We start from the raw sequence: 53,174 nt of genomic DNA on the forward strand, positions 1-53,174 counted from the left end.
TCCTCGAACAGCAGGGTGCCAAGGTCGAGTTCACCCAGGACGGCAACCGTTCCTTCGGCCCCTGCGTCGACGAGCGGGCCCGTATCGGTAACGCGGCGCACGCGGACGCGGTCGTCTCCATCCACGCCGACGGGTCGGCGCAGGGCAACCGCGGCTTCCATGTGATCCTCCCGGCGTCGGTGCACGCGGGTGCCGCCGACACCCGCCCGATCGCCGCCGCCTCGCGCGATCTCGGCGAGCGCATCGCGGGCCTGTTCGTCCGCGAGACGGGCAGCGCGCCCTCCAACTACGTCGGTGACGGCACCGGACTTGTGGTCCGTAGGGATCTCGGCGGTCTCAATCTGTCAACGGTTCCCAAGGTGTTCATCGAGTGCGGCAACATGCGCGATACGAAGGACGCTGCGCTGCTCACCAGTGGCGCCTGGCGTGAGAAAGCGGCACGGGGGATCTCTGAAGGAATCGTTGGTTTCCTGCACGGGTAGTGATCTACGGATCCAACCCGGCGACACCCTGATCGTCCGGACGATAGTGTCGTCCGTACGATAAAGGGCTACCCCCCGCGCTTCACACCGAGTCCCGACAACGGCACCATGTCGGTGACACGGCGCACAGCGATGCCTCACCGACGACGAGACGACTGACGAAGGACCTGAAGTGAATATCCGCTCCCTCACTCGAGGCGACGGCGTGGTGATCGGAGCAGCGGTGTTGCTCTTCATCGCGTCCTTCCTCAAGTACTACTCCGGCTCCGGGTACTACGAGGCACCTACCGCGTGGGACAACCTCGGCGAAGGCCTCGGCCTCTACATGGGCGGGGTCATCGGCGCCGCCCTGATCGTCGTCAACCGCTGCCTGCCGCAGCCGCGCAAGGTCCTCGGGCTCGACCTGGGCGCAGTCGGCGTGGCATTCACCGTGCTCGTCGCCTGGATCCAGTTCTGGTCGCTGGTGGACGTCCCCAACGGCATCAGCGCGGGCGCCGGTCTCATCCTCGGCTTCATCGCGGCCCTCGTCCTGGTCGGCGGCGCCGTCGCGACCCCGCTCGTCCCCGCCCTCCAGGCCGCTCTCATGAGCGCCCCGACCCCGCACGCCCCGCAGCCCTATGGCGCCCAGCCGCAGGGTGGTTACGGATACCCGGGGGCCCCGCAGCCCGGCCAGCCCGGCCAGCAGCCCTCCTTCGGCGGCCAGCCCTCGCAGCCCTCTCAGCCGGCGCAGCCGTTCGGCGGGCAGCCGAGCCAGCCGTCGATGCCGCAGACGCAGACCCCGGCCCAGGACTTCTCGCCGTTCTGGTTCGCCGTCCCGGTCGCGCGGCCGCTCTTCTCGGAGGACGGCGCGCAGGCGCCGATCGCCGAACTGGCGCCGGGCTCCTGGTACCTGGCCGTCGAGCAGCGCGGTGCGACCCTGGTCGCGCAGACGCAGGACGGCCGTCGTGGTGTGCTTCAGGACACCTCGGGGATCCAGCGCGGCTGATCCGCGAATCGCTCTCGCCACGGCCCCTCGCCCTTTCCGGCGGGGGGCCGTTGTCGTACAGTCGCAGCACCCCACGTAACTGACGGGTCGTCAGAATGCTGGCTCTGGAGGCGACATGCGGCTAGGTCTCGCGCTCGGCTACTGGGGGCGCGGCCCCTCGGCGGACCATGTGCCGCTCGCCCAGGAGGCGGAGCGGCTCGGCTACCACTCGGTGTGGACCGCCGAGTCCTGGGGTTCGGACGCGTTCACCCCGCTCACCTGGATCGCGGCGCACACCACCCGCATCCGGCTCGGCACGGCCATCGCGCAGATGGCCGCGCGCTCCCCCACCACCACCGCGATGCACGCGCTCACCCTCGACCATCTGTCGGGCGGCCGCATGATGCTCGGCCTCGGCCTGTCGGGGCCCCAGGTCGTCGAGGGCTGGTACGGAAGGCCGTTCCCGAAGTCGCCGCTGACAGCGACCCGGGAGTACGTCGACGTCGTACGCCAGGTCCTCAGGCGCGAGGGTCCTGTCGAGCTGGACGGACGCTTCCACTCCCACCCGTACCGGGGCGCCGACGGCACGGGGCTCGGCAAGGCGCTGAAGCCGATCACCCACCCGCTGCGGGCCCGACTGCCGATCCTGCTCGGTGCGGAGGGGCCGAAGAACATCGCGCAGACGACCCGGATCGCGGACGGCTGGCTGCCGCTGTACTGGTCGCCGACGCGCCCCCGGGCGTACGAGGCCTCGCTCGCCGGCCTGCCCGAGGGCTTCCTCGTGGCGCCCATGGCCCGGGCGCACGTCTGTGACGACGTCGCCGAAGGGCTGCTGCCGGTCAAGGCGATGCTCGGCTTCTACATCGGCGGGATGGGACACGCGGCCCGCAACTTCCACGCCGACCTGATGGCCCGGATGGGCTTCGAGGAGGAGGCCCGCAGGATCCAGCGGCTGTTCCTGGAGGGACGCCGGGAAGAGGCCGTGCTGGCCGTCCCGGACGCCTTCGCGGACGAGATCTCGCTCGTCGGCCCGCGTGAACGCATCGCCGAGCGGCTGGAGTTGTGGCGCAAGGGCCCGGTGACCGACCTGCTGGTCCTGTCCCCGGACCCCCACACCCTGCGCGTACTGGCCGAGCTGAACTCCTAGGGCCCGTCCGAGCGCCCGTTCCGAACGCCCGTCCGCGTCCCTAGCCGCCGCTGAGCTGGGACGCCGACGGCACCTTGTCCTTGACCTCGGCGCCCGCGCTCTTCCCGGCCTCCTTCACCTTGGTGATGACGTCGTCGAAGGAGTTCGCCACGGAGTCCGTCGAATCGCCCTTGCGCAGCTTGGCGGGCAGGTTCTTGAGCGCGGCGATCCCCGCGGCGAGCGGCGCGACGGCCTTGGACAGCGCGGGGTCGCCCTCGGCGTTCTTCGAGGCGGCCTTGAGCCGGTTGTACGCGAAGACCCCGGCGAGCCCGGCCTTGACCAGGGCGAGCTTGCGGCCCTTGGTGCCCTTCTTGAACTTGCCCGCCTTCCAGGGCTTGACGATCCACTGGTAGGTCGCGCCGGCCGCGAGCCCCGCGTTCGCCACGAAGCGGGTCTTGGCGAACTTCTGCTTCTCGGCCGACGTGGTCGGCGTGGGAGTGGCGGCCATCGGTGCCACGGCGGCGGTGTCCTGTCCGGATCCGCCGCCGCCACAGGCCGTGGCACCGCTGATCAGGACGCAGGAGAGGGTCAGCGCCACGATCAGGCGCCGTATGGGTACGGGCACGGAATCCTCCGGATGAGGGGCGGTTCTCCCCGGTCCGCCGGGTCTCCCGCCTCGCGGGCGAACACGGCTCTTCCCGGCAGCCTCACCCGGGGCCGGGGGCCGGGCCACCCGGCGGGGCCCGTTCGGGTTTCATCCGGGAACGACGGGCAACACGCTGGTCATGTCCTCTAGATATCGCAACGGCTCGAATCAGGCGGGGACGGTCATCGCGATCATCGCGGACGTCATGGCCGTCATCCTCGGTCTCTGGATCCTGATGTATCTGCTCGACGCCAATCGTGGCAACGACCTCGTGCAGTTCATCCACAGCACCGCGAGCTGGCTGGCCGGCTGGTCGCGTGACCTGTTCACCTTCGACAAGGCGTGGGCGCGTGTCGTCGCCGGCTACGGACTCGCCGCCGTCGTCTACCTGTTCATCGGCCACGCCGTCGCCAACCGCATGCACCGCCACTGACCGGCACCGACGGCCGGAAGCACACAGCGGTTCCGGAGTGTCCGGACGGTCCGGGAAGCGAGGACCGTCCGGACCTTCAGCCGGTCGTCGAGCAGCAGTCGGGGTCCAGGCCGGCGGGCAGGCGCTCGCCGCCGAAGACCTCACAGGTGGGCTCGTCGCCGCCGAGCGCGGCGACCGCCAGCAGCAGGGAGCCCGCGGTCCAGGTGGTGAGCTCCTCGGGCCAGACGGCCCGGTCCTCGAAGACATAGCCCGTCCAGTACAGACCGGACTCCGGATCGCGCAGGTGCTGGATGGACTGGAGGATCTCCAGGGCCCGGTCGGACTCGCCGACCGCCCAGAGCGTCAGGGCGAGTTCGGCCGATTCACCGCCGGTCACCCACGGGTTGGGAATCACGCAGCGCACCCCGAGACCGGGCACCACGAAGCGGTCCCAGCCGTCCTCTATACGGGACTTGGCCTCGGCATCGGTCAACGCACCGCCGAGCACCGGGTAGTACCAGTCCATGGAGTAGCGGTCCTTGTCGAGGAACCGCTCCGGGTGCCGCCGGATCGCGTGCCGCAGCGCGCCGACCGCCAGCTCCCAGTCGGGCTGCGGCTCTTCGCGCTGCTCGGCGATGGCGAGCGCACAGCGCAGCGCGTGGTGGACCGACGAACTCCCGGTCAGCAGCGCGTCCTCGACGACCCGTCCGTCGTCCTCGCGCTTCCAGCCGATCTGCCCGCCGGGCTGCTGGAGCCGCAGCACGAACTCGATGGCCGCGTAGACCGCGGGCCACATGCGGTCCAGGAACACGTCGTCGCCGGTCGCGAGGTAGTGGTGCCAGACGCCGACCGCGATGTAAGCGCAGAAGTTGGTCTCGCGGCCGCGGTCGGTGACGTCCTCGAAGTCCCCGTCCGCGTAGGCCGCGTACCAGGAGCCGTCGTCGTTCTGATGCCATGCCAGCCACTCGTAGGCCCGCTCGGCGGCCTCGTGCTCGCCGGCCGCGTCGAGCGCCATGGCGGCCTCGGTGTGGTCCCACGGGTCGAGGTGGTGGCCGCGGAACCACGGGATGGCTCCGTCGGGGCGCTGCACCGCGAGGATCCCGCGCACGGTGGCGGCGGCCTCCTCGGCGGTGAGGACCCCGGGCAGGACGAGGTGTTCTGTCCGCCGGGGAGTGGTCACTTGGTGTCCGTCCCGGAAGCGGCGGTCGCGGAGTCCGCCGTGCCGGCGAGCTCGGGCAGGTGCGGCTTGGTCGCGTACGCCACGAAGCTCTTGCCGATCACCGGGTTGAGCGCCTGCTCGACGACCCGGGTGGCCAGCGGCTTCTTCATGATGTCCCAGACCAGCAGCTTGTGGTACGCCCGCACGGGCAGCGCCTTGTCGTTGTCGACGCCGAACGCGCACTTCAGCCACCAGTACGGCGAGTGCAGCGCGTGCGCGTGGTGCGAGCCGTAGGGCCGCAGCCCGGCCTCGCGGATCTTCCCGAGCAGCTCGTCCGCCTTGTAGATGCGGATGTGGCCGCCCTCGACCTCGTGGTAGGCGTCGGACAGGGTCCAGCAGACCTTCTCGGGGCCGTAGCGCGGCACGGTGATGGCGATGCGCCCGCCCGGCCTGAGCACACGGACCATCTCGGCGAGGACGCCCTTGTCGTCCGGGATGTGCTCCATGACCTCGGAGATGATCACGACGTCGAAGGACTCGTCGGGGAAGGGCAGGGCGAGGGCGTCACCCTCCATGGCCGTGGCGGTGGCCCCGGCGGGCGCCTCCCCGGCCTCCTTCATCGCCGCGAACCACTTCGCGACCTCGCGGATCTCCTCGCCGTTCTGGTCCAGCGCCACGACCTGCGCGCCGCGCCGGTAGCACTCGAAGGCGTGCCGGCCGGCACCGCATCCGAGGTCCAGGACGCGGTCGCCCGGCGCGAGCGGGAACCGGGAGAAGTCGACGGTCAGCACGTGGCCCTGCTTTCGCGGTTGGCTGCAACTAGTTCTTCGGCGGCGGGAGTGTCTTCCGCGGCCCCGGCGCTGTCGGGTCCCGGGGCCGCCGGGGAGCCGGCGTCCGGCGCGCCGCCGCGACCGTCGGTGCCCGCGGCGGCGGCGCGCGAGCGGAGCCGGGACGCGGGGAGGGCCATCGCCGCACGGTAGTGGGCCACCGTGCCCTCGGCCGCCTTGGCCCAGGTGAAGCGCGCAAGGACGCGCTCGCGCCCGGCGGAGCCGAGCCGGGCCCGCAGCGCGGGGTCGCCGAGGAGCCGGCCGAGGGCCGCCGCCAGCGCTCCCGGGTCGCCCGGCGGGACCGCGAGGCAGGTCTCGCCGTCGGTTCCCGCGACCTCGGGGATCGCTCCGCCGGTGGTGGCCACCAGCGGCGTCCCGGTGGCCATCGCCTCGGCGGCGGGCAGCGAGAAGCCCTCGTACAGGGAGGGCACACAGGCGACCTCGGCCGAGCGGACGAGGTCCACGAGCTCGGCGTCGGAGATGCCCTTGACGAACTCGACGGCGCCGTCGAGGCCGTAGCGCTCGATGGCCTGGGCGACCGGCCCGTCCTCGGCGCGCTTGCCGACGACGACGAGGTGCGCGCCCGGGTGTTCGGTGCGCACCTTCGCGAGCGCCTCGACGAGGAACACCAGGCCCTTGAGCGGCACGTCGGCGCTGGACGTGGTCACGATGCGGCCCGGCACCTGGGGCACGGACGGATCCGGCGAGAAGAGGTCGGTGTCCGCGCCGATGTGGACGACGTGGATGCGGTCCCGCTCGACCCGCAGATGGTCGACGATCTCCTGGCGGGAGGTGCCGGAGACGGTGAGGACTGACGGCAGACGGCGCGCGACGCGCTTCTGCATACGGGTGAAGGCGTACCAGCGGCGGACCGAGGCGCGGCGCTGCCAGCCCTCGGCCGCGTCCAGCTCCAGCTGCCGGTCGACGGTGATGGGGTGGTGGATGGTGGTCACCAGCGGGGCGCCGACATCCCCCAGCAGTCCGTAGCCGAGCGTCTGGTTGTCGTGGACGACGTCGAACTCGCCGCGCCGGGCCCGCAGATGGCGGCGGGCGCGCAGCGAGAAGGTCAGCGGCTCGGGGAAGCCGCCGGTCCACATCGTGCCGACCTCGAGGGCGTCGATCCAGTCCCGGTACTCGTCGCGCCCGGGGGTGCGGAAGGGGTCGGGCTGGCGGTAGAGGTCGAGGCTGGGCAGCTCGGTGAGGCTCAGGCCGTCGAGACCCTCGTCGAGCACGGGGTAGGGCTGGGATCCGATGACCTCGACACGGTGACCGAGGCGGGCGAGTTCGCGCGAGAGATGCCGTACATAGACACCCTGGCCGCCGCAGAACGGGTTGCCCTTGTAGGTGAGGAGCGCGATGCGCAGGGGTTGTTCCCCGTCGGCTGCCGCGCCCTTCCCGGGGTCCGCCTCCATGGCCTCAGCGGTCACTTCCGGTCCCCTTCTCCCTGCACTTTCCCGCGAGATTACGCCGGGACGCTAATCTAGAACAAGTTTCAGACTTGATCGTTCACGGAGCATTGAATCTACCGGCAGGTAGCGCCGCTGTGAGCGGTGGATCAGGTGATTCACGCCACGACGGGACGGCGGGATCAGCTGGTCCACTCGGTGGCGCCGCACCCAGCCGGGCCGGCTCGTCGCTCCCTCTCGCTGATGTCACGGAACGGACCCATGCCTGCGGAAGCCAAGGCGGACTCGAAGAACGCGCGACCGGCGCCGGGGGCCAGCACGCCCGCCGCACCGTCCGGCACCGCGCACACCCGGCCGCACTCCATGTCGCATCCCGCCTCTCCCCCGCTCACCGAGCGTCAGGAGGCGCGCCGCCGCCGGATCCTGCACGCGAGCGCGCAGCTGGCCAGCCGGGGCGGGTTCGACGCCGTGCAGATGCGCGAGGTCGCGGAGTCCTCCCAGGTCGCGCTCGGCACCCTGTACCGCTACTTCCCCTCGAAGGTGCATCTGCTGGTCGCCACGATGCAGGACCAGCTGGAGCGCATGCACGGCACGCTGCGCAAGAAGCCGCCGGCCGGGGACACGGCCGCGGAGCGGGTGGCGGAGACGCTGATGCGGGCGTTCCGCGCCCTCCAGCGCGAGCCGCACCTGGCCGACGCGATGGTCCGCGCGCTCACCTTCGCTGACCGCAGTGTCAGCCCCGAGGTCGACCAGGTCTCGCGGCAGACCACGGTGATCATCCTGGACGCGATGGGCCTCGACGACCCGACACCGGCCCAGCTCTCGGCCGTCCGCGTCATCGAGCACACCTGGCACTCGGCCCTGATCACCTGGCTCTCCGGCCGCGCCTCGATCGCCCAGGTCAAGATAGACATCGAAACGGTCTGCCGCCTGATCGACCTGACCGGCCCGCAGGACCCCGGCCGGAGCCGGTAGGGCCCGGAGGGCCGCCGGAGCCGGGAAGACCGGGGCGGTCGCCTGAGCCGGGAGGGCCGGGACTGACCGGAGGGCCGCCGGTGCCGGGGAGACCGGGACGGCCCGGGCGGTCGCCGGAGCCGGGGTCAGCCCACCTGCTCCAACCCGCTCCAGCTGCGCCCGATCGCCTTCTCCTCCGCCCAGCGTTCCAGCAGCCGCCGGGCGTCCGCCTCCGGGGCGGCCAGCGACACCGCCTGGGCGCCCGCCCGTACATGGCGTTCCTGCTGATGGGTGCCCTCGCTGCAACAGGCGCAGAGGAGGCGTACGGCACTGGCCGGCTCGGCGCCGAAGCCGTGCTCGGTGAACAGGGCGAGCAGCGCCTCCAGGTCGGCCGCGTCGCCCGCGGCGACCGTCACCTCCAGGGTCGGCAGCGGCGACTCCTCGAAGAGCGTGAGCTCGTCGAACACGGGAAACGTCGTGCCGTCGTAGACCCGCTCCCCCTTGGGTTCGCCGTCGTGCACCACGATCTCGCCGTACCGCCGCCCGCCCGTGACGGGCACGTTCACCACGCGCCCCCGGGTCGGGCACAACCGCTCGATCCACACGACCTCCCGCTCCCCTTCGGTGTCCAGCCGTACGCAGGCGGCGCCGAAGCGGCCCTCGATCTCGCCCTCCCCGTCGGGGAGTTCGATGCCGAAGCCGCTCCAGGCGTCGCGGGCCGTGGTCCAGTCCCGCAGAATCGTGGCGGCGACGCCGAGGTTCCAGTACGCCGGATCGCCCTCGCCGCGCGGGGCACGGGCCGCCGCCTCGCGTCCGAGCTCGCGGGCCTTCTCCCAGTTGCGCAGGAACTTGTGGGCGAGCGCGGCGTCGTACCACCACACCGCGCTCGGCCCCTCGTCGGGGAAATGCGCGAGCACCCGCTCGTAGAGGTCGGCGGAGCGCTGCCACTCCTCCGCGTCCCACGCCGTCGTCGCTTCGCTGATCAGCTTCCTGGCCTCGGACTTGTGCACGCTTCCCGCCCCGGTCGATCCGTCGAAGCGGCGAGGATATCCGGGGAGCGGCCCGCCCTCGTGCCCGGCCCCGCGCCCTATTCCTCCGGCGGGAACACCGGCTCGCCGCTGCTCAGCAGGGAGATCATGACGGCCTCCACCGGGCAGCCCTCGGCCGCTTCGAGGATCTTCTCGTTGGCGTCGGTCTCCGGCTCGAGGGGGTGGGACTGCATGCCTGCGTCGAGGCGGAAGGCGTCCGGGGCCAGGTGGACGCACTGGGCCGAGCCGATGCAGACCGAGCGGTCGACCCCGACCTGCCAGCGGTCGCCCATCCTCAGGCCTCCCAGCCGGCCGGCAGGTGGATCATCTTGTGCTCCAGGAACTCGCCGTACCCCTCGGGCCCGAACTCCCGCCCCAGACCGGAGTTCTTGTAGCCGCCGAAGGGGCCCAGCATGTCGAGGCTGAAGGTGTTCACCGAGTAGGTGCCGGTACGGACCTGGCGGGCGATGTCGATGCCATGGGCGACGTCCGCCGTCCAGACGCTGCCGCTCAGCCCGTAGTCGGAGTCGTTGGCGATCTTCACGGCCTCGGCCTCGTCGCCGTAGGGGAGAAGGCAGATCACCGGGCCGAAGATCTCCTCCCGGGCGATGCGCATCGAGTTGTCGACGTCTCCGAACAGGGTCGGCTCGACGTACCAGCCGCGGTCGAGGCCCTGCGGACGCCCGCCGCCCGCCAGGATCTTGGCGCCCTCCTCCTGGCCGATGCGGATGTAGTCGAGGTTGCGCCGCTGCTGCCGCTCGGCGACCAGCGGGCCGACCTGGGTGGCCGGGTCGAGCGGATCGCCGACGACCAGCGCGTTCGCCGCCGAGGCGAAGGCGTCCGCGAACTCGTCGTAGCGCGAGCGGGGCACGAGGATGCGGGTCTGGGCCACGCACGCCTGGCCGTTGTTCATCCAGGCAGCCGAGACGATCCCGGGGACGGAGGTGCCGAGGTCCGCGTCAGGCAGGACGACGGCCGCCGACTTGCCGCCCAACTCAAGGGTCACGCGGGTGAGATGACGTGCGGCGACCTCCATGACCCGCTTGCCCGCGGCGACCGAGCCGGTGAAGGAGACCTTGTCGATGCCGGGATGCCCGACCAGGTACTCGCTGACCTCGCGGTCGGCCGGGAGGATCGACAGCACCCCTTCGGGCAGTCCGGCCTCCTTCGCGATCTCCCCCAGCAGATAGGCGTCCAGGGGCGATTCGGGCGACGGCTTCAGTACGACGGTGCAGCCGGTCAGCAGCGCGGGGGCGAGCTTGGCCGCCGCCACGAACTGGGGGACGTTCCACGGCACCACGGCCGCCACCACGCCCACCGGCTCACGGCGGACGAGGAGTTTGCCGAGGACCCCGTCGCGCCTCTCCTCGTACGTGTAGCCGCGCGCGACCGTGATCGCCGAGTCCCACACCATCATCGCGCCGAGGGCCTGCGCGAGGACGCTCCAGGAGTAGGGGGAGCCGTTCTCGGAGGAGATGACGCGGGCGATCTCCTCGTGGCGTACGGCGATGGCGTCCTTGATCCGGGCCACGACCGCGATCCGCTCGCCGAGAGTCATGCGCGGCCAGGGGCCCTCGTCGAACGCCCGGCGCGCGGCGGCGACGGCCCGGTCCACATCCGCCGCCGAGGCGTGCGGCACCCGGCCGATGACCTTCTCGGTGTGCGGCGAGATCACCTCGATGACGTCCTTGCCGAGGGGGTCGGTCAACTCCCCGCCGATGAACAGCTGTCCGTGTTCCACGAGCTCGGTCATGGCCGACTGCCTCCCAGGGGCGCTCTCCGGCACCATGTCTGACGCTTCATCAGATACGAGAACTGATACCAGTTCCGGTGACATGAGTCCACGGCGCCGACGTGCCCCACCATGCGGACGCAACAGTCGACTTGGGCTCCCATTGGAACTCGTTCTAGTTATAGTGGCGGGAATCGGCGATGGGTGGAAGCGCATGACGCAGGTGACCGATCACGGCGGGGGCGTACGGTCGATCAGGGTCCCCATCCCGGACAACCCGCTCGGCCACACGCTGGTGTACCTCGTCGACACCGACGCGGGACCCGTGCTCATCGACACCGGCTGGGACGACCCCGACTCCTGGGACACCCTCGTCGAGGGGATCGCCGGCTGCGGGACCACCGTCGAAGAGATCCACGGCGTGGTCATCACCCACCACCACCCCGACCACCACGGCCTGTCGGGCCGGGTCCGCGAGGCGTCCGGCGCCTGGATCGCGATGCACGCCGCCGACACGGCGATCGTCCGGCGCACCCGGGAGAACCGGCCCGAGCGCTGGTTCGCCTACATGGCCGCCAAGCTGGCGGCCTCCGGCGCCCCCGAGGAGCACATCGCCCCGCTCCGCGAGGCGAGCGCCTCGACCCGCCGCCCCAGCACCCTGCCCGGCTTCTCCCCGGCGCTGCCCGACCGCGAGATCGTCCCGGGTGAATTCGTCGCCCTGCCGGGCCGCCGGCTGCGCGCCGTCTGGACCCCGGGCCACACACCCGGGCACGTCTGCCTCCACCTGGAGGAGACCCACCCGGCACAACTGCCCGGCAACGGCCGCCTGTTCTCCGGCGACCACCTGCTCCCGAGGATCACCCCGCACATCGGCCTCTACGAGGACCCCGACACCCACGGGCGCCCTCCCTACGCGAACGGCATCGAGAGCGTCGGGGAGATCGCCGACCCGCTCGGCGACTACCTCGACTCCCTGGAGCGCGTCGGCCGCCTCGCCCCCGCCGAGGTGCTCCCGGCACACCAGCACGTGTTCACCGACGCCCCTGCCCGGGTCGCGGAGTTGCTCACGCACCACGAGGAACGGCTCACCGGCCTCCTCGCTCTCCTCTCGGTCCCGCTCACGCCCTGGCAGCTCGCCGAGCGGATGGAGTGGAACCGCCCATGGGCCGACATCCCCTACGGATCACGGAACATCGCGGTCTCCGAGGCCGAGGCCCACATACGCCGGCTGGTGAAGCTGGGCCGGGCGGAAGCGGTGACGAGCAGCGATCCGGTGACGTACGTGGCGGTGTGACCCGGCAGGGGCGGCGTGACGCGGCACGGGCGGCATGACGCGGCACGGGGCCGTGTGACGCGGCACGGGGCCGTGTGACGCGGCACGGGGCCGTGTGACGCGGCACGGGGCCGTGTGACGCGGCACGGGGCCGTGTGACGCCATAGGAGTCAGTGCGACTCGGCACGGCGCAGTGTGACGCGGGGCAGGCGGCGGTGCGACGCGACCGCACCGCACAGCAGAGCACCGCACCGCACAGCACCGGGCGCTCAGCCCAGCAGCGCCCGTATCAACTCGTCGGCCTCTCCGAGGAGTTCGACCTCCCGTGTGGTCATCGTCGGGTTGGCCGCCCTGCGCCGGCCCGCCTCCGCGAGCCCCGCCCCGGTCACCTGGTCCTCGTTCCCGTCGAGGAGGGCCTCCAGCGTCTCCTCGGCCACGTCCCCGATCGCCTCGCCGCCGACGGCGACCTGGGCGAGGATCACGGCGGACATCGCCCAGTCGAGACCGGGCGGCCCCTCCTCGGCGTTGGACCAGTCGATGACCTTCGGGCCGTCCGGGGTGAGCATCACGTTGTCGGGGTGGAGATCCAGATGCAGGACACGGACGGCCGGGTCGGCGGAGAGCCGGGCGGGCACGGCGTGCAGCTTGCGCAGCAGCCTGGCCAGCGTGAGGCCCGCCTCCTGGGCGGAGAGCAGCCCCTGCCCGAACGCCTCCAGCATGGTCGGCCCCGACAGCCGCTCCATCACCAGGTCCCCGCGGGTCGCGGCCCGCACACCCGGCACCGGATAGCCGTGCGAGCGCACGTGCTGCATCACCGCCGCCTCGGCCGTCGCGTCGCCCCAGCCGCCGCGGTCCCGCCGCAGCACCCACGCCTCGTCGATCTCGTAGACATCCGCCGAACGCCCCGAGCCGAGCAGTCTCCCCGTTCGCATGAGCCGAACCTAGCGGATGTCGCCCAGGTCACTCCGGGGCCGTGCCCCAGGCAACACCCGGCGGATTCCGGGCGGCCGGTAGAGTGTGCGCGTCGTCATCACACCCTTACGAGGAGAAGCCGGTGCAAGTCCGGCGCTGACCCGCAACCGTGAGCCACCTAGGTGGTGAGCCGGATCGCCTCGCACGGGACGTGACCGGCTCGTGCCCTCGGCAGCCCGCCGACGGCCGGCACCGTCGAGGGATACGGAGCCGGAGCCGCCCGGATGCCTGAGCGTGCCCGGTGCTGCCCGGCTCCCCGCAGGGAGAGTCATGTCTGTTCGCCGCACCGCCGCGGTACTGGCCGCCACCGCCGTCTTCGGGGCGGTCGTCGCACCGGCCGCCTCGGCCGCCGGCTCGTCCCCCTCACCGTCCCCCTCGGCGGCGCTGCCCTCGGGCCTGTTCGGCTCCGCCGACCCGACGTACGACGGTGTCTGGCGGCAGTCGCTCGCGCTGCTCGCCCAGCACACCGTCGGCCAGAGCCCCGACGCCGGTGCCATCGGCTGGCTGATCGGCCAGCAGTGCGCGAACGGCGCCTTCGCCGCGTACCGCGCCGACGCGACCACCGCGTGCGACGCGAAGACACAGGTCGACACCAACAGCACCGCGGCCGCGGTCCAGGCCCTCGGCGCGCTCGGCAACCACGACGAGGTCACCGGCAGGGCCGTGACCTGGCTCAAGTCCGTCCAGAACAAGGACGGCGGCTGGGGTTACATGGCCGGCGGGGCCAGCGACACCAACTCGACGTCCGTCGTGATCGGCGCGCTGAAGGCGGTCGGCAAGAAGCCCCAGAACGTCACCAAGGACGGCAAGTCCCCGTACGACGTCCTGGTGAAACTGTCGAAGGTCTGCGGAGGAGAGGGCGGCGGCGCCTTCGCCTACCAGCCCGACAAGAAGGGCAAGCTGGTCGCCAACGCGGACGCGACCGCGGCGGGCGTGGTCGCGAGTCTGGGCGAGGGTTTCGTGGCGGAGGCGGGCCTCGCGCCGTACGACCGCACGCAGTGCGTCGTCGCCGACACCCCCAACCGGACGGACGCCGGGTCGAACGGCGCCGACTACCTGGCCAAGACGCTCGCGAAGACCTCCTACCTGAAGTCCGCGCTCCCGGGCGCCAAGGACCAGCCCGACTACGGCAACACGGCGGACGCGGTCTCGGCCCTCGCCGCCGACGGCGCGGTCAAGCTCGCGAAGAAGCCGCTCGCCTGGCTGGAGAAGAACTCCGCCGACTGGGCGGCCAAGTCCGGCCCCGCCGCGTACGCGCAGCTGATCTTCGCCGCGCACGCCACCGGCACCGACCCGCGCGACTTCGGCGGCAAGGACCTGGTGGCGCAGCTGGCCGCCACGGGCCCGGCGCCGGTCGCGGCCGGCGCCTCGGCGAGCCCGAGCGAGAAGAAGAACGACGAGAAGAAGGACGGCGGCAACGGGCTCGGCGTCTGGTGGATCATCGGCATCGGCCTGGTCGCGGGTATCGGCATCGGCTTCCTGATCAGCGGCCGCAACAAGAAGCGCCAGCTGTGACCGGCCGTCGGACGACCGCGCCCGCTCTTGCCCTGGCGCTGGCTCTCCTGCTCCTCGTCCTCGGCGGCGCGGGGCAGGCTCGGGCCGTCGGCTACCGCTACTGGTCCTTCTGGGACCTGACCGGCGGAAAGTGGACGTACGCCACCCAGGGCCCGTCGACCGCGCGGCCGTCCGACGGCGATGTCCAGGGCTTCCGCTTCGCGGTGAGCGAGGACTCCCAGCACGCCGTACAGCCGCGCGGGGAGCGGGAGTTCGCCGCGATCTGCGCCAAGACGCCCGCCCGGCACGGCAAGAAGCGGGTGGCCCTGGTCATCGACCCGGGCACGGCCGCCGACGCGCCGTCCGGCGAGACACCGCCGTCCGCGCGCACCGCCTGCGCCCTGGTCGGCCCCGACGCGAGCACCGCGGAGGCCCTGGCGGCGGTCGCCGGTCCCCTGCGCTACGACACCAACGCGCTGCTGTGCGCCATCACGGGCTATCCGGGTACGGGCTGCGGCGACCCGGTCGCGGCCGGCGGACCGACCGCGTCCGCGCGCCCGCACGCCTCGGCGCCGGCCGGCCACGGCCCCTCGGTGGGCCTCTTCGCGGGAGCGGCGGCGGTGGCCGTGCTGGGTGCGGCGGCCGTCTGGCAGGCCCGTCGGCGCAAGGGCTAGGCGCAGCTCATGACGGAGTCCGACCGCGACCGCCCCGCGACGAGGTGGGGCTCCTCCCTGCCCGAACGGCGGCGGCAGATACGGAAGTTGGGGCCTCAGCGCCCGGACCCGGCTGCGGCCGGGGCGACATCACGGCCGAGCGCCGAGCCGGCGGAGCGACCGACGAACGCCGACAAGGCGGAGCCATCGCCGAACTCCAGCCGTACGGAATCGTCACCGATCGCCGGCCCGACAGGATCGCCGCCGTCCGCCGCCCCGGCAGGATCGCCGCCGTCCGCCGGCCCGGCAGGATCGTCACCGTCCGCCACCCCGACAGGGCCGTCACCGGACTCCCGCACCCGCACCCGCACCCGTCCCCGCCCCCACGGCGGTGCGGCCGGTACGAGTCGTACCGCCGCCCCCGCCGCCCCCGCCACGGCCCGTACCGACGCCCCCGCCACGGCCCGTACCGACGCCCCCGCCACGGCCCGTGCCGACGCCCTGCACCCCGGCGCCTGGTGGATCTGGGCCCTGGGGCTCGGCACGGCGGCCTCGCGCACCACGAACCCCCTTCTGCTCGCGCTGCTCATGGCGGTGGCGGGCTTCGTGGTGGCCACGCACCGCACCGACGCGCCCTGGGCCCGCTCCTACACCGCGTTCGTGAAACTGGCCTCGGCCGTCCTCGTCATCCGGCTCGCCTTCGCCGTCTTCCTCGGCTCCCCGATCCCCGGCACGCATGTGATCGTCACGCTCCCGGAGATCCCCCTCCCGCACTGGGCGCAGGGGGTGCGCATCGGCGGCCGGGTCACCGCCGAGGGCCTGCTCTTCGCGCTCTACGACGGTCTGAAGCTGGCCGCCCTCCTCGTCTGCGTCGGCGCGGCCAACGCGCTGGCGAACCCGGCACGGCTGCTCAAGTCACTGCCGGGAGCGCTGTACGAGGCGGGCGTCGCGGTGGTCGTCGCGCTCACCTTCGCTCCGCATCTGATCGCCGACGTCCAGCGGCTGCGCGCCGCGCGGCGGCTGCGCGGGCGCCCCGACCGGGGGCTGCGCGGCCTGCTGCACGTCGGACTCCCCGTCCTGGAAGGCGCGTTGGAGCGTTCGGTCGCGCTGGCGGCGGCGATGGACGCACGCGGGTACGGGCGTACGGCGCAGGTCCCGGCCGCCGTCCGCCGGACCACCGGAGCCCTCACCCTCGGCGGCCTGCTCGGCGTCTGCGCCGGCACCTACGGACTGCTGACCGCCGCGGGCGACACCTACGGCCTGCCGGTCCTGCTGGCCGGACTCGGCGCGGCGCTCGGCGGCCTGTGGCTGGGCGGACGCCGCTCCCCGCGGACGCGGTACCGGCCGGACCTGTGGGGCGTCCGGGCCTGGCTGGTGGCCGGGTCGGGCGCGGCGGTCGCGGCCCTGATGATCGTGGCCGCCTCCCACGACGCCGCCGCGCTGCGCCCCGGCGTCGTCCCCCTGGTCGCCCCCGCACTCCCGCTCTGGCCGGCGGCTGCGGTGCTGCTCGGCCTGCTCCCCGCCTTCACGGCCCCGGCCACCCGTCGAACCCCCGCCCCAGAGGAGTCATCGTGATCCGCTTCGAGGATGTCTCCGTGACGTACGCCGGAGCTGCCGAACCCACCGTCCGGGGCGTGGACTTCGAGGTCCCGGAGGGTGAACTGGTGCTGCTGGTCGGCCCGTCCGGCGTCGGCAAGTCGACGGTGCTGGGAGCGGTGAGCGGACTGGTCCCGCACTTCACGGGCGGCACGCTGCGGGGCCGGGTCACCGTCGCGGGCCGGGACACCCGTACCCACAAGCCGCGCGAACTCGCCGACGTGGTCGGCACGGTGGGCCAGGATCCGCTGTCCCACTTCGTGACGGACACGGTGGAGGACGAACTCGCCTACGGCATGGAGTCGTTGGGACTGGCACCGGCGGTGATGCGCCGCCGCGTCGAGGAGACCCTCGACCTCCTCTCGCTGGCCGACCTCCGCGACCGCCCGATCGCCACCCTGTCCGGCGGCCAGCAGCAGCGCGTCGCGATCGGCTCGGTGCTCACCCCGCACCCGCGGGTCCTGGTCCTCGACGAACCCACGTCGGCCCTGGACCCCGGCGCCGCCGAGGAGGTCCTCGCCGTGCTCCAGCGCCTGGTCCACGACCTCGGCACAACGGTGCTGATGGCCGAGCACCGCCTGGAACGGGTCGTCCAGTACGCCGACCGGATCGCCCTCCTGCCCGCCCCGGGAGCACCTCTGACGCTCGGCACCCCGTCCGGGATCATGGCCGTCTCCCCCGTACGCCCGCCGGTGGTGGACCTCGGCCGCCTGGCCGGCTGGTCCCCGCTCCCGCTGACCGTGCGCGACGCACGCCGCCGGGCGGGAACCCTGCGCGAGCGGCTCGCCACGGCGCCGACACCCCCGCGGCCCGCCACAGCAGGCCCGCCCTCACCGATGCGGCCACGCCCCGCCTCCCCCTTCGCCCTGCGCGGCCTCCTCGGCCGGAAACGCGGCCCGGCATCCGCGGCTGCCCCGGCCGAACCGGCCGTCGTCGAGTCGCTGGCCGTCCGGCGCGGACGCGTCGAGGCGCTGCGCCGGGTCGACCTCGTCGTCGCACCCGGCGAGACCATCGCGCTGATGGGCCGCAACGGCGCCGGGAAGTCGACCCTGCTCGCGGCGCTGGTCGGACTGGTCGAGCCGGCCGCCGGTTCCGTACGGGTCGGCGGGGCGGCACCGCACCGCACGGCGCCGCGGGAGCTCGTACGGCGGGTGGGACTCGTACCGCAGGAACCGCGGGATCTGCTGTACGCGGACACGGTCGCCGCCGAGTGCGCCGCGGCCGACGAGGATGCCGGAGCCGCCGCCGGAACCTGCCGGGCGCTGGTGTCGGAGCTGCTGCCCGACATCGGGGACGGCACGCACCCGCGTGACCTGTCGGAGGGGCAGCGGCTGGCGCTGGCGCTGGCCGTCGTCCTCACGGCCCGCCCCCCGCTGCTGCTCCTCGACGAGCCGACCCGCGGCCTCGACTACGCGGCCAAGGCCCGGCTGGTCACCGTGCTGCGCGGGCTCGCCGCCGAGGGGCACGCCATCGTGCTCGCCACCCACGACGTGGAGCTCGCCGCCGAGCTCGCCGACCGGGTGGTGATCCTCGCGGGCGGCGAGGTCGTCGCCGACGGTCCCACCGCCGAGGTGGTCGTCGCGTCCCCGTCGTTCGCCCCTCAGGTCGCCAAGATCCTGGCCCCGGAGCCGTGGCTCACCGTCGCCCAGGTCGGAAGGGCTCTCGCATGACCACGGCCGACGCGTCCGCAGCCCGCCCCAAGCCCCAGCCCCAGGCCCGAGCCGTCCGTCTCGGTCCGCGCTCCGTGGCCGCCCTGGCCCTGGTCAGCGCCACGGGGGCCGCCGGATTCGCCTGGCCGCTGTTCGCGGGGCCCGGCTCTCAGGTCAGCGCGCACGCCCAGGACGCCCCGTGGCTGTTCGCCGGGCTCCTCGTCCTGCTGGTCGCGGTGGTCGCGGCGACGATCTCCGAGTCGGGACTCGGCCCGAAGGCGGTCGCCATGCTCGGGGTGCTGGCCGCGACCGGTGCCGCGCTGCGCCCGATCGGGGCCGGGACCGCCGGTATCGAGCCGATGTTCTTCCTGATGGTGCTGAGCGGCCGGGTGCTCGGGCCGGGGTTCGGCTATGTCCTCGGGTCCGTGACCATGTTCGCGTCGGCGCTGCTGACCGGCGGGGTGGGTCCCTGGATGCCCTTCCAGATGCTGGCCATGGGCTGGTTCACGATGGGGGCCGGCCTTCTGCCGGGCCCGGACCGGCTGCGCGGCCGCGCGGAGCTGCTGATGCTCGCCGGGTACGGCTTCCTCGCCGCCTTCGCGTACGGCACCGTCATGAATCTGGCCGGCTGGCCCTTCATGGACGCGCTGGCCTCGAACATCGCCTTCGACCCGCACGCCGCCGTCCCCGCCAACCTCGCCCGCTTCGTCGCGTACTGCCTGGCCACCTCCCTCGGCTGGGACCTGGGACGGGCTGTCGTCACCGTCGTCCTGACCCTGACGATCGGCACGACCCTGCTCAAGGCCCTGCGCCGGGCCACGCGCCGGGCGGCTTTCGAGAGCCCGGTGACGTTCGACCCCCGGTGATCCGGGACCCACGTCACACCGCCCGGCAGCACCGCGTGGCCTCCCCCGCACCGTCCGTCAGGGGCGGGGTGAAGCGGCCCACAGGGCCCACATCACATACGAAGCGCCTTCGTAGATCAAAGCGCGGGACGTGAACACACGCCCACCCCCTCTGACCTGCGGCTTGAGGGCCACATCACATCGCGGGCCTTTCTCCCGAATGCGACCATAACTAGTAAAAAGGGTCATTGCGGACGGGTTTCGAACCTGTTTCTCTGGAGCAGTCGCCAGGCGCCACGAGCCCACCCGGGCCGCGGCGCCGACGTACGCCCCCTCCACTTCACGTGGTCACGGCGTACGAGCGACTCCATGTCCCCGAGGAAACAGGTTCTCCGTGTCCGTCGCTGTCATCCGTCGCATCGTCTCTTCCCCGAAGAAGGCCCTCGCCGGTACCGCCGTGGCCGCCGCCACCGCCGGTATGGTCCTGGCCGCGGCGCCCGCCCAGGCCGCCACGCCGACCGCCGCCTCCTCCGCGAAGTCGGTCGCCCACGCGATGATTCCGGACGCCTCGCAGTTCAACGCCTTCAGCAAGATCGTCGAGCACGAGAGCGGCTGGAACATCAGCGCCACGAACTCGTCTTCCGGTGCGTACGGCCTGGTCCAGGCCCTGCCCGGTTCGAAGATGGCCTCCGCCGGGTCCGACTGGAAGACCAACCCCAAGACCCAGATCAAGTGGGGTCTCGACTACATGAACTCCCGCTACGGCAGCCCCACCGGCGCCTGGAGCTTCTGGCAGGCCAACGGCTGGTACTGATCAGCCCAGCACAGCAAGGCGGCACCCCGTTACGGGGCTGCCGCCTTTCTCGTACCCCGGGCCAGGCCCCCCGCGCCCCCGCCCCAGCTTCTTTCGCCCCCTCCGCCCCTACCCTTCCCACCCCTGGGGCTCCACCCCTGGGGCTCCGCCCCAGCCCCCGCTCCTCAAACGCCGGAGGGGCTGAAATTCACCACCGCACACCCGCGGCCGGGATCCGACCGAAGAGGCTGAAATTCACCCCCGCACCCAAGCCACGGTCCACCCGCGGCCGGGATCCGGCCGAAGGGACCGTGCCGGTACATCGATGCCCGTCGCCACCGACGCTCACCCCTCACCCAACGGCGACGGGCTGATGCACCGGCACGGCCCCGACCCACCCGCCGGAGCTGAACCCGAACCGCGAGCGAACCATGGTGGACTGACCTCCATGACCACGCAGACGGACGCGCCGCACGACTCCGAGTCACGAGGCCTGCGGCTCGTACCCGCGCTGCTGTCGCTGACCGTGGTCAGCGGGCTCATCGACGCGGTGAGCTACCTCGGCCTGGGCCACGTCTTCACGGCGAACATGACCGGCAACGTGGTGGTGCTCGGCTTCGCGGCCGCCGGAGCCCCCGGCTTCTCCGTACCGCACACGCTCACCTCACTGTGCTGCTTCCTCGCAGGCGCCGCGACCGGCGGCCGAACCGCCGTGCGGCTGGGCGACGGCTCCCGCCGCACCTGGGCCCGCGCCGTGTTCGCCGCCGAGGCCGTCCTGACGGCCGCCTGCGCGGCGGTGGCCTTCGCCGCCCCGCACGCCACCGCCACCACCTACACCGTGATCGCCGTCACGGCGTTCGCGATGGGCCTGCGCAACGCGACGGTACGCAGACTCGGCGTCGCCGACCTGACGACGACCGTCCTGACCATGACCCTGACCGGCCTGGCCGCCGACTCCCGCCTCGGCGGCGGCGCGGGCCGTCACTCCCCGCGCCGGACCGCCTCCGTACTGGCGATGGCCGCGGGCGCCCTCCTGGGCGCGTGGCTGGTCCTGCACCACGGCCTCGCCCTCCCGCTCCTGATCGCCGCACTCGTACCGGCCGCACTGGCGGCAACGGTCTCCGGCCGGGAGTGACTTCTCGGCCCGAGCACCGGCGAAGCCCGTGTACGAGGACCGGCGAGGACCGGCGAGGCCCGCCGACGGCACCCGGGGACCAGACGCCAGCCGACACCTCACAACCGCTGAATGATCGTCCCGGTCGCCAGCCCCCCACCCGCACACATCGTGATCAGCGCGAACTCCTTGTCGCCGCGCTCCAGTTCATGGAGGGCCGTGGTGATGAGACGAGCCCCCGTGGCCCCCACCGGATGCCCGAGCGCGATCGAGCCCCCGTTGACGTTCACCTTCTCCAGGTCCTGCCCGAAGACCTGCGCCCAGCTCAACACCACCGACGCGAAGGCCTCGTTGATCTCGACGAGGTCGATGTCCTTCAGCGACATCCCGGCCTTGCCGAGCACGGCCCGGGTGGCGTCGATCGGGCCGTCCAGGTGGAAGTGCGGATCGGAACCCACCAGCGCCTGGGCCACGATCCGAGCCCGCGGCCTCAGCTTCAGGGCCCGGGCCATCCGCTTGGACGCCCACAGGATGGCGGCCGAACCGTCCGAGATCTGGGAGGAGTTGCCGGCCGTGTGAACGGCGGTCGGCATCACGGGCTTCAGCTTCGCCAGTGCCTCCATGGACGTGTCGCGCAGCCCCTCGTCACGGTCGACGAGCCGCCACATGCCCTGCCCGGCCCGCTGTTCGTCCTCGGTGGTGGGCACCTGCACGGCGAACGTCTCCCGCTTGTACCTCTCCTCGGACCAGGCGACGGCGGCCCGTTCCTGCGAGATGAGCCCGAGGGAGTCGACGTTCTCGCGGGTCAGTCCGCGATGGCGGGCGATGCGTTCGGCGGCCTCGAACTGGTTCGGCAGATCGACGTTCCACTCGTCGGGGAACGGCTTGCCGGGACCGTGCTTGGACCCCGAGCCCAGCGGCACCCGCGACATCGCCTCGACACCGCAGCTGATCCCGACGTCGATGACGCCCGCCGCGATCATGTTGGCGACCATGTGGGAGGCCTGCTGCGAGGAGCCGCACTGGCAGTCGACCGTCGTGGCCGCCGTCTCGTAGGGCAGTCCCACCGTCAGCCAGGCGGTGCGCGCGGGGTTCATCGACTGCTCGCCGGCGTGGGTCACCGTTCCGCCGACGATCTGCTCGACGCAGTCGGCGGGGATGCCGGTGCGGCCGAGGAGTTCACGGTAGGTCTCGCCCAGGAGATAGGCGGGGTGCAGATTGGCGAGCGCGCCACCGCGCTTGCCGATGGGGGTCCGTACGGCTTCGACGATCACGGGTTCCGCGGCCATGGGGGCTCGTCCTCTCCTCAGGCCTGCCCGGCGGCCAGGCCCAGCTGACCCGCGCAGCGCGGGGCGTCCCGGCCCACCCACCGCGCAGAACTAGAACGCGTACCAGTTCTGCGTGCAGTTTGCTGAGCGAACCCCCCGCGCCGCAAGGGTCGTGCAGCCCCAGAAGTCGTGATCTGTACGAATCCTGCACGCAATTGGGAGCCCCCCACCTCTTGCCACTTGTAGAACTCGTTACTACCTTCACGGCGGTTCCCTATTCCTGATGGACCGTCAGAAGCGCCCCTGGAGTTGCCGATGTCCTGTCCAGCGCTGCCCGACGGGTTCGATTTCACCGACCCCGATGTGCTGCACCACCGCGTACCCCTCCCGGAGTTCGCCGAGTTGCGCCGGGCCGAACCGGTCCGCTGGATCCCGCAGCAGCCCGGTGTCGCCGGCTTCGAGGACGACGGCTACTGGGCCGTCACCCGGCACTCGGACGTCAAGTACGTCTCGACGCACCCCGAACTGTTCTCCTCGTTCCTCAACACCGCGGTCATCCGCTTCAACGAGCACATCCAGCGCGAACAGATCGAGGTCCAGCGGCTGATCATGCTCAACATGGACCCGCCCGAGCACACCCGGGTCCGCCAGATCGTGCAGCGCGGCTTCACCCCGCGCGCCATCCGCTCCCTGGAGGACGCGCTGCGCGCCCGGGCCGGCTCGATCGTCGCGAACGCGCTCGCGCGGGCCGCCTCCGACGGCTCCTTCGACTTCGTCACCCAGGTCGCCTGCGAACTGCCGCTCCAGGCGATCGCCGAGCTCATCGGCGTCCCGCAGGAGGACCGCGTCAAGATCTTCGACTGGTCCAACAAGATGGTGGCGTACGACGATCCGGAATACGCGATCACCGAGGAGGTCGGCGCCGAGTCGGCCACCGAACTCATCTCGTACGCGATGAACATGGCTGCGGACCGCAAGCAGTGCCCCGCCAAGGACATCGTCAGCACACTGGTGGCGGCGGAGGACCAGGGGAACCTCGCGTCCGACGAGTTCGGCTTCTTCGTCCTGCTGCTGGCGGTGGCCGGCAACGAGACGACCCGCAACGCCATCACGCACGGGATGCACGCCCTGCTCACCCACCCCGACCAGTGGGACCTCTACAAGCGGGAACGGCCGAAGACCACCGCCGAGGAGATCGTCCGCTGGGCGACCCCCGTCGTCGCCTTCCAGCGCACCGCGACCCAGGACACCGAACTGGGCGGGCGGCGGATCAGGAAAGGGGACCGCGTCGGCATCTTCTACTCCTCCGCCAACAACGACCCCGAGGTGTTCGAGAGCCCGGAGGTCTTCGACATCACCCGTGACCCCAACCCGCACCTCGGCTTCGGCGGCGGCGGTCCGCACTTCTGCCTCGGCAAGTCCCTGGCCACGCTGGAGATCGACCTGATCTTCAACGCGATCGCGGACGCGATGCCGAATCTGCGGCTTACGGGCGACCCCCGCCGCCTCCGCTCCGCCTGGCTGAACGGTGTCAAGGAACTCCAGGTCAGCCACGTGTAGCGGGCGCCCCACGCTCGGGCCGGCGGCCTCCCGGCACCGCCGGCCCGTCCCGAGGGAGGCAGGGGCCACACCCCCGCGCTCGCCCCTGCCTCCCCCGAGACCGGCACCCGCACCCGCACCCGCCCCGAACGCACACCGGCCCGCCCGGGGCGCGTACCGGATCACCCCGGGGCGCGTGACCGGATCAGCCCGGTGTACGACCCAGCGCGCGGACCGGCGCCTCCGCCCCGGCCCCGGCCCGTTCCGCGGGCGTCCCGGGTCTCGGGCCCGTGAGGAGATGGGTCACCCCGAAGCCCGCCGCGACCACGGCCGCGCCGCCGACGGCGTCCAGGACCCAGTGGTTTCCGGTCACCACGATCGCGGTGAGGGTCAGAAGCGGGTGCAGCAGGCCCAGCGCCTTCATCCACCATCTGGGCGCCAGCACCGCGATGACGGCCCCGCACCACAGGGCCCAGCCGAAGTGCAGCGAGGGCATCGCCGCGTACTGGTTGGTCAGCGCGGTCAGGGCGCCGTAGTCGGGCTTGGAGAAGTCCTGCACGCCGTGCACGGTGTCGACGATGCCGAGTCCCGGCATCAGGCGCGGCGGGGCGAGCGGATAGAACCAGAAGCCGACGAGGGCGAGCAGGGTGGCGTAGCCGAGGGCGGAACGGGCCCAGCGGTAGTCGGGGGACCGGCGGACGTAGAGCACGCCGAGGACGGTGAGCGGGACGAGGAAGTGGAACGACTCGTAGTAGAAGTCGAAGAAGTCCCGCAGGAAGGCCGCCTTCACCACCGCGTGGTTGGCCCAGACCTCGATGTCCATGCGCAGGAAGCGCTCGACGGCGAGTATCTGCTCGCCGTGCTGTTCGGCGGTGGCCCTGCCGCCGGATGCGAGGCCGCCGGTCGCGGCGAGCCTGATCTGCTGGTAGGCGGAGTACCCGACGCGGATCAGGAGCAGTTCGAGCAGCAGGTTCGGGCGCGCGAGGACCCGGCCCGACGGCAGCAGCGGGAGCCGCTTCCACCGGGTGGGGACGGGCGCCGTGGGACCGGTGGGCACCGGGGCCCGGTAGTGCTCGGAGGTACGGGACAGGAACGGTACGGCGGTGGCGGCGGCCAGCGCCGCGATCAGCACCAGGTTGTCGCGCAGCGGGTCGAGCACCGGCATGTCCGGCAGCATCATCCGGGCGGGCAGTGTCATGACGAGGACGACCGCGGCGGGCCACACACCACGGTCCGAGGTCTTCCGGCCGGTCCGGCCGGCGAGCGCGAGCAGCACCCACAGCAACTGGTGCTGCCAGGTGGTGGGTGAGACGACGACGGCGACGCAGCCGGTCACCGCGACGGCGAGCAGCAGCTGCCCGTCGTGGGCGTAGCGCACCGCGCGACGGAGTCCGACGACGGCCACGGCCGCGCCGAGCGCCAGGAAGAGGGCGATCTCCAGCGGTCCGGTGAGGCCGAACCGCAGCAGCGCGCCGTGCAGGGACTGGTTGGCGAGGTCGTCGGCGTCCTTGCCGAGGCCGACGCCCGCCAGGTGGTGCACCCAGTACGTGTTGGAGTCGTGCGGCATCACGGCCCAGGCGAGCGCGGTGAGGGCGGCGAAGGCGGCACCGGTGGAGGCTGCGGCGCGGCGGCGTCCGGTGAACCAGAGCAGCGGCGCGAAGAGCAGCACGGTCGGCTGGAGGGCCGCCGCGAGCCCGATGAGGACCCCGCACGAGCGCTCGCCGCGGACGGCGAAGCAGCCGAGCAGGACGAGCAGCACCGGAATGATGCTGGTCTGGCCGAGGTAGAGGGCGTTGCGTACGGGGAGCGACAGCATCAGCAGGCTGACGGCCACCGGCGCGGCGAGCAGCGACGTGCGTCTGCTCACAGGGGGCGGCAGGCCGCGGGCGGCGACCAGCCCGAGGGCGACGACGAGCAGGAGGGTGCCGAAGGTCCAGCCCCAGCCGAGGGCCTGTTCGGCCGCCCGGGTGAGGGGTTTGAGGACGAGGCCGCCGAACGGGGTGCCGGTGAACCGCGTCGAGTCGTACAGCGAGCCCTTCACGTGCAGTACGCCGTTCGGGCCGACCCAGGTCTCCAGATCTGTCAGCCGGTCCGCCTTGGGCGTGCCGAGGACGACGGCGACCTGTCGTACGGCCAGTATCGCGGCGACGGCCCAGAGCCCGACGCGGAGCGCGCGCAGCCGTGCTCGTACCGTCTCCGGCGCTCGCCCGAAGCCTTCGCCCGGCCGTCCGCCGTGCTCCACGTTCGCCACGCCCCGTCGCCCCTCCGTCCCATTGGTCGGCCCGCGTCTCACAGATCCCTTATGTCAACCCATATCAGGACCCTACGAGGCACGGCCACCTCCGTCGAAAGAAGTGGGAACACTTGATCGACCCGGCAGGCTCTCCCCTTTTGTCCGGATCACGACGGCCGGCGGAGGGTCCGGTTCCCCTTCGGGCTCGGGACATGGATCACAGAAGACGCTTCACGAGGACCCCTTCGGCCACCCCGTCGCGCCTGCATACACGGGCTTTATGCGCGCTGCGCGGCGGGTCGCGCACTCCACGTGACAGGGACGAACCGTCCTAAGGTCGCTTTTCGGCCCGCCTCCGGGCGAGCCGAAGGTCCGCTCCCGGGCGGACCCGTCCCTGTCCCCGGCGAAAGGAACGCCCTTGCCGACCGCGACCCCTGCGGCCCCCGCCGTACGCACCCCCGCCCCCGTCCGCCCCGTCTCCCCCGAGGTCACCGTCACCGACCCCGCGCTCGTCAGGCGCGCCGTGAAGGCGGCGGCGCTCGGCAACGCGATGGAATGGTTCGACTTCGGCGTCTACAGCTACGTCGCGGTGACCCTGGGCAAGGTCTTCTTCCCCTCGGGCAACCCGACCGCCCAGCTGCTCTCGACCTTCGGCGCCTTCGCCGCGGCCTTCCTCGTCCGCCCGCTCGGCGGCGTGGTCTTCGGCCCGCTCGGCGACCGGATCGGCCGCCAGAAGGTCCTCGCGCTCACCATGATCATGATGGCGGCCGGCACGTTCGCGATCGGCCTGATCCCGTCGTACGCCACGATCGGTGTCGGCGCTCCGGTCCTGCTGCTCGCGGCCCGTCTGGTGCAGGGCTTCTCCACCGGCGGCGAGTACGCGGGCGCCTCGACCTTCATCGCCGAGTACGCACCCGACAAGAAGCGCGGCTTCCTCGGCAGCTGGCTGGAGTTCGGCACGCTGGCCGGATACATCGGCGGCGCCGGTCTGGTGACCCTCATGACCGCCCTGCTCTCCACCGAGGACCTGCTGTCCTGGGGCTGGCGCGTGCCGTTCCTGATCGCGGGCCCGATGGGCATCCTCGGCCTCTACCTGCGGATGCGCCTGGAGGAGACCCCGGCCTTCGCCGCGGAGATCGAGAAGTCCGAGGCCGCCCGGCCCAAGGTGCCGCTGCGCGAGATGATCACCGGCCAGTGGCGCACCCTGCTGCTGTGCATGGGCCTGGTGCTCGTCTTCAACGTCACCGACTACATGCTGCTGTCCTACATGCCGAGCTACCTGACCAGCGAGCTCAAGTACGACGAGACGCACGGTCTGCTCGTGGTCCTCGGCGTGATGGCGCTGATGATGATCGTGCAGCCCTTCGCGGGCGCCCTGACCGACCGGTCGGCCGCCGCCCGGTGATCGCCGCGGGCTGCGCCGGCTTCCTCGCCCTGTCCGTCCCGGCCCTGCTGCTGATCCGCCAGGGCAGTCTGCTCGCCGTCGCGCTCGGCATGGGCGCCCTCGGCCTGCTGCTGGTCTGCTTCACCGCCGCGATGCCCGCCGCGCTCCCGGCGCTCTTCCCGACCCGGGTCCGCTACGGCTCGCTCTCGATCGGCTTCAACGTCTCCGTCTCGCTCTTCGGCGGCACGACCCCGCTGGTCGTCACCGCCCTCGTCGGCGCGACCGGGAACATGATGATGCCCGCGTACTACATGATGGCCGCGGCCGTGATCGGCGGTGCGGCCGTCTGGTTCATGAAGGAGTCGGCGGGCCGGCCCCTGCCGGGCTCGGCGCCCGCCGTGGAACCCGCGGACCGCTGACACCCGCGGCCGGGAACCCGTCGGCCAAGAGGCACTGATCCTGTCGGCGCGCGGGGCCCGAATCCCGCTGGCACGAGGCGGCGCAGGCGGCTAGGTTCGAACCAGGAAGTCCTTAGCGCATCTAACTAGGCATATGAAAGGCCCGGTGCATGAGCGACTCGCAGCTCTGGAACGACGTCGACGCCCACTTCACCACCCTCCTGGCCCCCGCCGACGAGATCCTCACCGCCGCGCTGCGCGACAGCGACGCGGCGGGACTGCCGCCCATCAACGTCGCGCCGAACCAGGGCAAGCTGCTCCGGCTGCTCGCAGAGATGCAGGGCGCCCGCCGCATCCTGGAGATCGGCACGCTCGGCGGCTACAGCACGATCTGGCTGGGCCGCGCGCTGCCCGCCGACGGGCGGCTGATCACCCTCGAGTACGACCCCCGGCACGCCGAGGTCGCCCGCGCCAACCTCGCGCGGGCGGGCCTCGACACGATCGCCGAGGTGCGGGTGGGCCCCGCCCTGGAGTCCCTGCCGAAGCTGGCGGACGAGAATCCGGAGCCGTTCGACCTCGTCTTCATCGACGCGGACAAGGTGAACAACCCCCACTACGTCGAGTGGGCCGTCCGGCTCACCCGGCCAGGCAGCGTCATCGTCCTCGACAACGTGGTCCGCGGCGGCGCGGTCACCGACGCGACGAGCACCGACCCGAGCGTGCGCGGCACCCGGGCCGCGCTCGAACTGATCGCCTCCCACCCGAAGTTGGACGGCACGGCGGTGCAGACGGTGGGCAGCAAGGGATACGACGGGTTCGCCCTGGCCCGCGTACGGGCCTGACCGCCCGGACCCTCGCCGCACCACCCCGCACCGAACAGCCCCGCACCGCCGGACCGGTCCTAGACCTCGTGGTAGAAGCCCACGTTCACGGTGTGGGGCCCGGTGCGGTCCTGGATGACGAGTTCACCGGAGCCGCCCGCCGGGAGTCTGGCCGTCCCGCCGTACGGAAGCGGCTGGGGCTGGAGCCCGGTGAGGATCAGCCGTACCTCGGAGGACGGCTCCACGTGGGAACCCCGGAGCCAGGTGACCTGCCAGGAGCCGTCCGGGCCGCACTGGAACTCCAGGTGCACCCTGGAGACGAACAGCCAGTCGTCGGGGGTCGCCAGACGGCACACGGCCCGGTCCCTGCCCACCCGCAGCATGGCTCCGGGGTCGCTCGGCGCGTCGGCCATCTGCATCCCGGCCGTCGCTCCGGCGTCCGCTCCGGACACCGAGGCCATGGTGAGTTCGAGCACGCGCGCTCCTTCGTGAGGTGCTGGTCCAATTGTCCCGCCGGGGAACGTGGTTGCCCCGTCGCCGCCGCATGATAATTCGAGCTTCACCGTCGCCGTGTGACGTCCGGCACAATGGACTCATGACCGAGCGCAAGCCACCCGGTGTCAGCTTCGAGTCCTGGGTCGACCGGCAGATCCGCGAGGCGGAGTCCCGCGGCGAGTTCACCGAACTCCCCGGCGCGGGCAAGCCGCTGCCGGAGGTCACCGACACCCCGTACGACGAACTCTGGTGGATCAAGCGGAAGATGGCCCGTGAGGGGCTTTCGGTCCTGCCGCCGACCCTGGCCCTGCGCAAGGAGGCGGAGGACGTGATCGCGGCGGTTCCCGCGGCTCGTTCGGAGCGGGCGGTGCGGCGGATGATCGAGGACGTCAACACCAAGATCCGCGAGATCATGTTCAAGCCGCCGCCGGGACCTCCGCTCGGGCTCAAGCCGTACGACGTGGAGAAGATCGTCCAGGAGTGGCGCACCGCCCGCGAGAGCCCGGCCCCCGGCGGCCCGGAGCCCGACGAGCGGGGAGAGCCCGGATCCACGTGAGAGCGGGGCGGACGCCGGGACGCCAGCCTGCCAGGAGGCCGGGGCCCAGGACCGCCGGACCGCCAGGAGGCTGGGACGCCGGGACGCCGGAAGGAAAGTCCGGCCGGAGTCGTCGGCACGATGAATTCCTCGGCCGAACGCGGAGGTGACCGGCGGCCCGCGCGAACGCGTACGGTCGCGAGAGGCGGCGTGCCGCCCCGCGGGTACGGCGGGGCGGCACAAGAGCGTGAGGCCGCGTCCCGGGGCATGGTCCGGGACGCGGCCTCACTCCACCGGGGAGATGTCCGGCCCGGTCAGATCCGCAGGAGCCGCTCGGTCATCTCGCGGTAGTCCCGCAGGGCGAGCCGGAGCCGCTCGGTGTCGGTGTCCGTCGCCTTGCCCGCGTCGCCGGACTGCCAGGACGTGCGCAGGTCGCGCCGCCGCCGGGTCACCGCTTCCGTGAACCGTCCCGCGAGCTCCTCCAGCACATGGTCGGCCTCCTCGACGGACGCCTGCGGCCCGTCGACGAACCCGCCGACCGCGTGCCGCATCCGCATCGAGAACTTGTCGTGCTCGTCCAGCGGCAGCATCCGCTCGTCCCGGCCGGCGGCATCGCCCGCACGGTCCTCGGGGTCCGCCGGGCCGCCCCCGGAGGGCGTTCCCCCGGTGCCACGGGGCACGGGGCCCTCGGACAGGCCGGACGCGGGCCCGTCGCCCGTACGGTGTGCACGGCCCTCACCCGCGGCTCCTCGGCCGTCCGTGTCGGCGCCCGTCGTCGCACGGGCAGCCGTACCGGTCCTGGCCGGCCGCGCGGCCTGTCCGTCGCCGTTCACGGCCCGGTCGCCGTCCCGGCCCGGGTCGCCCGGGGCGGGCTCGGCGGACGCGGGATCCACCCGGCCCTTCAACGCCTCGCGGCGCGACACCTCCTCGGCCTCGGGGCGGTTCTCGCCCGCCCGGTCGTCCGCGGGACGCTCGGCGGGTACCGGGGTCACCCGGCCCTTCACGCCAGTGGGCTCACGGGGTTCCGCGGGGCCCGGCGGCACACGGCCTTTCATGGCGGCGGCCTCGCGGGACGGGTTCCGCTCGGGGTCCTGGTCTGGCTTCATGGCGCTCACCTTCCTCAATTCCCCTTCGCCTGGCGCCTGTTGAAGGACCAGGGCAGATGGGAACGAGTGTCGGGGTTGGAGTTCCTGGTGCTGCTCTCGGCGCTGTCGCCGTTCTTCATGCTCTCGGCGTTCTCCGTGATCTCGGCGCTCTCGGCGTTCTCCGTGATCTCGGCGTCCGCCCGGCGCGGCGAGGTGTCCTGGCGGGTCGGGGTCATCAGTTCGTCGAAGAGGTCGCGGGCCTCCAGCATGGCCGCGCGCAGTTGCTCGGTGTCCCCGCCGCCGTTCCGGTCCCCGCCGCCCGTGCGGGCCAGCGCGGCGCGGTGCACGCGACGGTAGCCATGGACGTGGTGTCCGTGGTGGACGGAGAGCGCGGAGACCTGCTCCTCGTAACGCTCTCCGTCGGGGAATCCGCGTACCCCGGCCAGCTCGCCGAGCAGCCGGTCGGCCTCGGCCACCGCCTCCTGGGGAGAGTCGACGAAGCGTTCCTGGGCGGCCGTCCAGCCGGCCGAGTACCGTTCGCGGGCCGCGGGTTCGAGCGGCCGCTCGCGCAGGTCGCCGTGCCGCTTCACCCGCTCGTTGAGGTCGCGTTCGGCGGCCTGGGTGTCGCCGTCGTGCCGGGCGACGGTCCTGTCGTACTCCGGTCCGAAGCGCCGCCGCAGAGTGCGCCCGCCCGGCGGCCTTCGGGCGAGGAGAGTCAGGGCGACCGCGACAACGGCAATGGCCGCCACGATGATCAGAGTGATGATCACGCCTGTGGACATAGGTGCCTTCCCGGGTTCTCGACCCAACGGGCCGGTTCTCGAACCGGGTTGCCCGGAACCCGCTCCTCAAACGGCCCCGGGCACGGCACGGGCCTCAACACCCGTTCCTCGTGGCGTTGTTCGGCCGGACCCCGTTATCCGGTTGCGCCACCACGGCGGTGCCCTCCGACAATGGCCGGCATGACCCGACCGACGTCCGGCACCCGAGGGCCCTGGAGCGTGGCCCCCGAACCCTTCGGCTCGCCCGCCGCCCGAGCGCTGTGGCGGGCGTACTACACGGAGGTCAGCGACCGTTGGTACCTGCTGCGTGAGGGGCGTACGACGGATCCTCAGGAGCTGGAGCGGGAGGTCGCCGCGCGGACGGGCGGCGAGTTCGCGCCGCCGACGGGTGTGCTGCTCGTCGCGCGCCACGACGGTGAGCCCGGCGGCACGGCGGGGGTGCGGATGCTCGACGCCACGACGGGCGAGCTGAGCCGGGTCTTCGTCCGCGCGGACCTGCGGGGCAAGGGAGCGGCCCCGCTCCTGCTGGCGGCTGCCGAGGCGGCGGCCCGCGTGCTGGGCGCCCGCCGGCTGGTCCTCGACACCCGCTCCGACCTCGTCGAGGCGCGGGCCCTCTACGCCCGGCACGGCTACGAGGAGACCGCGGCGCACAACGACGACGTCCACGCCGAGCACTGGTTCCGGAAGGATCTGCCCGCCTGACGGCCGGGTCGGGCCGCTTCCCCCCGGGGACACCGCGTCAGGCCGGCTCCCCCTGGGGCCGGGCGACCGGCGCGCTCTCGTGCGGGCGTTCCGCGTCCGAGCCGCACATCTCCTCGTTCAGCTCCGCGACCAGCCTGGTGAGGTCGGTGGGACGGTCCGGCGCCCACCAGTCGCCGAGGAGTTCGGCGAGGGACTCCTCACGGGCCCTGGACAGGTTCCCGGCGGTGATCCGGCCCTCGTCGGTCAGGACCAGGTCCAGGCCCTCGCGGCGGGCGAGCCGGCGTTCCTCGAGCTGGCGCTCGGCGGCCAGTACGACTTTCAGGGGTACGGCGCTGTGCTCGGCGAGGAGAGCGGGCTCGGCCCATCCGTACTTCTTGATCCGCAGCAGCAGCCAACTCGCCGCGGGCAGTAGGTCGTAGCCGGCCCGCGCGGTGATCTTCTCGTAGATCTCTCGGCGCCCCTCCCGGGTGCCGAGGACCGACAGCGCCCGGCACACCTCGTCGTACGACGAGCGCTCGACCGGGTTGCTCGCGAGCGTCTCCGTCACGTCGGGAGCCGTGACGGAGCCACGCAGTTTGTCCTCGCGCAGGAACCAGGCCAGCACGAAACCGAGCAGCGCGACCGGGGCGGCGTACAGGAAGACGTCCGTGATCGACGTCGCGAACGCGTGCAGGACCGACGGCCGCAGGTCGGCCGGCAGTTGGCCGATCCCCTTCGGGTCGGCCTTCAGCGAGTCCGGCGTGATGCCGGGAGGCAGTTGCTGCCCGCTCAGCGCCTTCGTCAGGTTGTCGCCGAGGCGGCTCGCGAAGACCGTGCCGAAGATCGCGACGCCGAACGAGGCGCCGATGGACCGGAAGAAGGTCGCCCCGGAGGTGGCGACGCCCAGATCCTCGTACGACACCGCGTTCTGCACGATCAGGACCAGGACCTGCATGACCAGGCCGAGGCCCAGGCCGAAGACGAAGAAGTACGCGCTCATCTCCCCCGTGCTGCTGTTCTCGTCGAGCTGGTGCAGCAGGAGCAGACCGAGGGCGGTGACACCGGTGCCGGCCACCGGGAACACCTTCCAGCGGCCCGTACGGCTGACGATCTGCCCGGAGACCGTGGACGACAGCAGCAGCCCGAACACCATCGGCAGCATGTGCACGCCGGACATCGTGGGCGACACGCCCTGCACGACCTGGAGGAACGTCGGCAGATAGGTCATCGCTCCGAACATCGCGAAGCCCACGATGAAGCTGATGATCGCGGACAGCGTGAAGGTGTGGACCCGGAACAGTTTGAGCGGCAGAACGGGCTCGGGCGCGCGCCGTTCCACCACGACGAAGGCGACGCCGAGGACCACGCCGACGATCACGAGCCCGACGATCTGCGGCGAGCCCCAGTCCCAGGTGGTGCCGCCCAGCGAGGCCACCAGGACCAGGCAGGTGGCGACCGCGGCGATCAGGAACGTACCGGCGTAGTCGATGACGTGCCGTGCCGACTTCCTCGGGATGTGCAGGACCGCGGCGATCACCGCGAGCGCCACGACGCCGACGGGCAGGTTGACGTAGAAGACCCAGCGCCAGCTGAGATGTTCCGTGAACAGCCCGCCGAGCAGCGGTCCCAGCACGCTCGTCGCACCGAACACCGCACCGAACAGCCCCTGGTACTTGCCCCGTTCACGCGGCGGGACGAGGTCGCCGACGATCGCCATCGACAGCACCATCAGGCCGCCGCCGCCGAGTCCCTGCAACGCCCGGAAGGCGATCAGCTCGCCCATGTTCTGCGACATGCCGCACAGCGCCGACCCGATCAGGAAGATCACGATCGCCGCCTGGAAGAGCTTCTTGCGGCCGTACTGGTCGCCCAGCTTGCCCCACAGCGGAGTCGCCGCCGTCGAGGCGAGCAGATACGCGGTGACCACCCAGGACAGATGCTCCAGGCCGCCGAGATCGCTGACGATCGTCGGCAGCGCGGTGGACACGATCGTCTGGTCCAGCGCGGCGAGCAGCATGCCGAGCAGCAGGGCGCCGATGGACACGAAGACGCTGCCGTGCACGGTGTCGTGGGCGTCGGTCGCCGCCGCGCTGCGACGGCGCAGCGCCGTCTCGCTCACCTCGATCGAGTCGTGCAGTCCGGGCGGCCCGCCCATGCCGTCGCCGGCCGGTGCCTCCGCCCCTTCCGGCCCGCGGCCGGACGGCGTGTCGGAACCGTGCGCGTCGCCGGTCATGCGGCCTCCCTGAGCACCGAGGGTCCGGGTCACCCTCCATCCTGAGCGGTGTGTCCCGTTATGGCCTGTCGAAGCTTCCGGAATCCATGATTCCGGGGGGCTGCTTGAAGGTTGTATGAAGGTCGTCCGGATAATCACTGGAGTTTTCATGGGGGAGGGACCCACTCGTGACTGAACCGACCGGGCATGTCTGCCCCGAGTGCGCCGCGCACCGGGCGCAGGACGGCACCCCGATGTGCGCCTGCACCGCCAGGGCGTCCGACGCCCTGCGCGACGAGCGCACGGCGCAGGCCGCGGCGGCGGAGGACTTCAACCCGCTGCGCATACGGCCCTACGTAGAACTGGGCCCGGATTACTCCGGGCACACCGGAGGGGGCTGGGGGCCGGCCGAGGGCGCCGGCGGTCCGGACCCGGCCGGAACGGCCGCGGGGACCTGGCACGCGGCCCCGACGACCGGAGAGCCCTGGGCGGGCACCGAAGCGGGCGCCTGGAGGCCGGAGGGCGCCTCGGCGGCGGGCGCTCACGGAGCAGCACCGGGCGGCGGCACTCCGGTCGACGGTGTCGAGGCTGCGGGCTTCCTGGACGGCGTTCAGCCTGCCGGCGGAGTGCCGATGCCGCCCGCGTACGGAGAGGACGCGTCCTCGCCCGCCATGCAGTCGGCCACGATGCCGGCGGACGCGACCATGCGGCTGGCCCCCGTTCCGGCGGACGCGACCATGCAGTTGGCCCCCGTTCCGGCCGACGCGACCATGCGACTGGCCGCGATACCGGCGGACGCGGCCCCACGGTCGGCACCGCTGCCGGTCGACGCGACCATGCAGCTGAAGGCGCTCCCCTCGGACGCGCGCGCCACGGACGTCCGTCTCTTCCACGAGAACGCGCGCTCCGCGGAGAAGCCGGGACAGGATTCCTCGCCCGCCGGCCGGACCAGGCGTCGCCGGCGCACCGGTGTCCTGGCCGTCACCGGAGTCGTCGTGACGGTGGTGGCCGCCGCCGGGGTCGCGAGCGGACTGCTCTCCTACGACCCTCCCTCGCGGGACGGGGCCCAGCCGAAGGACGTCAGGGCGAGCGCGCCCGAGGTGCGGTCCCACACGGCCTCCGCGGTTCAGTCCGCGAGCGCGTCCTCGACGGCCTCGGCCTCCTCGTCCCCGTCCTCCTCGCCGAGCACGAGCCCGTCGCCCTCGGCGTCCGAGTCGCAGACGTCGGCTACTCCGTCCACGTCGGCCACGGCGTCGCCGACGTCCGCGCGGCCGAGTCCGACGGCGACCGCCACGGGTGCCGTGGACTCCGCGGGCGGCGGCGGTTCTGGTGCGGCGACCGGGCCCACCCTGCGGCGCGGCGACAGCGGGGCCGAGGTGACCGAGCTCCAGCTGCGGCTGAGCCAGCTGAGGATGTTCATGCGCAGGGCCGACGGCCAGTTCGACCGGCACCTCGAGGACGCCGTGCGCTGGTACCAGTGGGCGCGGGGCATCTCGGGGGACGATCCCGGGGTGTACGGCCCGGCCACGCGGGCGAGCCTGGAGGCGGAGACGTCCGAGCCGTAGCGCCGGCGTTCGCGGGTTCTCTCCGGTGGGTGGGTCGGGGCCGCGCCGGTACATCCGCCCGCATCCGAACGGATCCCACCGAGGTTTCGACGTGCGGGTGGGTGATGATCCGTCCGGCCTGCGGGCATTTGATGTACCGGCCCGTCCCCTCCCGCCGGATCCCGGGTGCGGGAGTGCGGTGGCTCGGGTCCGGATGTCACTCGCGGGCGTGACTTTCGGGGCCCCGGCCCGCCCTTCGCCTGCGGGGTGAGTTTCAGCCCCTCCGGCCCACCCTTCGCCTGCGGGAAGAATTTCAGGTCCTCCGGCCCGTCCTTCGCCTGCGGGCGTGAAATTCAGCCCCTCCGGCCCGTCCTTCGCCTGCGGGGCGTGAAATTCAGTCCCTCCGGCGTTTGAGGAGCGGGTCTGGGGCGGAGCCCCAGGGGTGGGAAGGGTAGGGGCGGAGGGGGCGAGGAAAGGTTGTGCCCGGGGGCCGCCGGGGGCAGCGCCCAGCTCGACCCGCCCCTGCCGGGAGACTCGACCCGCCCCCGTCGGAAGATCAGCCCTCAGCCGATGTGAAGGCGGACCGTCCCGTCGCCCACGGTCTCGACCCGGACCTCGGTCAGATCACGTACGACCACGTCCGGCCGATGGAATGCCGCCCGGGGCCCGATTCCCACGACCCGCATCCCGGCGGCCCGCCCCGCGGCGATTCCCGCCCCGGAGTCCTCGAAGACGACACAGTCCTCGGGCGCGATGCCCAGCTCGGCCGCACCCTTCAGGAAGCCCTCGGGATCGGGCTTGCTGGCACCGACGGACTCGGCCGTGACACGGACGTCGGGAAGTTCCAGCCCGGCGGCGGCCATCCGCCCGTTGGACAGCGCCACGTCCGCCGAGGTGACGAGCGCGTGCGGCACTCCGGCGAGGGAGGCGAGGAACTCCGGCGCCCCCGGGATCGCGACGACGCCTTCCATGTCGGCGGTCTCCTCGACCAGCATCCGCGCGTTGTCCGCGTGGTTCTGCTCCATGGGACGGTCCGGCAGCAGCACGGCCATCGAGGCGTAGCCCTGCCTGCCGTGAACGACCTTCATGACCTCGTCCCCGTCCAGCCCGTGCCGGTCGGCCCAGCCGCGCCAGCAGCGCTCGACGACGACGTCCGAATTGACGAGGGTGCCGTCCATGTCGAGCAGGAGGGCGCGGGCGGTCAGAACGGTGGTGGCCGTCGTCATCGTCATGCTCCAAAACGCAGATAGGGGGGACCAGTACACCCCCCGGGAAACAAGGCGGCCCCGCCCGCCGGTCAGGGAGGTGCGGACGGGAACCACTTTGTTCCTACAAGATACAAAACAACCCGCCCCAGCGCCACCGCCCCTGACCTGCCCTTCAACAATAAAACCCCGAAGCGCAACCCCCAGCCCCCCATCGAGACACCAACGAGACACCAAAAGGTCATCATCATCGTCGAACGGATCATCAACGGGAGACCCCCAGCCACACCCGCCCCCCGATCCCCACGACCGCGATGCCGTCGACACGACAACACACCCGCAGCCGCACGGAAGGGGCCGCCGCACACCCGCGGCCGGGATCCGACGGAAGGGGCCGTGCCGGTACATCAATGCCCGTCGCCACCGACGCCCACGCCTCACCCAACGGCGACGGGCTGATGCACCGGCACGGCCCCGACCCGACCACCGAACCGGAACCGCGGGCCGCACAACACCGTTGCCGGCACAGGCACCGGGACCAGCACACCCACCGGCTCCAGCGCACGCCCCGGTCAAGCCGGCACAGCGAACTAGCCCGCCACAGCCTCGTACAGACTCCAGACCCCCAGCCCCATCATCAGCACAGCGGCCACCTTGGTGATCAACGACAGCGGCACCCGCTTCATCAGCGCCTTGCCGCCCACGATCCCCAGCCCCGCGACGGCCCACAGCCCCAGCACCGCACCGAGCCCCACCGACAGCGGGTCGTCGTACCGCGCGGCGAGGTTCGCCGTCATGATCTGCGTGAGGTCGCCGAACTCGGCGACGAGGATGAGCATGAAGCCCGCCCCGGAGACCTTCCAGAAGGTCTGGTTCTCGGGCTTGCGGACCTCTTCCTCGTCCTCGTCCTTCTTCATGAGCAGCACCGCGGCACCGCCGAGGAACAGCACACCGGTGACGGCGTGCACGATCTGCTGCGGCAGCAGGGTCAGCACGCTGCCCGCCGCGACGGCGAGCGTCACATGGAGCGCGAAGGCGGCGGCGACACCGGCGAAGACGTACGAGGCGCGGTAGCGCGTGCCGAGGACGAGGCCGGCGAGCGCGGTCTTGTCCGGCAGTTCGGCAAGGAAGACGACACCGAAGACGAGCGCCATCACGCTGAAGCTGATCAAAATCCCTCAATCGGTCGGGCTGCCCCGCCGAGAGTGTTGCGACTGCGCGTGCTGTGACTGCGCGACACCTCGGCACGACAGCACACAACGACACCCGCACCGGAAGGCGCGGGCGCAAGCACCCACGCCGGAAAGGCCCGGCAGGGTAAGTGCACTGCTTGCCGAAGGTCTCGCTGGCCGGCCTCACGATCGAGGCCTGCCTCCGGGCGCCGGCTCAGACGAGCTGAGCAGTATGTCGACGGTCCGGCGAAGAGCTACTCCCCTTCTGCGCCGTCCATAGTACGCGACCCGCGAGGCGGCCCTGAAGGGCCGAAAGTCCCCCGCCCGGGGTTCCCGCCGCACCGGAAAGTTTCGCCATGAACCTTGTCATGTCATGAACGCGTCACTATTTTCTAACCGCGCACTTACCTCACGGCTACACGATGCCGCGAGCATTCGTTCGCCCGCACTCCAACACCCCCACATCACAAGGGAGTTCGCATGCCCAAGGTCTACGCGCGTCGACGGCTGAGCATACTCGCAGCCATCACGGGCCTGATAGCCATGGCCGGGATTTTCAACGGCCCGACCGCCTCCGCCGCCCTCCCCACCCCGGTCAGCGCGGCCACCGCCCGCACCTACCTCGCGTCCCTCACCGTCGCGACGGAGAACCGCACCGGCTACGCCCGCAGTCTGTTCCCCACCTGGATCACGATCAGCGGCACCTGCAACACCCGTGAGTACATCCTCAAGCGCGACGGCTCCAACGTCACGACCGACTCCGCGTGTGTGACCACCAGCGGCAGCTGGTACTCCGTCTACGACGGCGCCACCTGGACCGCTGCCTCCGACGTCGACATCGACCACCTCGTGCCGCTCGCCGAGGCCTGGGACTCCGGCGCCAGCGCCTGGACCACGGCCCAGCGCCAGGCCTTCGCCAACGACGTGACGCGCCCGCAGCTGCTCGCCGTCACGGACAACGTCAACCAGTCCAAGGGCGACAAGGACCCGGCCGAGTGGATGCCCCCGCTCAGCTCGTACGCCTGCACCTACGCCCGCGCCTGGGTACAGGTGAAGTACTACTACAACCTCAAGGTCGACTCCACGGAGAAGTCCAAGCTGACCTCGGTCCTGAGCGGCTGCTGACCCGCAGGCCCGGCACAGACCGGCGGCCGCAGGTCGCCCGGGTTCCGGACACCGCTCCCCCCACGGTGTTCCCGCGGTCTCCGGAACCTCCCCAGGGGCCTCCGTCGTTCCGTACCGTACGGGGCGACGGAGGAGGGGGATCACCATGGCCGAACTTCGCCTGGGACCGCTGCTGAGGTACGTGGACGGCTCGTCGGCGACCTTCTGGGTCGAGGCGAGCCGCCCGTGCGCCGCCGAGGTGCGCTGCGCCGACGGCACCCGGGGACAGGCCCGCACCTTCCAGATCGCGGGCCACCACTACGCACTGGTGCCGGTGGACGGACTGACACCGGGCACCGTCACCCCGTACGAGATCCTGCTGGACGGCACGACCGTGTGGCCGCTGCCCGACTCGAACTTTCCGCCCTCGGTCGTCCGCACCCCCGAGGGCGACGACCCCCTCGTCCGCGTCACCTTCGGTTCGTGCCGCTGGGCCTCGCCGCCCGCACACGAGAAGGACCCGGTGGGACCCGACGCCCTGGACACCCTCGCCGCCCGGATCGCCTCGGACCCTGAGGGCGAACGCCCGGACGTGCTGCTGCTGTTGGGCGACCAGGTGTACGCGGACGAGGTCTCGAAGGCGACCCGCGCGTGGATCGCCGCGCGAAGGGGCCTGGCGGACCCCCCGGGCCATCAGGTCGCGGACTACGAGGAGTACACCCGCCTCTACTGCGAATCCTGGCTCGACCCCGAGATCCGCTGGCTCCTGTCCACCGTCCCCAGCTGCATGATCTTCGACGACCACGACGTGATAGACGACTGGAACACCAGCGCGGCCTGGCTCGCCGAGATCCGGGCGACCCCGTGGTGGCGCGAGCGGGTGCTGAGCGGCCTGATGTCGTACTGGGTCCACCAGCACCTCGGCAACCTCTCCCCGGGCGAGCTCGCCGCGGACCTGCTGTACGCCGCCGTACGCGAGACCCCCGACGGCACGGACGTGCTGCGCGCCTTCGCCGCCCAGGCCGACGCCGACCCGGCCTCGGTCCGCTGGAGCTACCGCCGCGACTTCGGCCGGACCCGTGTCCTGATGCTAGACACCCGCGCGGCCCGCGTCCTGGACGAGGGGCACCGCGCGATGCTCGATCCCGGGGAGGCGGCCTGGCTGCGCGAGCAGGCCCTGGAGGCGCCGGGCTCCCGCGACCATCTGCTGATAGGCACGTCGCTGCCCTGGCTGCTGCCCCCGCTCATCCATCACGCGGAGGCGTGGGACGCCGCGCTGTGCCGGGGCGAGCGGGGCGGGCGCTGGGCGCGGTTCGGCGAGCGGTTGCGCCGCGCGGCCGACCTGGAGCACTGGGCGGCCTTCCCGGAGTCGTTCGGGGAACTGGCGGACCTGATCGCCGAGGCCGGCTCCGGCGATCACGCCCCGGCGACCGTGTGCGTGCTGTCGGGTGACGTGCACCACGCGTATGTCGCCGATCCGGTCTGGGCCGACCCCGGCCGGCGGCCCTCCGCCCGGGTCCTCCAGCTGACCTGCTCCCCCGTCCACAACTCCATCCCGCTCTCCGCACGCCTCGGTTTCCGCTTCGGCTGGAGCCGCCCGGCCCGGCTGATCGGCAGACTCCTGGCCCGGCACGGCCGTTACGGACGCCCGGCGGTCGACTGGCGCAAAACCGGCGGCCCTTGGTTCGGCAACCAGCTGATGACCCTTACCCTGCATGGCCGTTCGGCCTCGCTCCGCCTGGAACAGGCTCGGCGGGCACGGGGCGGCGGCGCGGGCCGCACGGCGGGCGGCGCCCGGCTGACGACGGTGACGGAGTCCCGGATCACCCCGGAATAGATCCATTCCGTGCGGTTGCCGTCGCCGTACGGCGTGCCGGAGCGTGCGGGCCCGTGAACGTGATGTGACTGACACATGCGTCCCCGGAGGCTCTTCTGCCCCATCCTCGGCGTACGCTGTATGGCTGTCACAGGCCGCCACGCCACTCCCTCGCGAGTAGCGGCGCGGCCGGGCTCACGGGGCGGTCGGGGGAGAGTTTCGGTGCTGGAGAGTGTGGGGTCGCTGACAGGCAGCCCATGGATCTACGCGGTGATCGCCGTGTCCATCGTTCTTGATGTGTTCCTGCCTGTCCTGCCGAGCGGCGTCCTGGTCATCACGGCGGCGACGGCCGCGGCGGGCTCCGCCACGGCGACCGGCGCCGTCCCCCATTCGGTGCCCGACATCCTGGTGCTCACCCTCTGCGCGGCCACGGCCTCGGTCCTCGGCGACCTGGTGGCGTACCGCCTCGCCTGGCGCGGTGGCGACCGTCTGGATCGCGCCATCGCACGGTCCCGCCGCCTGACCCGGGCGCAGGAACGTCTCGGCGAGGTCCTGGCGCGCGGCGGCGGTGCCCGCGGCGTGCTCGTGGTCGTCGCCCGGTTCGCGCCGGCCGGCCGCTCGGTCGTCTCGCTCGGCGCGGGCGCCGCGCACCGCCGGGTACGCGAGTTCCTGCCCTGGTCGGTCATCGCCGGCCTGGCGTGGGCCGTGTACAGCGTGGCCCTCGGCTACTTCGGCGGCCAGTGGCTCGGCGCCACCTGGCTCGCGACGGGCGTCTCGGTCGGGGCGCTGTTCATCGCGGGGGCGGGCGCGGCCTACCTCGTCCGCCGGCCCATGGCACAGGAACAGGAAACCGGCGCCTGAGCCACGGCACACGACCGAAGTGGACACACGGGCGTTTGGCGGCGTGGCGCGGGCTCACCCGCGTACGGGCACGGCCGACCGCGACGCACGGGTGTGCGAACGTACGTCCCTGCTCACCGGCAACCGGCCCGTATCCCGGTAGCCGGTCCGTGAACCCGTAGACCGGTAGCCGGCGGCCGGGAGGCGGTGGCCGGCACAGCCCGGACCGTACGAGGTGCTCGGGTGCGCTATCCGGCGCGCTGGGCCGCCGTCCCGCGCACCTCCAGGTCGTCCAGCAACTCGGCCGTGGCCGCCGCGACCGCCTCGACGGCGCGGTCGAAGGCCTCACGGTTGTGGGCGGCGGGGGCGCGGAACCCGGAGACCTTGCGGACGTACTGGAGAGCGGCGGCGCGGATCTCGTCCTCGGTCGCCTCCTCGGGGATCGCGGGCGGGCGGAGTGTCTTGATGCTGCGGCACATGGGTCCAGTCTCGCGCGTCCGCCGCCGTCGTGTTCGCCGCTCGCCGTGGCGGGCCCGCCACGGCCGGGAATACCGCCGCCGGAGCGCGGATTGAGCAGAACATGACCTCAGTGGAGATCACCTACGTCGGCGGTCCCACCGCCCTCATCGAGATCGGCGGCCTGCGGCTCCTGACCGATCCGACCTTCGACGCCCCCGGCGAGTATCCCGTCGGGGCACGGAAGCTGGTGAAGACCGCCGGACCCGCGCTCCCCGCCGGGAAGCTCGCCCCGGTCGACGCCGTCCTGCTCTCCCACGACCAGCACCCCGACAACCTGGACGAGTCCGGGCGCGGATATCTCGGGAGCGCCCCGGTCACCCTGTCGACGGCCTCGGCGTACGAGCGGATCGGCGCCCCCGTACGGGCCCTCGGCCCCTGGGAGTCCGTGGAGCTGGCACGTCCGGACGGCGGGGTCCTGCGCGTGACGGCCGTTCCGGCGCAGCACGGGCCCGACGGCTCGCTGCCCCTCGTGGGGGAGGTGACCGGATTCGTGCTGTCCGGGGAGGGGCTGCCCAAGGTGTACGTGAGCGGTGACAACGCGTCCCTGGACGTCGTACGGGAGATCGCGGACCGGGAGGGCCCCTTCGATGTGGCCGTCCTGTTCGCGGGGGCGGCGCGCACCCCGCTGGTGCCTAACGCCCCGCTCACCCTGACGAGCGAGGACGCGGCGCGGGCTACGGAGATCCTCGGCGCCGCCCGGGTGGTCCCGCTGCACTTCGAGCACTGGGGCCACTTCACCGAGGACGGTTCGACCCTGACGAAGGCGTTCGCGGAGGCCGGTCTCACGGACCGGCTGCGACTGCCGTCGCCCGGGGCTTCGGTGCGGGTTCCGTAGGCCCGGTCATGGCCCCGCTCGCGAACACCCGAGTGAATGCTTGGAGTTCGGCAAGTTTCGCCGAGGATTGACTCGGGTCGCCCGGTCTTGTGACCATCTCGGGGGCCCGTTCGGGTCCCGTGGAGAGGAGCGAGGAGCCATGGCGAACAACGCGCTGACGGTGGCGGTGCTGGGTCCGGGAGGCGTCGGCGGACTGCTCGCGGCGCTTCTGTCCCGCGCCGGCCACCGGGTCGTCTGCCTCGCCGGGGAGGAGACCGCGCGAAAGCTGGCCGCGGACGGCATCGAGGTCCGCAGCGGTCACTTCGGCGACTTCACGGCACGGGTGGCGGCGGACACCGAACTGCGCGAGCCGGCCGACGTGTGCGTGATCGCCGTCAAGGCCACGGCCCTGGGCGCCGCGCTGGAGCGCGTGCCGGAGAAGGCACTGGGCGAACAGGGCCTGATCGTCCCGTTCCTGAACGGTGTCGAGCACCCCGCGCGGCTGCGCGAGCGCTACGGCTCCGAGCGGGTGGCCCCCGCGGTGATCCGCGTCGAGTCGACACGGATCGCCCCGGGAGTGATCGAGCACGGCAGCCCGTTCGCCGAGGTCGACCTGACCGCCGACACGGCACCACGAGCGAGGGTCGAAGCACTCGTCGGCGCGCTGGAGTGGGCCGGAGTGCGCGCCCGGGTCCAGGACGGCGAGTCGGCGGCGCTCTGGGCGAAGATGTCGTTCCTGGCGCCGTTCGCACTGCTGACGACGCGGTACGGGGTGCCGGTGGGCGACGTACGCGCTCTGCACCGCGAAGAGTTGACCGCTCTCGTCGAGGAGACGGCCGCGGTGGGCCGCGCCTGCGGCGCCCCCGTCGACCCGGCGGCCGCCCTCGCCCGCTACGACGCCTTCCCGGCGGCCACCAAGTCCTCCATGCAGCGGGACGCGGAGGCGGGCCGCGCCCTCGAACTCGACGCGATCGGCGGCGCGTTGCTGCGAGCAGCGGAGCGGACCGGGGTGCCGGTACCGGTGGCGAGCGAACTGGTCAGGCACTTGACGCCGCTCGCCGGCACGGCCGACTGACGGTCGACGCGTCCACACCTACGGAACCGGGCGTCACAGGTTCGGGAGGCATCCGGCCCACAGAGGTGAGCCGGAACCACCGCACCGCACAGGGGAGTTACGGGACCGGTGTAGGCGCGGGCGCCCCGCCATCGTCCCGGTGCCGGTCCCCCGCCACCGTCCCGGCGTCCGAGCAGTGCCGGGCCACCATGTCGGCGAAGGCGTGCGCCGCCGGCGACAGGGCGTCCCATCGGCGCACGGCCCAGCCGACCGCGAGGGGCGGCAGGGCCGGTACGGGGAGGAAGCGGAGGCCGGGATGGGCCGGTCCCGGCAGGCCGGGCAGGGCGGGGACCACGGCGTGACCGAGGCCGAGTTCGGCGAGCAGCATCGCGGTGTCCCAGTCGGCGACGCTGGTGTCGGAGGCGTTGGCCGGTATCCCCAACTCACGGTAGGCGGCGTCGAGATGCGCCCTCGACGTGGAGCGCTCGGGCAGTCCCACGATCCGCAGCCCGGCCAGTTCCCGTGCCTCGATCCGTTCCCGCGCGGCGAGTTCGTCGTCGGCGTGCACGGCGAGGACCCAGGGAAGTTCGGTGACGGCCCGTTGCTCGATCCCGCGCACCGGAGGGCCGAGGGTGACCCAGGCGAGGTCGAGGTCATGGTCGGCGAGCGCGTCGAAGCAGCCGCGGCTGGAGTTCTCGGTCTGGAACTCCAGGGTCACCTTGGGGTACCGCTCCCGGAACTCGACCACGGCCTCGGCCATGAAGTGCCGCACGGTGGTACCGCCGGTGGCGATCCGCACCGTACCGCCGCCTCCGCGCACCAGTTCGTCGAGCCGGCGCAGCGCGAGGTCGAGCCCGGCGATGCCGTCGGCGGCGGCCCGTTCGAGGACCCGCCCGGCCCGGGTGGGCACCACGCCCCGGGCCTGCCGCTCGACGAGCCCGAGCCCGACCTCGCGTTCCAGTCTGCGTACGTGCTGGCTCACCGCCGACTGCGTACAGCCCAGTTCCCGGGCGACGGCGCTCAGGCTCCCGGCCCGGCAGACGGCGACGAAGACGCGAAGATCATCCAGGGTCACGGCCCCAAGGTACCTGCGGGCCGGTGGAGTTGACCGGTCAGATCCGGGTCTTGTCGAGCAGCTCGACGATCTCCTCGGTCGTGCCGGTCTCACCGAGACGGGGGAAGATCCGCTCGACGCTGTTGCGGTGCGTCTCGGGGTCGAGGTCGGACATGGCGTCGGTGGCGAGGGTGACGTGGTAGCCGTGCTCGTGGGCGGCGCGCGCCGAGGACTCCACACCGATGCTGGTGGCGATGCCGCTCAGCACGATCTGGGTGATCCCCCGGCGGCGCAGCTGGAGGTCGAGATCGGTGCCGTGGAAGGCGCCCCAGTTCCGCTTGGTCACAGTGATGTCCTCGGGGTTCCCTGCCAGGTCCTCGACGATGACGTCCCAGCCCTCCGGGAAGGAGCGGGCGCGGCGCGGGCCGTCGATACGGCCGGGGACGGCGTCGGCACCGTCGGCGGCGGCGGTGACCCGGACGAGGACGACCGGGAGGCCGTGGCCGCGGAAGGCGTCGGCGAGCCGGACGGAGCGCCGCACGACGTCGTCGGCGGGGTGCGGGGCGAGGCCCGGGTTGCCGACGATGCCGTTCTGGAGGTCGATGACGACGAGCGCGGTGCGGGGGTCGAGCGTGGTGACTGCCATGTCAGGCCTTTCGGGGGGTGGGATCGCGAAGTGATCGGTCGATGAGGGTCACCGCCAGGAGCAGCACTGCCCCGGCGAGCATGAAGAGGGCCAGATGGTGCAGGCCGCCGGTGTCGGCGCCGTGCGCGAAGAAGGCGGCGTCGGCGGCGGAGGCGGCCATCGCGCCCAGGTAGGTGAAGGTGCGCAGCAGCCCGGCCGCGGAACCCATCCGGGCGGGGTCGGCCTGCCGGTACAGGGCGTTCTGATTGGCCAGGCCATTGAGACCCTGCGGAACGCCCATGAGGGCTCCGACGCCGGCGAGCAGCCAGATCGGGCTGACGGCGTTCATCGTCAGCAGCGCCGTGCATCCGGCGATCTGGACGAGACTCCCGACCACGAGCTTGCCGCGTACGGCTTCCCGCCGGCCTGTCACGCCGGAGACGACGAGTCCGCTCAACGACAGCGGCAGCAGGACGAGTCCGGCGCCGGCCGCGTGCAGCCCGCGCCCCTCCTCCATCCACTGCGTGAACCCGTAGAGGAAGGCGTACGCGGTGGTGTAGCTGAGGAACTGGCGCAGGAAGGTGGCCAGCATCGGTCCGTTGCCGCCGAGCACCCGCAGGTCGATGAACGGCTCCGGGACCCGGAGTTCCCGTCGCACGAATGCGGCCCCGGCGGCGAGCGCGGGCACCGGCAGATACCAGTCGGCGGCCCGCGGCCTCATCAGGAACAGCATCAGCGAGACGAGCAGTGCGGTGAACAGCGCCATCCCGATGAGGTCGACGCCCCGCGCGGAGGGCGCCGGCGACGCTTGCGGCTCGTCTGCCGCGTCGAGCTGGTCCAGTTCGTCCGGCTCGTCCCGCGCGGTCGTGGGCTTGGGGTGGGCCTTCGGCTTGGCGGCCTTCGGCTTCATGGCCTCCGGCTTCGTGGCCTTCGGCAGCCGCAGGGTGCCGAGGACGAGGCACGCCAGGGACAGCGGCACGTTGACGAGGAAGATCGTGCGCCAGCCGCCCAGGCCGATGAGCAGGCCGCCCAGGGTGGGCCCGACCACGGCGACGGTCTGGGCGGAGACGGCGAGCGCGGTCAGCACACCGGCCGGGCTGCTCTGCCCGGTGCGTTCGGCCTCGCTCCGGGTCAGGTGCATCGCGGCGGGGTACGCGGCCGAGGTGCCGAATCCGAGCAGCACGCGGGCCGCGACGAGCGCGCCGAGGTTCGGGGAGAGGGCGCCGAGAAGACCGGCGACGCCCACCAGGCCCGTACCGACGAGGTAGAGGCGGCGGGGTCCGAACAGGTCGACGAGCCGTCCGATGACGGGCTGCCCCACCGCGGTGGCGAGATAGAGCCCCGAGACCAGCCACGCGGTCTCCGCCGGGGACGCTCCGAGCGCCCTGCCGATCGGCACCAGCGCCACGGCGATCATGGAGGAGTTGACGGGGTTCAGTACGGACCCGAGGACCATCGGGGCGATCAGCCGGCGGTCGAAACGGTCGGGCGGCCGGTGGCGCGCGGGGGCGAGCCGGTGCTGGAGCCAGCCCCGGGAGGTGGGTATCACGACCGGGTGAGCCGTTCCAGCAGGGCCATGGCCTCGATCACGGTCTGCCGCTCGTCCTCGGTGCAGCGCTCCGCGAAGGCTCGGGTGAGCCACTCCGAACGGGCCTGCCGGGTGCCTTCGACGCGCTCGCGCCCGGCATCGGTGAGTGTCACCAGCTGGCGCCGGCCGTCCCCGGGGTCGGGGTTGCGCTGGATGAGTCCGTACTGGTCGAGGGCCGCGAGGGTGGCGGCCATCGACTGCGGGCGCACGCCTTCGGCCGCCGCCAGCGCACTGGCTGTGGCGGCCCCGCTCTTGCTCACCAGGGTGAGCGCGGAGATCTGCGAGGGGGTGAGATCCCGGATCCCGTCCCGCGCCCCGTCGTGGGTCGCGCCGTGCGTCCCGCCCTGCGTTCCGTCGCCCGTCTCGTCCCGCGTCTCGTCCTGCGTCGCGGACACCTCGCGGATCCGCCGCCTGAGCAGGCTGAACGCCACCCTCAGATCCTGCGCGGCGCGTGCCGCGGAATCCGGGACACCCGCGTCGTCCGGCCGGTTGCCGCTCTCATCCATGCCGTCACGCTAGATCGCGCAGCCCAACCTGTCCAGTTCAAACTGCACAGTCTGACCTGTCCAATCCCCGCGACCTGCCCACCCCACCCACCTCTCCTGGAACGCGCGTTCGGAACACCCGTTCGCGTGAAGTCCCCGAAGGAACTCGCACCGCAAAATCGAACAGACGTATCATTGCCGCGTGGCTGCGACCTATGACTTTCCAAGTGACCTCCTCGCCGGTCAGGAGGAGCTGCATCAGGTCCGGGCCGAGCTGCTGGCCCTGCTGAAACGACTCCCCTGGTCGGTCGAGCCGCTGGACGGCTTCAGCGACACCGGCGGCTGGCGCAAGGTGGAGCGCCCCGCCTCCCCCGGCTGGACCGACGACGAACAGGCCGAGGTCGAGAAGCTCCGCCGCCGCGAGCGCGAGCTCACCGTGTTCGTGTCCGGCCACCGCTTCTGGTCGGAGATCGCCCCTCCGGACAAGGTCGACGCCCGGATGCGGCTGAAGCACACGCCTGACACGGGGGCATGAGGTGGGGGGCGGGTCGGCGACGCCCGGGTCGGCTCGGGCGTGTTCATGCTCGTGCTCGTGTTCATGCTCGTGCCCGTGTTCGTGTTCGTGCTCGTGCTTGTACTCGTGCTTGTGCTTGTGCTGTCGGGAGGCCGCGTCGGGAGCGGGGCCGTTCCCGGGGTCGTACGCCTCCGCGTCCATGACGTCACAGACTGGGCGCCGATCCTCGTAGCCTTGATCACCGTCGCGGGCGGAGTCTTTCAAGCCCGGCGAACGCGGCCCATGACCAGGGAAATCGTCAAGCAGGACGCCGAGTTGCCGGCCCTGTTCCCCGAGGGCAGCGAGGCGAAACGGATCCTCGCCGCACACATCGACGCGACCGTACGCAAGATCGTGGAGGGCGAGGACGAGCGAACGCGTGATCTCAGCGGCGTTCTCTTCTGGACCAGCTTCCTGACCCTCGCCGTCTTCCTGATGGTGGTCGCCTCGGAACGTGACGGCTACTGGTGGTTCCCGTGCCTCCCCGCCGCCGTCGGCTGGCCGCTCGGGGCCCCCGCGGTCGTACAGGACGCCAGTCTCCGGCGCCGCGACGCCCGGGGAAGATTCCGCGTCCGGTCGGCGTCAGCTCGGGGTGTGGGCCCGGCGGCGGCGCACGATGAGGAGTGTGCCCGCTCCCGTGACCACCGCCGCGGCAGCCGCGCCCGCCATCGGCAGCGTCGAGGAGCCAGTCTCGGCAAGGTTGCCGCCGGTCGTCGTCCCGCCGGTCGTCGTCGTTCCGCCGTCGCCGGTCGTGCCACCCGAGCCGGTGGTCGAGCCGGTCGAGCCACTGGTGGAGCCGCCCGAACCATTGGTCGAGCCGCCCGTCGAGCCGGTCGACCCCCCGCCCGTGACGTCCACCGTGATGTCGGCCTTGTCGTTGGCCTTGTCTGGGTCGAACGGCCGCGCCTCGATGCTCAGCGCCACCGAGCCCTTGGCGCCCGCGACCCGCTTGTCGATCTTCAGGTCGAAGGCGTAGGTCTCGTGGCTGCCCTCATTGAGCGACCGCATGCCGCAGACGTACGTCTTCCCCTTGGCCTGGCAGAACTGGCCGCGCTTGACGACCGACGTTCCGGCGGGAAGCGTGATCACGACACTGACGGGCCGGTCCCCCTGCCTGGGCATGACCCAGGCGGGCCCGGCGTTGGTGAACGTCGCCTTCATCGTCACCGTGTCACCGACGCTCCCTTTCAACGCGGCACCGGTCACCTGGTAGTCGGCCGTGTTGACGGAGGTGACGGGCACGTCGACGACTCGCGCGGATCCCGCGCCCCCGGCCGCTCCCTCGACGAGTTTCACCGCCGGTGCCGTCCCCGCCACCGGCGGATCGCCGTTCTCGTCCGCCCCCGGATCGGCGTCCCCGACACGGAGGCGCAGCTCGTCGTTGAGGGCGCGGCCCAGTGCCTTGACGCGGAGAGGCTTGTCGGGCGTGTAGACGACGCCCGGCTCCACGGGCTGGTCGAACGCGCACACCGCGGTCCACCGCTCGGGCATCTCGTCGTAGGGCCGGACGTGCTGGACTTGGCAGTTGGACGGAACCTCCGCGAACTCGAGTCCCCGGGTGACGGAGAAGGAGACCCACACCTTGTCGGCGGTCCCGGTGCCCTTGTTCGCCACGGTGACCGGCACATCGAAGGTGCCCCCCGGTTTCAGCCCGTCGATCGGCTCGATGCCTCCGACGACCAATTCGGGCGCGGTTTCATCGGCGAAGGCGGCGGGAGCCGCGACCAACGCGATCAGACCGGCAGCGCCGAAGACGGCGACGGCGGCACGGGAGGCGCGAGGGTTGCGTGGGGGCGTCGGCATGGAGAGCACCTCTGTCGGGATGCGGGTGAACGAAGGCCGTGTTCCGGATGAACAGCCCTTCGCCCGCTAGACCTTTGACGATCCGGAAGGGTTGCACGCCCGTGGTCGTTCGCTGCCGTTGATGTCAGACGTGGATGTCAGCGGCAGCCGGGGGCCTCGGACCGACTTGCTTGGCTCCTGCACGGGCGCCAACGGGGCGGCTGCCGCGGACGCCATCCTGAAGTCCGTCGTGGCGCGAGGCACCGTGGGGTCACATCCCACACCCGCCGTGTAGGTCAGAGGCCCCTGACCAGCAACGGCGCTTTCTACGGGCCGTCTTCGTGTGCGTTGTCCGTCAATCGCCATGATTCCCCGTGAATTCCAGGTCGAAAGGGCACGTCAAAGGCACGAGTGCCGCCTTGGCGGCAGTGGGAGCACTTAGGATGGCGGCCGGGGCGGAGCTGTAGCGCAGAGGTCGTCGCGCGCGTCTGCCAAACGTGAGGACGCCGGTTCGAATCCGGCCAGTTCCGCCTTCTTGTCGTTTCTAGAGTCTTTGCGGTCACGCTACCGCGGGCTTTCACCACTCACCCCAACCCACCGAAACGGGCCCGCATCAACCGCTCGCGCCGGGAACATCCTTGCCGCGACCGGGGGCGCACCACCCGCGAGCTGATGCAGCGCATGGGCCACTCCTTGATGCGGGCCGCGCTGGTCCATCAGCACCTCGTCAACGGGCGCGATCACGAGATCGCCGACTACGTGGACGGTCAGATCAAGAAGGCGAAGCGGCCTCCGCGCAGCCCATCTGGCACGTGAGTGGCACGGCGGCCCTCACCGGCCGGAAACGACAGAGGCCCAGGCATCCGGATTCACACCGGCTGACCTGGGCCTTGTTCGTATCCTGAGACTGGTGGGCGCGGACGGTTTCGAACCGCCGACATCCGCCTTGTAAGTTCGCTCGCGGTGCGGTGCGGCGTGCTGGAACGCGGCTCGCTTGTCACTCTCGGATCCGACGCCAGTCGCCGCCGTGTGCCATCGTTCGCCACGGTTGATGTCAGTTGGTGATGTCAGACCGACAGACGGTCTATGCGCTGACGGCCAACTCTCGCGCACGCTGCCGGGCTTGGGATCTCAGTTCCTTGAGACGGTTGTGGAACGGGTTGCGGCGGTTCTGGTCGAGGTTCAGAGGCAGGTCGAGTTGAGAGATGAGTTCCGACTCCAGAGTCCACGGTTCGTTGTGCTCGATCCAGCACACGCGGGCGTTCTCCGCCATCCACTGGCTGAGGGCGGCTTCCCCTTGCTTGCCGAAGGTCATGCGCGTCCCGCTGCGGCCTACGCGACGCAGCTCTATGCCGAGCAGGCAACCGAGCGTGAGGCGAAGCGTCGATCCGGCCGCGTTGCCCCGGTAGTGATACCGCACGCGCTTGCGCAGGTTCTGCTTGCTGGTCCGGTTCGCCATGTACCGCGGAGCGATGCCGACGTAGAGCAGACGTCCAGCAGCAAGCTCCGAGCAGGGAGCCTCTTCGAAGTGCCACCCGTAGACCCCGGCCACCGCCGGCACCGGGCTTGGGCGCAACAGGACCTCCTGTGCCGACCACAGCCGATCTGGCTCGGCGAGAACGGCATGAGCCACGAAGCCTCCAAGGTCGAAGTGCTGCTGGCCGCAGGCTACTGGCTGAATGCGTCAGCCCTATAGCCGCATACCGAGCACCGCCGCTTTGTAAGGGCGGACGTGATCGGCGGTGGAGTTCCCCAGGTCACTCCGGCAATAGCGCCAGCCCAGCTCAGCAACGCACCTGGACTGCGGCGAACCGTCGTTGACCGCACAATGTGGCACGGCTGTGGCACGGGGACTGCTTCGTCCCGAAGCAACTTGGGCGGAGGATCCGCCTTCGGCTGGCGTGCTGCTCACCTGTACTGACGATCCGCAGACGTCCGCGCTCGTCCGCCACTGTCTGCTGTCGTTGTCACGCAGTTAGACACTCACGTGGAGTTTGGCGTAACTCCGGGCTGGCTTGGCATCTGCGGCGAGGCTGCCGCCCTGAGTGCCCGACGAAGGGCGCGCCGGCCGTGCTTCCGCCCTAGGTCACTGAGCCTCCGCCAACTTGAAGTCGCAGGTCAAAGGGCTGGTGTGACCGGTACTCAGCGCGCTTACGCTGGTCGTGGGCGGGAGTCTGTGGAGTAGATTGTCTGTCAGCGGTTGACTTCGAGGTCCGCCGTTCTCCGCCACCGGCGCGCAGGCGAGCATATATCGTCGGGCGGCAACTGGGCCCCGGCTGCTTTCCTCACGCTGTTGCCAATTCGGTGGCTGCTTCGCCCCGCTGATCATTGGTCGAGTGGGGGCGCAGGCAGTGCGCGGTACTGAACCTCGATCCACCGCGTGAATTCTGGTCTTCGATTTCGGGTGGGGGTCCGGTGATGTTTCCGGGTTTGGCCAGCACGACTTGCCGGGTGGCCGTCC

The 53,174-nt window shown here is 71.9% G+C and carries 48 protein-coding genes, 1 tRNA gene, 1 pseudogene and 1 riboswitch (1 of these 51 cut by a window edge); of the genes and pseudogenes, 27 read left to right on the forward strand and 23 right to left on the reverse strand.

Features of this window, described 5'->3' with window-relative positions; translation table 11 throughout:
* The 3 genes from ABZV42_RS15550 to ABZV42_RS15560 form a co-directional block, all read left to right on the forward strand.
* On the forward strand, positions 1 to 482 hold the 3' end of the coding sequence (locus tag ABZV42_RS15550; protein WP_356052206.1) for an N-acetylmuramoyl-L-alanine amidase. 505 nt of this gene lie to the left of the window's left edge; the window shows 482 of its 987 coding nt (coding positions 506-987); its start codon lies beyond the left edge, outside the window; it ends in the stop codon at positions 480 to 482.
* Positions 483 to 654: 172 nt separating this feature from the next.
* Positions 655 to 1,467 (forward strand): DUF5336 domain-containing protein, encoded by an 813-nt coding sequence (locus ABZV42_RS15555; RefSeq protein ID WP_356052209.1) that lies wholly within the window; start codon positions 655 to 657, stop codon positions 1,465 to 1,467.
* Positions 1,468 to 1,582: 115 nt separating this feature from the next.
* The gene (locus ABZV42_RS15560) at positions 1,583 to 2,593 is read left to right on the forward strand and encodes an LLM class F420-dependent oxidoreductase (protein WP_355985057.1); all 1,011 of its coding nucleotides are present in this window, start codon (positions 1,583 to 1,585) and stop codon (positions 2,591 to 2,593) included.
* 40 nt (positions 2,594 to 2,633) lie between these two features.
* Here ABZV42_RS15560 and ABZV42_RS15565 read toward each other — a convergent pair whose 3' ends face one another.
* Entirely contained in the window at positions 2,634 to 3,197 is a 564-nt protein-coding gene (locus ABZV42_RS15565) for a hypothetical protein (RefSeq protein ID WP_355985055.1), read from the reverse strand.
* Between the two features lie 160 nt (positions 3,198 to 3,357).
* Between ABZV42_RS15565 and ABZV42_RS15570 the strand changes: the two genes are divergently transcribed.
* Positions 3,358 to 3,651 (forward strand): hypothetical protein, encoded by a 294-nt coding sequence (locus ABZV42_RS15570; protein WP_355985053.1) that lies wholly within the window; start codon positions 3,358 to 3,360, stop codon positions 3,649 to 3,651.
* A 76-nt stretch (positions 3,652 to 3,727) separates the two neighbouring features.
* On the opposite strand, the gene ABZV42_RS15575 is transcribed toward ABZV42_RS15570, so the two are convergent.
* From ABZV42_RS15575 to ABZV42_RS15585, 3 genes are read right to left on the reverse strand one after another with little or no spacing between them, the layout of a single operon-like run.
* Positions 3,728 to 4,810 carry a prenyltransferase gene (locus ABZV42_RS15575; protein ID WP_356052212.1) on the reverse strand — a complete coding sequence of 361 codons (1,083 nt, stop codon included), beginning with the start codon at positions 4,808 to 4,810 and terminating at the stop codon, positions 3,728 to 3,730.
* On the reverse strand, positions 4,807 to 5,580 hold the full coding sequence (locus tag ABZV42_RS15580; protein WP_355985048.1) for a class I SAM-dependent methyltransferase: 774 nt from the start codon (positions 5,578 to 5,580) through the stop codon (positions 4,807 to 4,809). Before ABZV42_RS15580 ends, ABZV42_RS15575 begins: the two co-directional genes overlap by 4 nt.
* The gene (locus tag ABZV42_RS15585; protein WP_356052214.1) at positions 5,574 to 7,043 is read right to left on the reverse strand and encodes a glycosyltransferase family 4 protein; all 1,470 of its coding nucleotides are present in this window, start codon (positions 7,041 to 7,043) and stop codon (positions 5,574 to 5,576) included. Before ABZV42_RS15585 ends, ABZV42_RS15580 begins: the two co-directional genes overlap by 7 nt.
* Positions 7,044 to 7,283: 240 nt before the next feature.
* On the opposite strand from ABZV42_RS15585, the gene ABZV42_RS15590 reads away from it, so the two are divergent.
* Positions 7,284 to 7,997, forward strand: a complete 714-nt coding sequence (locus ABZV42_RS15590; protein ID WP_355985044.1) for a TetR family transcriptional regulator — start codon at positions 7,284 to 7,286, stop codon at positions 7,995 to 7,997.
* A gap of 125 nt (positions 7,998 to 8,122) precedes the next feature.
* Here the strand turns inward: ABZV42_RS15590 and ABZV42_RS15595 are convergent, their stop codons facing one another.
* The 3 genes from ABZV42_RS15595 to ABZV42_RS15605 all read right to left on the reverse strand — a co-directional run bounded on the left by ABZV42_RS15595 (position 8,123) and on the right by ABZV42_RS15605 (position 10,757).
* On the reverse strand, positions 8,123 to 8,986 hold the full coding sequence (locus tag ABZV42_RS15595) for a tetratricopeptide repeat protein (RefSeq protein WP_355985042.1): 864 nt from the start codon (positions 8,984 to 8,986) through the stop codon (positions 8,123 to 8,125).
* A gap of 77 nt (positions 8,987 to 9,063) precedes the next feature.
* Positions 9,064 to 9,297, reverse strand: a complete 234-nt coding sequence (locus ABZV42_RS15600; protein ID WP_355985040.1) for a ferredoxin — start codon at positions 9,295 to 9,297, stop codon at positions 9,064 to 9,066.
* Positions 9,298 to 9,299: 2 nt separating this feature from the next.
* Positions 9,300 to 10,757 (reverse strand): aldehyde dehydrogenase, encoded by a 1,458-nt coding sequence (locus ABZV42_RS15605; protein WP_356052217.1) that lies wholly within the window; start codon positions 10,755 to 10,757, stop codon positions 9,300 to 9,302.
* A 193-nt stretch (positions 10,758 to 10,950) separates the two neighbouring features.
* Here ABZV42_RS15605 and ABZV42_RS15610 point away from each other — a divergent pair, with 193 nt between their 5' ends.
* Complete coding sequence (locus ABZV42_RS15610) at positions 10,951 to 12,030, forward strand: MBL fold metallo-hydrolase (protein WP_355985036.1); 1,080 nt, start codon at positions 10,951 to 10,953, stop codon at positions 12,028 to 12,030.
* A 248-nt stretch (positions 12,031 to 12,278) separates the two neighbouring features.
* Here ABZV42_RS15610 and ABZV42_RS15615 read toward each other — a convergent pair whose 3' ends face one another.
* Entirely contained in the window at positions 12,279 to 12,941 is a 663-nt protein-coding gene (locus ABZV42_RS15615) for a phosphotransferase (RefSeq protein ID WP_356052218.1), read from the reverse strand.
* Positions 12,942 to 13,054: 113 nt separating this feature from the next.
* Positions 13,055 to 13,118: riboswitch (cobalamin riboswitch) on the forward strand.
* 133 nt (positions 13,119 to 13,251) lie between these two features.
* Between ABZV42_RS15615 and ABZV42_RS15620 the strand changes: the two genes are divergently transcribed.
* The 7 genes from ABZV42_RS15620 (at position 13,252) to ABZV42_RS15650 (ending at position 21,146) form a co-directional block, all read left to right on the forward strand.
* On the forward strand, positions 13,252 to 14,496 hold the full coding sequence (locus ABZV42_RS15620; protein ID WP_356052219.1) for a prenyltransferase/squalene oxidase repeat-containing protein: 1,245 nt from the start codon (positions 13,252 to 13,254) through the stop codon (positions 14,494 to 14,496).
* Positions 14,493 to 15,149 carry an SCO2322 family protein gene (locus tag ABZV42_RS15625; protein WP_355985030.1) on the forward strand — a complete coding sequence of 219 codons (657 nt, stop codon included), beginning with the start codon at positions 14,493 to 14,495 and terminating at the stop codon, positions 15,147 to 15,149. The genes ABZV42_RS15620 and ABZV42_RS15625 overlap by 4 nt, the downstream gene beginning before the upstream one ends.
* A gap of 480 nt (positions 15,150 to 15,629) precedes the next feature.
* Positions 15,630 to 16,703: a CbiQ family ECF transporter T component gene (locus tag ABZV42_RS15630; protein ID WP_355985222.1), complete on the forward strand. Its 1,074-nt coding sequence runs from the start codon at positions 15,630 to 15,632 to the stop codon at positions 16,701 to 16,703.
* Entirely contained in the window at positions 16,700 to 18,394 is a 1,695-nt protein-coding gene (locus ABZV42_RS15635; RefSeq protein ID WP_355985028.1) for an ATP-binding cassette domain-containing protein, read from the forward strand. Before ABZV42_RS15630 ends, ABZV42_RS15635 begins: the two co-directional genes overlap by 4 nt.
* The gene (locus ABZV42_RS15640) at positions 18,391 to 19,239 is read left to right on the forward strand and encodes an ECF transporter S component (RefSeq protein ID WP_355985026.1); all 849 of its coding nucleotides are present in this window, start codon (positions 18,391 to 18,393) and stop codon (positions 19,237 to 19,239) included. Before ABZV42_RS15635 ends, ABZV42_RS15640 begins: the two co-directional genes overlap by 4 nt.
* A 373-nt stretch (positions 19,240 to 19,612) precedes the next feature.
* The gene (locus tag ABZV42_RS15645) at positions 19,613 to 20,032 is read left to right on the forward strand and encodes a transglycosylase SLT domain-containing protein (protein WP_355985024.1); all 420 of its coding nucleotides are present in this window, start codon (positions 19,613 to 19,615) and stop codon (positions 20,030 to 20,032) included.
* A 427-nt stretch (positions 20,033 to 20,459) separates the two neighbouring features.
* On the forward strand, positions 20,460 to 21,146 hold the full coding sequence (locus tag ABZV42_RS15650; RefSeq protein ID WP_355989587.1) for a YoaK family protein: 687 nt from the start codon (positions 20,460 to 20,462) through the stop codon (positions 21,144 to 21,146).
* Positions 21,147 to 21,244: 98 nt separating this feature from the next.
* Here ABZV42_RS15650 and ABZV42_RS15655 read toward each other — a convergent pair whose 3' ends face one another.
* Positions 21,245 to 22,414 carry a steroid 3-ketoacyl-CoA thiolase gene (locus ABZV42_RS15655; RefSeq protein ID WP_355989585.1) on the reverse strand — a complete coding sequence of 390 codons (1,170 nt, stop codon included), beginning with the start codon at positions 22,412 to 22,414 and terminating at the stop codon, positions 21,245 to 21,247.
* 294 nt (positions 22,415 to 22,708) lie between these two features.
* Between ABZV42_RS15655 and ABZV42_RS15660 the strand changes: the two genes are divergently transcribed.
* Positions 22,709 to 23,953, forward strand: a complete 1,245-nt coding sequence (locus tag ABZV42_RS15660) for a cytochrome P450 (RefSeq protein ID WP_355989582.1) — start codon at positions 22,709 to 22,711, stop codon at positions 23,951 to 23,953.
* Positions 23,954 to 24,137: 184 nt separating this feature from the next.
* Here ABZV42_RS15660 and ABZV42_RS15665 read toward each other — a convergent pair whose 3' ends face one another.
* Positions 24,138 to 26,183, reverse strand: a complete 2,046-nt coding sequence (locus tag ABZV42_RS15665) for a bifunctional glycosyltransferase 87/phosphatase PAP2 family protein (RefSeq protein ID WP_355989580.1) — start codon at positions 26,181 to 26,183, stop codon at positions 24,138 to 24,140.
* 400 nt (positions 26,184 to 26,583) lie between these two features.
* On the opposite strand from ABZV42_RS15665, the pseudogene proP reads away from it, so the two are divergent.
* Positions 26,584 to 27,968 (forward strand): annotated as a pseudogene (gene proP / locus ABZV42_RS15670) (glycine betaine/L-proline transporter ProP).
* A 149-nt stretch (positions 27,969 to 28,117) separates the two neighbouring features.
* Positions 28,118 to 28,789 (forward strand): O-methyltransferase, encoded by a 672-nt coding sequence (locus tag ABZV42_RS15675; protein WP_355989576.1) that lies wholly within the window; start codon positions 28,118 to 28,120, stop codon positions 28,787 to 28,789.
* A 59-nt stretch (positions 28,790 to 28,848) separates the two neighbouring features.
* Here the strand turns inward: ABZV42_RS15675 and ABZV42_RS15680 are convergent, their stop codons facing one another.
* Entirely contained in the window at positions 28,849 to 29,244 is a 396-nt protein-coding gene (locus ABZV42_RS15680; protein ID WP_356052220.1) for a hypothetical protein, read from the reverse strand.
* A 119-nt stretch (positions 29,245 to 29,363) separates the two neighbouring features.
* Here ABZV42_RS15680 and ABZV42_RS15685 point away from each other — a divergent pair, with 119 nt between their 5' ends.
* Entirely contained in the window at positions 29,364 to 29,819 is a 456-nt protein-coding gene (locus ABZV42_RS15685; RefSeq protein WP_356052221.1) for a DUF1992 domain-containing protein, read from the forward strand.
* A 293-nt stretch (positions 29,820 to 30,112) separates the two neighbouring features.
* Here ABZV42_RS15685 and ABZV42_RS15690 read toward each other — a convergent pair whose 3' ends face one another.
* Together ABZV42_RS15690 and ABZV42_RS15695 are read right to left on the reverse strand one after the other, a co-directional pair.
* The gene (locus tag ABZV42_RS15690) at positions 30,113 to 30,721 is read right to left on the reverse strand and encodes a hypothetical protein (protein WP_356052243.1); all 609 of its coding nucleotides are present in this window, start codon (positions 30,719 to 30,721) and stop codon (positions 30,113 to 30,115) included.
* A gap of 197 nt (positions 30,722 to 30,918) precedes the next feature.
* Entirely contained in the window at positions 30,919 to 31,665 is a 747-nt protein-coding gene (locus tag ABZV42_RS15695; protein WP_356052222.1) for a hypothetical protein, read from the reverse strand.
* A 180-nt stretch (positions 31,666 to 31,845) separates the two neighbouring features.
* Between ABZV42_RS15695 and ABZV42_RS15700 the strand changes: the two genes are divergently transcribed.
* Positions 31,846 to 32,367: a GNAT family N-acetyltransferase gene (locus ABZV42_RS15700; RefSeq protein ID WP_356052223.1), complete on the forward strand. Its 522-nt coding sequence runs from the start codon at positions 31,846 to 31,848 to the stop codon at positions 32,365 to 32,367.
* A 37-nt stretch (positions 32,368 to 32,404) separates the two neighbouring features.
* On the opposite strand, the gene ABZV42_RS15705 is transcribed toward ABZV42_RS15700, so the two are convergent.
* Entirely contained in the window at positions 32,405 to 34,579 is a 2,175-nt protein-coding gene (locus ABZV42_RS15705; RefSeq protein ID WP_356052225.1) for an MDR family MFS transporter, read from the reverse strand.
* Positions 34,580 to 34,746: 167 nt separating this feature from the next.
* On the opposite strand from ABZV42_RS15705, the gene ABZV42_RS15710 reads away from it, so the two are divergent.
* Positions 34,747 to 36,123, forward strand: a complete 1,377-nt coding sequence (locus ABZV42_RS15710; protein WP_356052226.1) for a peptidoglycan-binding protein — start codon at positions 34,747 to 34,749, stop codon at positions 36,121 to 36,123.
* Positions 36,124 to 36,665: 542 nt separating this feature from the next.
* On the opposite strand, the gene ABZV42_RS15715 is transcribed toward ABZV42_RS15710, so the two are convergent.
* Together ABZV42_RS15715 and ABZV42_RS15720 are read right to left on the reverse strand one after the other, a co-directional pair.
* On the reverse strand, positions 36,666 to 37,334 hold the full coding sequence (locus ABZV42_RS15715) for an HAD-IA family hydrolase (protein WP_356052227.1): 669 nt from the start codon (positions 37,332 to 37,334) through the stop codon (positions 36,666 to 36,668).
* 563 nt (positions 37,335 to 37,897) lie between these two features.
* The gene (locus tag ABZV42_RS15720; RefSeq protein WP_355989557.1) at positions 37,898 to 38,479 is read right to left on the reverse strand and encodes a TMEM165/GDT1 family protein; all 582 of its coding nucleotides are present in this window, start codon (positions 38,477 to 38,479) and stop codon (positions 37,898 to 37,900) included.
* Positions 38,480 to 38,959: 480 nt separating this feature from the next.
* Between ABZV42_RS15720 and ABZV42_RS15725 the strand changes: the two genes are divergently transcribed.
* From ABZV42_RS15725 to ABZV42_RS15735, 3 genes are all read left to right on the forward strand, one after another.
* Complete coding sequence (locus ABZV42_RS15725) at positions 38,960 to 39,604, forward strand: HNH endonuclease family protein (RefSeq protein WP_356052228.1); 645 nt, start codon at positions 38,960 to 38,962, stop codon at positions 39,602 to 39,604.
* A gap of 145 nt (positions 39,605 to 39,749) precedes the next feature.
* The gene (locus ABZV42_RS15730; RefSeq protein WP_355989553.1) at positions 39,750 to 41,420 is read left to right on the forward strand and encodes an alkaline phosphatase D family protein; all 1,671 of its coding nucleotides are present in this window, start codon (positions 39,750 to 39,752) and stop codon (positions 41,418 to 41,420) included.
* 201 nt (positions 41,421 to 41,621) lie between these two features.
* Positions 41,622 to 42,260 carry a VTT domain-containing protein gene (locus ABZV42_RS15735; protein WP_356052229.1) on the forward strand — a complete coding sequence of 213 codons (639 nt, stop codon included), beginning with the start codon at positions 41,622 to 41,624 and terminating at the stop codon, positions 42,258 to 42,260.
* Between the two features lie 227 nt (positions 42,261 to 42,487).
* On the opposite strand, the gene ABZV42_RS15740 is transcribed toward ABZV42_RS15735, so the two are convergent.
* Entirely contained in the window at positions 42,488 to 42,718 is a 231-nt protein-coding gene (locus tag ABZV42_RS15740; protein WP_355989548.1) for a DUF2277 domain-containing protein, read from the reverse strand.
* A gap of 101 nt (positions 42,719 to 42,819) precedes the next feature.
* Between ABZV42_RS15740 and ABZV42_RS15745 the strand changes: the two genes are divergently transcribed.
* Positions 42,820 to 43,593 carry an MBL fold metallo-hydrolase gene (locus ABZV42_RS15745; RefSeq protein WP_356052230.1) on the forward strand — a complete coding sequence of 258 codons (774 nt, stop codon included), beginning with the start codon at positions 42,820 to 42,822 and terminating at the stop codon, positions 43,591 to 43,593.
* A 139-nt stretch (positions 43,594 to 43,732) separates the two neighbouring features.
* A complete protein-coding gene (locus tag ABZV42_RS15750; protein ID WP_356052232.1) occupies positions 43,733 to 44,647 on the forward strand; it encodes a 2-dehydropantoate 2-reductase in 915 nt (304 codons plus the stop codon).
* Between the two features lie 97 nt (positions 44,648 to 44,744).
* Here the strand turns inward: ABZV42_RS15750 and ABZV42_RS15755 are convergent, their stop codons facing one another.
* The 4 genes from ABZV42_RS15755 to ABZV42_RS15770 form a co-directional block, all read right to left on the reverse strand.
* Positions 44,745 to 45,701: a LysR family transcriptional regulator gene (locus ABZV42_RS15755; protein WP_356052235.1), complete on the reverse strand. Its 957-nt coding sequence runs from the start codon at positions 45,699 to 45,701 to the stop codon at positions 44,745 to 44,747.
* A gap of 37 nt (positions 45,702 to 45,738) precedes the next feature.
* On the reverse strand, positions 45,739 to 46,326 hold the full coding sequence (locus tag ABZV42_RS15760) for a hydrolase (protein ID WP_355989540.1): 588 nt from the start codon (positions 46,324 to 46,326) through the stop codon (positions 45,739 to 45,741).
* Between the two features lies 1 nt (position 46,327).
* Positions 46,328 to 47,773 carry an MFS transporter gene (locus tag ABZV42_RS15765; protein ID WP_356052245.1) on the reverse strand — a complete coding sequence of 482 codons (1,446 nt, stop codon included), beginning with the start codon at positions 47,771 to 47,773 and terminating at the stop codon, positions 46,328 to 46,330.
* A 77-nt stretch (positions 47,774 to 47,850) separates the two neighbouring features.
* Complete coding sequence (locus ABZV42_RS15770; RefSeq protein WP_355989538.1) at positions 47,851 to 48,399, reverse strand: MarR family transcriptional regulator; 549 nt, start codon at positions 48,397 to 48,399, stop codon at positions 47,851 to 47,853.
* Between the two features lie 181 nt (positions 48,400 to 48,580).
* Between ABZV42_RS15770 and ABZV42_RS15775 the strand changes: the two genes are divergently transcribed.
* Complete coding sequence (locus tag ABZV42_RS15775) at positions 48,581 to 48,913, forward strand: hypothetical protein (protein ID WP_355989536.1); 333 nt, start codon at positions 48,581 to 48,583, stop codon at positions 48,911 to 48,913.
* Between the two features lie 600 nt (positions 48,914 to 49,513).
* Here ABZV42_RS15775 and ABZV42_RS15780 read toward each other — a convergent pair.
* A complete protein-coding gene (locus ABZV42_RS15780; RefSeq protein WP_356052237.1) occupies positions 49,514 to 50,734 on the reverse strand; it encodes a hypothetical protein in 1,221 nt (406 codons plus the stop codon).
* A 436-nt stretch (positions 50,735 to 51,170) separates the two neighbouring features.
* Between ABZV42_RS15780 and ABZV42_RS15785 the strand changes: the two genes are divergently transcribed.
* Both ABZV42_RS15785 and ABZV42_RS15790 read left to right on the forward strand, forming a co-directional pair.
* Positions 51,171 to 51,243: transfer RNA gene (locus tag ABZV42_RS15785), tRNA-Gly, on the forward strand.
* Positions 51,244 to 51,394: 151 nt separating this feature from the next.
* Positions 51,395 to 51,529 carry a hypothetical protein gene (locus tag ABZV42_RS15790; RefSeq protein ID WP_355989529.1) on the forward strand — a complete coding sequence of 45 codons (135 nt, stop codon included), beginning with the start codon at positions 51,395 to 51,397 and terminating at the stop codon, positions 51,527 to 51,529.
* A 268-nt stretch (positions 51,530 to 51,797) separates the two neighbouring features.
* Here the strand turns inward: ABZV42_RS15790 and ABZV42_RS15795 are convergent, their stop codons facing one another.
* The gene (locus tag ABZV42_RS15795; protein WP_355989528.1) at positions 51,798 to 52,346 is read right to left on the reverse strand and encodes a GIY-YIG nuclease family protein; all 549 of its coding nucleotides are present in this window, start codon (positions 52,344 to 52,346) and stop codon (positions 51,798 to 51,800) included.
* Positions 52,347 to 53,174 lie beyond the last annotated feature (828 nt).

Source organism: Streptomyces sp. NPDC005281 (assembly GCF_040607495.1).
Classification (GTDB): Bacteria; Actinomycetota; Actinomycetes; order Streptomycetales; family Streptomycetaceae; genus Streptomyces.

Bases quoted from the DNA above. Each gene is read 5' to 3' on its own strand.
- ABZV42_RS15745 (WP_356052230.1), top strand. From the start codon at position 42,820: ATGACCTCAGTGGAGATCACCTACGTCGGCGGTCCCACCGCCCTCATC.
- ABZV42_RS15655 (WP_355989585.1), bottom strand. From the start codon at position 22,414: ATGGCCGCGGAACCCGTGATCGTCGAAGCCGTACGGACCCCCATCGGC.
- ABZV42_RS15705 (WP_356052225.1), bottom strand. From the start codon at position 34,579: ATGACCGGCGACGCGCACGGTTCCGACACGCCGTCCGGCCGCGGGCCG.
- ABZV42_RS15610 (WP_355985036.1), top strand. From the start codon at position 10,951: ATGACGCAGGTGACCGATCACGGCGGGGGCGTACGGTCGATCAGGGTC.
- ABZV42_RS15675 (WP_355989576.1), top strand. From the start codon at position 28,118: ATGAGCGACTCGCAGCTCTGGAACGACGTCGACGCCCACTTCACCACC.
- ABZV42_RS15660 (WP_355989582.1), top strand. From the start codon at position 22,709: ATGTCCTGTCCAGCGCTGCCCGACGGGTTCGATTTCACCGACCCCGAT.
- ABZV42_RS15590 (WP_355985044.1), top strand. From the start codon at position 7,284: ATGCCTGCGGAAGCCAAGGCGGACTCGAAGAACGCGCGACCGGCGCCG.
- ABZV42_RS15700 (WP_356052223.1), top strand. From the start codon at position 31,846: ATGACCCGACCGACGTCCGGCACCCGAGGGCCCTGGAGCGTGGCCCCC.
- ABZV42_RS15600 (WP_355985040.1), bottom strand. From the start codon at position 9,297: ATGGGCGACCGCTGGCAGGTCGGGGTCGACCGCTCGGTCTGCATCGGC.
- ABZV42_RS15650 (WP_355989587.1), top strand. From the start codon at position 20,460: ATGACCACGCAGACGGACGCGCCGCACGACTCCGAGTCACGAGGCCTG.
- ABZV42_RS15750 (WP_356052232.1), top strand. From the start codon at position 43,733: ATGGCGAACAACGCGCTGACGGTGGCGGTGCTGGGTCCGGGAGGCGTC.
- ABZV42_RS15560 (WP_355985057.1), top strand. From the start codon at position 1,583: ATGCGGCTAGGTCTCGCGCTCGGCTACTGGGGGCGCGGCCCCTCGGCG.
- ABZV42_RS15740 (WP_355989548.1), bottom strand. From the start codon at position 42,718: ATGTGCCGCAGCATCAAGACACTCCGCCCGCCCGCGATCCCCGAGGAG.
- ABZV42_RS15605 (WP_356052217.1), bottom strand. From the start codon at position 10,757: ATGACCGAGCTCGTGGAACACGGACAGCTGTTCATCGGCGGGGAGTTG.
- ABZV42_RS15685 (WP_356052221.1), top strand. From the start codon at position 29,364: ATGACCGAGCGCAAGCCACCCGGTGTCAGCTTCGAGTCCTGGGTCGAC.
- ABZV42_RS15695 (WP_356052222.1), bottom strand. From the start codon at position 31,665: ATGTCCACAGGCGTGATCATCACTCTGATCATCGTGGCGGCCATTGCC.
- ABZV42_RS15615 (WP_356052218.1), bottom strand. From the start codon at position 12,941: ATGCGAACGGGGAGACTGCTCGGCTCGGGGCGTTCGGCGGATGTCTAC.
- ABZV42_RS15770 (WP_355989538.1), bottom strand. From the start codon at position 48,399: ATGGATGAGAGCGGCAACCGGCCGGACGACGCGGGTGTCCCGGATTCC.
- ABZV42_RS15725 (WP_356052228.1), top strand. From the start codon at position 38,960: ATGCCCAAGGTCTACGCGCGTCGACGGCTGAGCATACTCGCAGCCATC.
- ABZV42_RS15730 (WP_355989553.1), top strand. From the start codon at position 39,750: ATGGCCGAACTTCGCCTGGGACCGCTGCTGAGGTACGTGGACGGCTCG.
- ABZV42_RS15715 (WP_356052227.1), bottom strand. From the start codon at position 37,334: ATGACGATGACGACGGCCACCACCGTTCTGACCGCCCGCGCCCTCCTG.
- ABZV42_RS15570 (WP_355985053.1), top strand. From the start codon at position 3,358: ATGTCCTCTAGATATCGCAACGGCTCGAATCAGGCGGGGACGGTCATC.
- ABZV42_RS15620 (WP_356052219.1), top strand. From the start codon at position 13,252: ATGTCTGTTCGCCGCACCGCCGCGGTACTGGCCGCCACCGCCGTCTTC.
- ABZV42_RS15790 (WP_355989529.1), top strand. From the start codon at position 51,395: ATGGGCCACTCCTTGATGCGGGCCGCGCTGGTCCATCAGCACCTCGTC.
- ABZV42_RS15760 (WP_355989540.1), bottom strand. From the start codon at position 46,326: ATGGCAGTCACCACGCTCGACCCCCGCACCGCGCTCGTCGTCATCGAC.
- ABZV42_RS15640 (WP_355985026.1), top strand. From the start codon at position 18,391: ATGACCACGGCCGACGCGTCCGCAGCCCGCCCCAAGCCCCAGCCCCAG.
- ABZV42_RS15780 (WP_356052237.1), bottom strand. From the start codon at position 50,734: ATGCCGACGCCCCCACGCAACCCTCGCGCCTCCCGTGCCGCCGTCGCC.